At 71.3% G+C, this 57,189-nt stretch carries 50 protein-coding genes and 1 riboswitch (1 of these 51 cut by a window edge); of the genes, 36 read left to right on the top strand and 14 right to left on the bottom strand.

The features are described from left to right. The 6 genes from ACZ6AA_RS28965 to ACZ6AA_RS28940 all read left to right on the top strand — a co-directional run. Positions 1-592, top strand: partial view of a DNA gyrase/topoisomerase IV subunit B gene (locus ACZ6AA_RS28965; RefSeq protein WP_468456208.1) — the final stretch only. The gene continues 1,532 nt to the left of window position 1, outside the view; only the last 592 of its 2,124 coding nucleotides appear in the window; its start codon lies off the left edge, out of view; it ends in the stop codon at positions 590-592. A gap of 273 nt (positions 593-865) precedes the next feature. After that, the gene (locus ACZ6AA_RS28960; RefSeq protein WP_468456207.1) at positions 866-1,372 is read left to right on the top strand and encodes a DUF1453 domain-containing protein; all 507 of its coding nucleotides are present in this window, start codon (positions 866-868) and stop codon (positions 1,370-1,372) included. Between the two features lie 124 nt (positions 1,373-1,496). Next, positions 1,497-2,588, top strand: coding sequence for a sensor histidine kinase (locus ACZ6AA_RS28955; RefSeq protein WP_471460750.1), 1,092 nt, complete (start codon positions 1,497-1,499; stop codon positions 2,586-2,588). After that, the gene (locus tag ACZ6AA_RS28950; RefSeq protein ID WP_468456203.1) at positions 2,585-3,367 is read left to right on the top strand and encodes a response regulator; all 783 of its coding nucleotides are present in this window, start codon (positions 2,585-2,587) and stop codon (positions 3,365-3,367) included. Before ACZ6AA_RS28955 ends, ACZ6AA_RS28950 begins: the two co-directional genes overlap by 4 nt. Positions 3,368-3,480: 113 nt before the next feature. Further along, complete coding sequence (locus tag ACZ6AA_RS28945) at positions 3,481-3,981, top strand: DUF485 domain-containing protein (RefSeq protein WP_468456201.1); 501 nt, start codon at positions 3,481-3,483, stop codon at positions 3,979-3,981. After that, positions 3,978-5,570, top strand: coding sequence for a solute symporter family protein (locus tag ACZ6AA_RS28940; protein ID WP_468456199.1), 1,593 nt, complete (start codon positions 3,978-3,980; stop codon positions 5,568-5,570). The genes ACZ6AA_RS28945 and ACZ6AA_RS28940 overlap by 4 nt, the downstream gene beginning before the upstream one ends. Positions 5,571-5,574: 4 nt before the next feature. Here ACZ6AA_RS28940 and ACZ6AA_RS28935 read toward each other — a convergent pair whose 3' ends face one another. The 4 genes from ACZ6AA_RS28935 to ACZ6AA_RS28920 form a co-directional block, all read right to left on the bottom strand. Continuing rightward, on the bottom strand, positions 5,575-6,252 hold the full coding sequence (locus ACZ6AA_RS28935; RefSeq protein WP_468456197.1) for a response regulator: 678 nt from the start codon (positions 6,250-6,252) through the stop codon (positions 5,575-5,577). After that, positions 6,249-7,919 carry a sensor histidine kinase gene (locus ACZ6AA_RS28930; RefSeq protein ID WP_471460749.1) on the bottom strand — a complete coding sequence of 557 codons (1,671 nt, stop codon included), beginning with the start codon at positions 7,917-7,919 and terminating at the stop codon, positions 6,249-6,251. Before ACZ6AA_RS28930 ends, ACZ6AA_RS28935 begins: the two co-directional genes overlap by 4 nt. Before the next feature lie 82 nt (positions 7,920-8,001). Further along, complete coding sequence (locus tag ACZ6AA_RS28925; RefSeq protein ID WP_468483101.1) at positions 8,002-8,907, bottom strand: sucrase ferredoxin; 906 nt, start codon at positions 8,905-8,907, stop codon at positions 8,002-8,004. Between the two features lie 36 nt (positions 8,908-8,943). After that, positions 8,944-10,272, bottom strand: a complete 1,329-nt coding sequence (locus tag ACZ6AA_RS28920) for a citrate synthase (RefSeq protein ID WP_471460748.1) — start codon at positions 10,270-10,272, stop codon at positions 8,944-8,946. A gap of 120 nt (positions 10,273-10,392) precedes the next feature. Here ACZ6AA_RS28920 and ACZ6AA_RS28915 point away from each other — a divergent pair, with 120 nt between their 5' ends. Continuing rightward, positions 10,393-11,580 carry a citrate synthase/methylcitrate synthase gene (locus tag ACZ6AA_RS28915; protein ID WP_471460747.1) on the top strand — a complete coding sequence of 396 codons (1,188 nt, stop codon included), beginning with the start codon at positions 10,393-10,395 and terminating at the stop codon, positions 11,578-11,580. 242 nt (positions 11,581-11,822) lie between these two features. Here the strand turns inward: ACZ6AA_RS28915 and ACZ6AA_RS28910 are convergent, their stop codons facing one another. Next, a complete protein-coding gene (locus tag ACZ6AA_RS28910; protein ID WP_289944920.1) occupies positions 11,823-12,059 on the bottom strand; it encodes a hypothetical protein in 237 nt (78 codons plus the stop codon). Between the two features lie 231 nt (positions 12,060-12,290). After that, positions 12,291-12,839 (bottom strand): DUF6082 family protein, encoded by a 549-nt coding sequence (locus ACZ6AA_RS28905; protein WP_471460746.1) that lies wholly within the window; start codon positions 12,837-12,839, stop codon positions 12,291-12,293. Positions 12,840-13,185: 346 nt separating this feature from the next. On the opposite strand from ACZ6AA_RS28905, the gene ACZ6AA_RS28900 reads away from it, so the two are divergent. Beyond that, on the top strand, positions 13,186-14,418 hold the full coding sequence (locus ACZ6AA_RS28900) for a CobW family GTP-binding protein (protein ID WP_471460745.1): 1,233 nt from the start codon (positions 13,186-13,188) through the stop codon (positions 14,416-14,418). Here ACZ6AA_RS28900 and ACZ6AA_RS28895 read toward each other — a convergent pair whose 3' ends face one another. Further along, positions 14,419-16,872, bottom strand: a complete 2,454-nt coding sequence (locus ACZ6AA_RS28895; RefSeq protein ID WP_468483106.1) for a DNA gyrase/topoisomerase IV subunit A — start codon at positions 16,870-16,872, stop codon at positions 14,419-14,421. It lies immediately after the preceding gene. Between the two features lie 418 nt (positions 16,873-17,290). Between ACZ6AA_RS28895 and ACZ6AA_RS28890 the strand changes: the two genes are divergently transcribed. The 4 genes from ACZ6AA_RS28890 (at position 17,291) to ACZ6AA_RS28875 (ending at position 22,282) form a co-directional block, all read left to right on the top strand. Beyond that, positions 17,291-18,652, top strand: a complete 1,362-nt coding sequence (locus tag ACZ6AA_RS28890; protein ID WP_468456376.1) for a M16 family metallopeptidase — start codon at positions 17,291-17,293, stop codon at positions 18,650-18,652. Beyond that, positions 18,649-20,034 carry a M16 family metallopeptidase gene (locus tag ACZ6AA_RS28885; protein WP_471460744.1) on the top strand — a complete coding sequence of 462 codons (1,386 nt, stop codon included), beginning with the start codon at positions 18,649-18,651 and terminating at the stop codon, positions 20,032-20,034. The genes ACZ6AA_RS28890 and ACZ6AA_RS28885 overlap by 4 nt, the downstream gene beginning before the upstream one ends. A gap of 261 nt (positions 20,035-20,295) precedes the next feature. Next, positions 20,296-20,457, top strand: a riboswitch (cyclic di-AMP (ydaO/yuaA leader). Positions 20,458-20,470: 13 nt separating this feature from the next. Further along, complete coding sequence (locus ACZ6AA_RS28880; protein ID WP_468456179.1) at positions 20,471-21,298, top strand: M23 family metallopeptidase; 828 nt, start codon at positions 20,471-20,473, stop codon at positions 21,296-21,298. A 297-nt stretch (positions 21,299-21,595) separates the two neighbouring features. After that, positions 21,596-22,282, top strand: a complete 687-nt coding sequence (locus ACZ6AA_RS28875; protein ID WP_468456177.1) for a GntR family transcriptional regulator — start codon at positions 21,596-21,598, stop codon at positions 22,280-22,282. A 242-nt stretch (positions 22,283-22,524) separates the two neighbouring features. On the opposite strand, the gene ACZ6AA_RS28870 is transcribed toward ACZ6AA_RS28875, so the two are convergent. Continuing rightward, positions 22,525-22,806: an HPr family phosphocarrier protein gene (locus tag ACZ6AA_RS28870; protein ID WP_030357341.1), complete on the bottom strand. Its 282-nt coding sequence runs from the start codon at positions 22,804-22,806 to the stop codon at positions 22,525-22,527. A 179-nt stretch (positions 22,807-22,985) separates the two neighbouring features. Between ACZ6AA_RS28870 and ACZ6AA_RS28865 the strand changes: the two genes are divergently transcribed. From ACZ6AA_RS28865 to ACZ6AA_RS28850, 4 genes are all read left to right on the top strand, one after another. Further along, complete coding sequence (locus ACZ6AA_RS28865; RefSeq protein ID WP_471460743.1) at positions 22,986-25,898, top strand: bifunctional acetate--CoA ligase family protein/GNAT family N-acetyltransferase; 2,913 nt, start codon at positions 22,986-22,988, stop codon at positions 25,896-25,898. 118 nt (positions 25,899-26,016) lie between these two features. Further along, positions 26,017-26,613 (top strand): DUF5998 family protein, encoded by a 597-nt coding sequence (locus ACZ6AA_RS28860; protein WP_380860305.1) that lies wholly within the window; start codon positions 26,017-26,019, stop codon positions 26,611-26,613. Then, complete coding sequence (locus ACZ6AA_RS28855; protein ID WP_471460742.1) at positions 26,613-27,842, top strand: alkaline phosphatase family protein; 1,230 nt, start codon at positions 26,613-26,615, stop codon at positions 27,840-27,842. The genes ACZ6AA_RS28860 and ACZ6AA_RS28855 overlap by 1 nt, the downstream gene beginning before the upstream one ends. A gap of 92 nt (positions 27,843-27,934) precedes the next feature. Next, positions 27,935-28,594, top strand: a complete 660-nt coding sequence (locus tag ACZ6AA_RS28850; protein ID WP_468456171.1) for a thymidine kinase — start codon at positions 27,935-27,937, stop codon at positions 28,592-28,594. 47 nt (positions 28,595-28,641) lie between these two features. Here the strand turns inward: ACZ6AA_RS28850 and ACZ6AA_RS28845 are convergent, their stop codons facing one another. Next, complete coding sequence (locus tag ACZ6AA_RS28845; protein WP_471460741.1) at positions 28,642-29,454, bottom strand: VOC family protein; 813 nt, start codon at positions 29,452-29,454, stop codon at positions 28,642-28,644. Between the two features lie 430 nt (positions 29,455-29,884). Between ACZ6AA_RS28845 and ACZ6AA_RS28840 the strand changes: the two genes are divergently transcribed. After that, complete coding sequence (locus tag ACZ6AA_RS28840) at positions 29,885-30,739, top strand: sulfurtransferase (RefSeq protein ID WP_468456167.1); 855 nt, start codon at positions 29,885-29,887, stop codon at positions 30,737-30,739. A gap of 290 nt (positions 30,740-31,029) precedes the next feature. Here ACZ6AA_RS28840 and sepH read toward each other — a convergent pair whose 3' ends face one another. After that, positions 31,030-32,085: a septation protein SepH gene (sepH, locus tag ACZ6AA_RS28835; protein ID WP_468456165.1), complete on the bottom strand. Its 1,056-nt coding sequence runs from the start codon at positions 32,083-32,085 to the stop codon at positions 31,030-31,032. Between the two features lie 499 nt (positions 32,086-32,584). Here sepH and ACZ6AA_RS28830 point away from each other — a divergent pair, with 499 nt between their 5' ends. Beyond that, the gene (locus ACZ6AA_RS28830; RefSeq protein WP_471460740.1) at positions 32,585-33,814 is read left to right on the top strand and encodes a hypothetical protein; all 1,230 of its coding nucleotides are present in this window, start codon (positions 32,585-32,587) and stop codon (positions 33,812-33,814) included. Positions 33,815-33,832: 18 nt separating this feature from the next. Here ACZ6AA_RS28830 and ACZ6AA_RS28825 read toward each other — a convergent pair whose 3' ends face one another. Both ACZ6AA_RS28825 and ACZ6AA_RS28820 read right to left on the bottom strand, forming a co-directional pair. Continuing rightward, positions 33,833-35,188, bottom strand: coding sequence for a D-arabinono-1,4-lactone oxidase (locus ACZ6AA_RS28825; protein WP_471460739.1), 1,356 nt, complete (start codon positions 35,186-35,188; stop codon positions 33,833-33,835). After that, entirely contained in the window at positions 35,112-36,386 is a 1,275-nt protein-coding gene (locus tag ACZ6AA_RS28820) for an MFS transporter (protein ID WP_471460738.1), read from the bottom strand. The genes ACZ6AA_RS28825 and ACZ6AA_RS28820 overlap by 77 nt, the downstream gene beginning before the upstream one ends. A gap of 163 nt (positions 36,387-36,549) precedes the next feature. Here ACZ6AA_RS28820 and ACZ6AA_RS28815 point away from each other — a divergent pair, with 163 nt between their 5' ends. Both ACZ6AA_RS28815 and ACZ6AA_RS28810 read left to right on the top strand, forming a co-directional pair. Further along, complete coding sequence (locus ACZ6AA_RS28815; RefSeq protein ID WP_471460737.1) at positions 36,550-37,677, top strand: ferrochelatase; 1,128 nt, start codon at positions 36,550-36,552, stop codon at positions 37,675-37,677. A 21-nt stretch (positions 37,678-37,698) separates the two neighbouring features. Continuing rightward, the gene (locus ACZ6AA_RS28810) at positions 37,699-38,514 is read left to right on the top strand and encodes an inositol monophosphatase family protein (RefSeq protein WP_471460736.1); all 816 of its coding nucleotides are present in this window, start codon (positions 37,699-37,701) and stop codon (positions 38,512-38,514) included. Positions 38,515-38,662: 148 nt separating this feature from the next. Here ACZ6AA_RS28810 and ACZ6AA_RS28805 read toward each other — a convergent pair whose 3' ends face one another. Further along, the gene (locus tag ACZ6AA_RS28805) at positions 38,663-38,836 is read right to left on the bottom strand and encodes a hypothetical protein (RefSeq protein WP_169786659.1); all 174 of its coding nucleotides are present in this window, start codon (positions 38,834-38,836) and stop codon (positions 38,663-38,665) included. A 316-nt stretch (positions 38,837-39,152) separates the two neighbouring features. Here ACZ6AA_RS28805 and ACZ6AA_RS28800 point away from each other — a divergent pair, with 316 nt between their 5' ends. From ACZ6AA_RS28800 to ACZ6AA_RS28785, 4 genes are all read left to right on the top strand, one after another. Next, the gene (locus tag ACZ6AA_RS28800) at positions 39,153-39,806 is read left to right on the top strand and encodes a response regulator transcription factor (protein WP_016639100.1); all 654 of its coding nucleotides are present in this window, start codon (positions 39,153-39,155) and stop codon (positions 39,804-39,806) included. Between the two features lie 4 nt (positions 39,807-39,810). Then, positions 39,811-41,058, top strand: a complete 1,248-nt coding sequence (locus ACZ6AA_RS28795; protein WP_468456155.1) for a sensor histidine kinase — start codon at positions 39,811-39,813, stop codon at positions 41,056-41,058. A gap of 393 nt (positions 41,059-41,451) precedes the next feature. Continuing rightward, a complete protein-coding gene (locus ACZ6AA_RS28790) occupies positions 41,452-41,748 on the top strand; it encodes a DUF4193 domain-containing protein (RefSeq protein WP_030357326.1) in 297 nt (98 codons plus the stop codon). 13 nt (positions 41,749-41,761) lie between these two features. After that, entirely contained in the window at positions 41,762-42,787 is a 1,026-nt protein-coding gene (locus ACZ6AA_RS28785; RefSeq protein WP_471460735.1) for a hypothetical protein, read from the top strand. Between the two features lie 160 nt (positions 42,788-42,947). Here the strand turns inward: ACZ6AA_RS28785 and ACZ6AA_RS28780 are convergent, their stop codons facing one another. After that, entirely contained in the window at positions 42,948-43,394 is a 447-nt protein-coding gene (locus ACZ6AA_RS28780; protein ID WP_468456151.1) for a DUF3093 domain-containing protein, read from the bottom strand. 58 nt (positions 43,395-43,452) lie between these two features. Here ACZ6AA_RS28780 and ACZ6AA_RS28775 point away from each other — a divergent pair, with 58 nt between their 5' ends. From ACZ6AA_RS28775 to ACZ6AA_RS28720, 12 genes are all read left to right on the top strand, one after another. Beyond that, positions 43,453-44,037: a PaaI family thioesterase gene (locus ACZ6AA_RS28775; RefSeq protein WP_468456149.1), complete on the top strand. Its 585-nt coding sequence runs from the start codon at positions 43,453-43,455 to the stop codon at positions 44,035-44,037. Between the two features lie 20 nt (positions 44,038-44,057). Further along, entirely contained in the window at positions 44,058-44,564 is a 507-nt protein-coding gene (gene dut, locus ACZ6AA_RS28770) for a dUTP diphosphatase (RefSeq protein WP_468456374.1), read from the top strand. 1 nt (position 44,565) lies between these two features. Beyond that, positions 44,566-45,336 carry a DUF3710 domain-containing protein gene (locus tag ACZ6AA_RS28765; RefSeq protein ID WP_468456147.1) on the top strand — a complete coding sequence of 257 codons (771 nt, stop codon included), beginning with the start codon at positions 44,566-44,568 and terminating at the stop codon, positions 45,334-45,336. Between the two features lie 350 nt (positions 45,337-45,686). Further along, on the top strand, positions 45,687-45,776 hold the full coding sequence (gene kdpF, locus ACZ6AA_RS28760; protein WP_033264828.1) for a K(+)-transporting ATPase subunit F: 90 nt from the start codon (positions 45,687-45,689) through the stop codon (positions 45,774-45,776). 8 nt (positions 45,777-45,784) lie between these two features. Then, on the top strand, positions 45,785-47,449 hold the full coding sequence (gene kdpA, locus ACZ6AA_RS28755; RefSeq protein ID WP_468456145.1) for a potassium-transporting ATPase subunit KdpA: 1,665 nt from the start codon (positions 45,785-45,787) through the stop codon (positions 47,447-47,449). Next, positions 47,446-49,599 (top strand): potassium-transporting ATPase subunit KdpB, encoded by a 2,154-nt coding sequence (gene kdpB, locus ACZ6AA_RS28750; RefSeq protein ID WP_468456143.1) that lies wholly within the window; start codon positions 47,446-47,448, stop codon positions 49,597-49,599. The genes kdpA and kdpB overlap by 4 nt, the downstream gene beginning before the upstream one ends. Positions 49,600-49,604: 5 nt before the next feature. Then, positions 49,605-50,327 carry a potassium-transporting ATPase subunit C gene (locus tag ACZ6AA_RS28745; protein WP_468456141.1) on the top strand — a complete coding sequence of 241 codons (723 nt, stop codon included), beginning with the start codon at positions 49,605-49,607 and terminating at the stop codon, positions 50,325-50,327. A gap of 204 nt (positions 50,328-50,531) precedes the next feature. After that, positions 50,532-51,758 carry an alginate lyase family protein gene (locus tag ACZ6AA_RS28740; protein WP_471460734.1) on the top strand — a complete coding sequence of 409 codons (1,227 nt, stop codon included), beginning with the start codon at positions 50,532-50,534 and terminating at the stop codon, positions 51,756-51,758. A gap of 256 nt (positions 51,759-52,014) precedes the next feature. Continuing rightward, complete coding sequence (locus ACZ6AA_RS28735) at positions 52,015-54,561, top strand: ATP-binding protein (RefSeq protein WP_471460733.1); 2,547 nt, start codon at positions 52,015-52,017, stop codon at positions 54,559-54,561. A gap of 74 nt (positions 54,562-54,635) precedes the next feature. After that, complete coding sequence (locus ACZ6AA_RS28730) at positions 54,636-55,319, top strand: response regulator (protein ID WP_087886167.1); 684 nt, start codon at positions 54,636-54,638, stop codon at positions 55,317-55,319. A 152-nt stretch (positions 55,320-55,471) separates the two neighbouring features. Then, complete coding sequence (locus tag ACZ6AA_RS28725; RefSeq protein ID WP_190119441.1) at positions 55,472-55,882, top strand: OB-fold nucleic acid binding domain-containing protein; 411 nt, start codon at positions 55,472-55,474, stop codon at positions 55,880-55,882. A gap of 3 nt (positions 55,883-55,885) precedes the next feature. Beyond that, the gene (locus tag ACZ6AA_RS28720; RefSeq protein ID WP_468456135.1) at positions 55,886-56,656 is read left to right on the top strand and encodes a DUF3159 domain-containing protein; all 771 of its coding nucleotides are present in this window, start codon (positions 55,886-55,888) and stop codon (positions 56,654-56,656) included. The last annotated feature ends 533 nt before the right edge of the window (positions 56,657-57,189 follow it).

Raw genomic sequence — 57,189 nt, 5'->3', positions numbered from 1 at the left:
GATCCTCAACGTCCAGAAGGCCTCGGTCTCGGACATGCTCAAGAACGCCGAGTGCGGCGCGATCATCCAGGTCATAGGAGCCGGGTCCGGCCGGACCTTCGACATCGACGCGGCGCGCTACGGCAAGATCATCCTGCTGGTCGACGCCGATGTCGACGGCGCGCACATCCGCATCCTGCTGTTGACCCTGTTCCAGCGGTACATGCGGCCCATGGTCGAGGCGGGCCGTGTGTTCGCCGCCGTGCCGCCGCTGCACCGGATCGAGTTGGTCCAGCCCAAGAAGGGCCAGGACAAGTACGTCTACACGTACTCGGACCGCGAGCTGCGCGACACCCTGCTCGAGTTCGAGCGCAAGGGCGTGCGGTACAAGGACTCCATCCAGCGCTACAAGGGCCTGGGCGAGATGGACGCCGACCAGCTGGCCGAGACGACAATGGACCCGCGCTATCGCACCCTGCGCCGGATCAACATCTCCGACCTCGAATCGGCGGAGCAGGTCTTCGACCTGCTCATGGGCAACGAGGTCGCGCCGCGCAAGGAGTTCATCACGAGCTCGGCGGCGACGCTGGACCGGTCGCGCATCGACGCGTGAGATCCGTGCGATGCGTGGCTTGAACGCGTGAGATCCGTGCGGGCGTGTACGTGAACCTGTGAGTGCCCCGTGTGCGCCGGGTGCGTCCTCGTCGGGGCGCCGGAGCACGCGGGGAGCCCGTGTCTGCGCGACCGGAGGGCTTCATGACGGGCGTCTCCACCCACGGGTGGAGACGCCGGATCCACCCATGATCCACCCTTGCTCCGATCCTCTGACCAGGCTGATTCCGTAGCGTCGAAGGCGTACTTCTTCATCCGTCTTCATCGTCCGCGCATGCCATCGGAGGCTGTGATGCCCGGGTTCGCCAACGCGCTACTGATCCTTGCCGCAGTCGCTCTCGTCGTCATACGCCAGACGCAGCCGCAGCGCATGACCGGCTCCAAACGCTGGTGGCTGGTGCCCGTGGTGCTCGGCTACGTCGGCCTCAAGGGCTCCGGTGTCGTCGACACCCAGCATGAGACGGCCTCCCTCGTGCTGCTCGGCGGCGAGATCGTCGTGGGGCTCCTGATGGGCGCCGCCTGGGCCTGGACCAGCCGCGTCTGGACCGAGCAGGACGGGTCCGTGTGGACCCGTGGCACCAAGTCCACGGCGGTCGTCTGGGTCGTCGGCATAGCCGCACGGCTCGGGCTCATGGGGGCAGGCCTCCTCATCGGCATCCACCAGGGCTCCGGCGCGCTCCTGGTCGCCCTGGCCGCCTCGCTGCTGGTGCGCGCGGGCATCCTGGAACTGCGGGCCCAGGCCCTGCGCCCGGCACGGGCCCTGACCGGCGGCGTACGGTGACAAAATGCCCACACTGAGGGGGACAGACCTCGCCGGCCCCGGGGCTCCCCGAGGGAGCGGGCCGTCCGTCACGCGTGACACCTGGACGCGCTGGCCATCGCGAGAGGCCCTGTCCAGCGAGAGGATGACGTGCCCCCGGCGGTTGCTCAGCTGGCTCGTGCGCGCGGTGTTCATCGGCCTGCTGCTCTGGAGCACCCTCTTCCGAGGCGGAGTCCCGGGCTGGGGGATCGCGCTGGGGTTGGTCGCCATCGTCGTCTGCGGGGCAGCCCTCGTGGTGTACTTCCGCGCCACGTTGGAGCAGCGGTTGTGGCTGTCCCTGGGGTCGCTCGCTCTTGTCCTGACGGTGGGCTTCGCGGCCCACGCGACCGGCTTCGACCTTCCGGCGGCCGTGCTGTGGTGCGCTGCCGCCATCATGTCGATGGAGCGGTTGCCACTGGGGGCAGCTGTGATCGCGACAGGGGCGGCCCTCGCGGCGTTCGCTCTGGTGAATGAGGACCCCTGGCCGACGACGGCGGCCGTGACCGCGGGGCTCGCCCTCGCCGGGTATGTGCTGCGGCTGGACGCGGAAGCCCGGGGCAGCGCCCAGCAGTTGCTGGCCCAGGAGCGTGCGGCACGCGTTGCCGAGGCCGAGTCGGCGGCGTTGGCCGAGCGGGGGCGGATCGCCCGGGAGATCCACGATGTGCTCGCGCACAGCCTGTCCGCCCAGCTCGTCCATCTGGAGGCGGCCAGGCTGTTGATCGAGGGCGACGGCGACCGGCAGCAGATCCTCGGGCGCGTGGTGGCCGCCCGGTCCATGGCTTCGGAAGGACTGGCCGAGACGCGGCAGGCACTGTCCGCGCTGCGTGGTGAGATGACACCGGTGGAGGACTTCCTGCGGGAACTGGTGTCCTCGGACGGGGCATCGGTGGCGGTCACAGGGGAGCGGCGGGCCCTGACGGCAGAGGCGTCCCAGGCGGTGCGTCGCGTGGCTCAGGAGGCGTTGACGAACGTGCGCAAGCACGCGAGGGGGGCCGAGGTGACGGTCCTCCTCGAGTACGGGGAGGGGGAGGTGACGCTGGACGTGCGGGACTCGGGCGGTTCGCCGGGCGAACTCGCGGCTTCGGGAGCCGGGTACGGTCTGCTGGGCATGCGGGAGCGCGCCGAACTGCTGGGCGGCTCACTGGAGGCAGGTCCGGAACAGGAAGGCTTCGCGGTGCGGTTGAAGGTGCCGGGATGACGATGGACGACGGGTCCCCCGAGGCTGGTGTCGCCGGTCGGCGGGGCACGGGCAGTGGTGGTGAGGGCGTGGTTCCGCGGGGCGCGGGCGATGGTGGTGGTGTCGGCAGGCCGCCCGCGCGGGTGGTCGTGGTCGACGATCAGACCGTGGTGCGCGAGGGGATCGTGATGCTGCTGGGACTGCTGCCGGGCATTGAGGTCGTCGGTGCCGGGGGTGACGGCGAGGAGGCGGTGCGGCTCGTCGCGGAACTCTCGCCGGACGTGGTCCTGATGGACCTGCGCATGCCGCGCTGCGACGGGGCGGAGGCCACGCGGCGGATCCGGTCGCAGTATCCGGGCACGCAGGTCGTGGTGCTCACGACGTACGCCGACGACGAGTCGCTGTTCCCGGCGCTCAAGGCCGGGGCGCGGGGCTATCTCACCAAGGACGCGGGCGGTGAGGAGATCGTGCGGGCCGTCGAGGACGTGCTCTCGGGGGACGCGGGGCTCTCGCCGAAGATCCAACGGCGCCTCCTCGAGCGGCTTTCGGAGCCCGTGGAGGCCACGCGCCCGGCGGAGCCCCCGGACGGACTGACTCTGCGGGAGACGGAGGTGATCGCTCTGATCGCGGAAGGGATGACGAACCAGGAGATCGCGCGGGCGCTGCACGTCTCCACCGCCACGGTGAAGACCCACATCAACAACCTCTTCGCCAAGGCGGGACTCAAGGACCGTGCGCAGGCGGTGCGTTACGCCTACCGGCACGGCCTCGCGCAGCCGCCGGGCGGAACGCGGGGGTGAGGAGCTTCCGTCACCTGATGGGGTGAAGAGCAGGGAGAGAAGAGTCACGGATCTTCCCGATCTGCCCATCCTTGGGCACGCGGCCGGATCAGGCCGCGGACAAGGAGAGTTCGGTGGAGAAGCACGACGGCCGCGACGCCGGGCGGGTCCGACCCGGTGATCTGAAGGATCCGTGGTACGACGAGCTGGCCTCCGGATGGGGCGAGCTGGACGGCACCGGCGCACCCACGGCGCCCGCAGTACCGGCGCCGGCCGCCGTGCCGGAGCGGAGTGCCGCCGACATCTATCTGGAGGTGCAGGCGAGCGCGGCCTTCCAGGAGGTGCGCCGTCGGTATCGACGGTTCGTGATCCCCGCCGTGGCCGCCTTCTTCACCTGGTACGTGGCGTATGTCGTGACCGCGACGGCGGCGCCGGGCCTGATGGCGCGCCCCGTCAGCGGAGCGGTGAACGTCGCGATGGTCGCGGGCCTCGCGCAGTTCGCCACAACGTTCCTGCTGACGTGGGCGTACGCACGGCATGCCCGACTGCGGCGGGACAAGGCGGCGCTCGATCTGCGGTGGGCCGTGTTCGAGCAGAAGCGGGAGCAGGAACTGCGCCAGGGGGCCGAGCGGTGACGGGGGATCACCAGACTCTGGCGCTGGTCCTGTTCGGGGCGTTCGTCGCGGTCACGCTGGGGATCACGACGTATGTGAGCCGTCACCGGCACGGCTCCGCGGAGGAGTTCTACGCGGGCGGTCGGTTGTTCTCGCCCATGGAGAATGGTTTTGCCATCGCGGGCGACTACATGTCGGCGGCCTCGTTCCTCGGTATCTCCGGGCTGATCGCGCTCTACGGCTACGACGGGCTGCTCTATTCGGTGGGCTTCCTGGTGGCCTGGCTCGTCGTGCTGTTCCTGGTGGCCGAACTGGTGCGCAACTGCGGGCGGTTCACGCTCGCCGACGTGGTGGCGGCGCGGATGCGGGAGCGTCCGGTGCGGATCGCGGCGGGAACTTCCTCGGTGACCGTGTCCGTTCTCTATCTGGTGGCGCAGATGGTGGGGGCGGGCTCACTGGTCGCGTTGCTGCTGGGCGGGACGAGCGAGGCGGCGCAGACCTGGACGGTGATCGGCGTCGGCGCGCTCATGGTCATCTATGTGTCGATGGGAGGGATGCGAGCCACCACGTGGATCCAGATCGTCAAGGCGGTCCTGCTGATGGCCGGGGCCATCGCGCTCACCGTGCTCGTGCTGATGCGCTTCCACGGCGACTTCGACCAGTTGCTGCGGACGGCCGCCGACCGCAGTGGGCATGGCGCGCAGTTCCTGGCGCCCGGGCTGAAGTACGGCGGGGACTGGACCTCGCGGTTCGACTTCATCAGCCTCGGCCTAGCGCTGGTGCTCGGCACCGCCGGACTGCCGCACATCCTGTCGCGCTTCTACACGGTGCCGACCGCACGCGCCGCCCGCCGCTCGGTCGTCTGGTCCATCGGTCTCATCGGCAGCTTCTACCTGATGACGATCGTGCTCGGCTTCGGGGCGGCGGCGATCGTCGGGACCGACGCGGTGCGTGGCTCGAACGCGGCGGGGAACACCGCGGTTCCGCTGCTCGCGCTCGATCTGGGCGGCGGTGCGGACTCCACGGGCGGAACGGTTCTTTTCGCGGTCGTGGCCGCCGTCGCGTTCGCCACGATCCTCGCCGTGGTCGCCGGGATCACGCTCGCCTCCTCGGCGTCCGTGGCCCATGACCTCTATGCCTCGCTGCGGCGCAAGAACGCCAAGCCGCGCAGCGAGGTCGCGGTGGCGCGGGTCGCGGCGGTGGGGATCGGCGCGGTCGCGATCGCGCTCGGCCTGGTCGCCCGCGACCTCAACGTCGCGTTCCTCGTCGGCCTGGCCTTCGCGGTCGCGGCGTCGGCGAACCTGCCAGTGCTGCTCTACTCGCTGTTCTGGCGGCAGTTCACCACACGGGGCGCCGTCTGGTCCGTCTACGGGGGGCTGCTGCCCTCGCTGGTGCTCGTGGTGTTGTCGCCCGTGGTCTCCGGAAGCCCGAACTCCCTCTTCCCCGGTGTGGACTTCCAGTACTTCCCGCTGGAGAACCCCGGACTCGTGTCGATTCCGCTCGGCTTCCTCGCGGGATGGTTCGGCACGGTCACCTCGTCGGACCCGGCGGACAAGGCCAAGCACGCGGAGACAGAGGTGCGGTCGCTGACCGGAGCGGGCGCCGCATAGCGGGTCAGGAGGAGGACGACCACGCGTAGCGGTGTTCCGGGCGGCCCGTGTCGCCGTACTTCAGGCTCAGCCGCACACGGCCCGTGCGCTCCAGGAGCTTCAGATAGCGCTGTGCGGTCTGGCGGCTCAGCCCGGTGCACTCCGCCAGCTCCTGGGCGGAGATCGGCCCCTCAGCCGCCATCAGCGCCCTGCGGACCAGCTCCGCGGTCGTGGGGGAGTGCCCCTTGGGCAGCTCCGGCGCCGGTGTGGCCGAGAGGGCACCGAAAATGCGGTCGACCTCGGCCTGCTCCGCCTCGCCGCCACCGTCGAGAGTGCGGCGCAGCGTCGCGTACGCGTCGAGCTTGGCGCGAAGTCCCGCGTACGAGAAGGGCTTGACCAGGTACTGCAGCGCGCCATGACGCATCGCGGCCTGCACCGTGGCGATGTCACGGGCCGCCGTCACCATGATCACGTCGGTGGGGTGCCCGCGCTCACGCAGCGAGCGGACCACGGCCAGGCCCGTCTCGTCCGGCAAATAGTGATCAAGCAGCACCAGATCGACCGGCAGCTCCTCGACGAGGCGCAGCGCCTCGGTGGCGCTGTGCGCGCGCCCGGCCACCCGGAAACCCGGAACCTTCTCCACGTAGGCCGCGTTGACGTTCGCCACGCGCACGTCGTCGTCCACGACCAGAACCTCGATCATCGTGCCTCCTCCGCGGCCACCGGCCGCAGCTCCGCGAGCCCCTCGGGCAGTACGACCGTGAACTCGGCGCCACCGCCGGGCGCCGCACCGACCGCCACACTGCCGCCCTGCCGCTCGGCGAGCCTGCGCACCAGAGCGAGCCCGATGCCGCGCTTCCCGTGCGCAGGCGGCTCCTTGGTGCTCCAGCCCTCCGTGAACACCGACTCACGCTGCTCCGCCGGCACACCGGGACCCGAGTCGCGTACCCGAAGCACCACTGTGCGCCCCTCCGGTCCCTCGGTGCGCAGAGCGACCTCCACGCGCGCGTGCCCGGTGACCGCGGCCCCGGGCCGCAGGGTTGCCGCCGCGTCCAGCGCGTTGTCGACGAGGTTGCCGACAATCGTGACGAGCCCTCCGGGGTCGACGAGCCGGTCGGGCAGAGCGGTGTCCGCCGAGACGGCGAGTGCCACGCCGCGCTCCGCGGCGACGGTCGCCTTGCCGACCAGCAGGGCCGACAGGAGCGGGTCGTGGATCTTCTCGGTGATCTGCTCGGCGGTCACCCGGTGCGCGCCCGCCACCTCGCCCACGAACTCCGCGGCCTCCTCGTACATCTCCAGTTCGAGCAGGCCGAGCAGGGTGTGCATGCGGTTGGCGTGCTCGTGGTCCTGGGCGCGCAGGGCGTCGATGAGGCCGCGTGTGGAGTCGAGTTCCCGGCCGAGCTGTTCCAGTTCGGTGCGGTCGCGCAGGGTCGCGACGGCGCCGCCGTCGTCCGTGGGCATGCGGTTGGCGACCAGAACCCGCTGGCCGCGTACCGTCAGCAGATCGGTGCCGGTGACGCGACCCGACAGGACATCGGTGGTGCGGCCCTCGCCGAGCGCCGCCTCCAGGGACTCCCCGATGGCCTCCGTACCGAGCCCCAGGAGCCGCTGTGCCTCGTCGTTGAGCAGCCGGATCCTGCCGCCGCGGTCCAGGGCGACGACACCCTCACGGATGCCGTGCAGCATCGCCTCGCGCTCCGCGAGCAACGCAGAGATGTCGGAGAACGCGAGGTCACGCGTCTGACGGTGCACCCTGCGCGAGATCAGATAGGCGGCGAGCGCCCCGACGGCCAGCGCCCCGCCCGCGTACGCGAACAGGCTCGGGATCGTATGGATCAGCCGGGCGCGCACGCTGTCGTACTCGATGCCTACGGAGACAGCGCCCACGATCGTGCCGCTCGTGTCCCGCAAGGGCACCTTCCCGCGCGCGGAGCGGCCGAGCGTGCCGTTGTCGATCTCCATGACGTCGCGGCCCGCGAGCGCGTCGCTGGGGTCCGTCGAGACGACCCTGCCCACCTCGTCGCGGTCCGTGTGCGACCAGCGCACACCCTCCTTGTTCATGATCACGACGTACTCGGCGCCGCTGGCCTTGCGGATCCGCTCCGCCGCGGCCTGCACCGGCCCGTCGGCCGAGGGGCGCGAGGAGGCCAGGTCCTGGGCGACCCGGGGCTGCGCCGCCGTCGTCTGCGCGATGGCGAGGGCCCGGCGCATCGCCTGGTCGTCCAGCTGGTCGCTGAGCGGCGCGAGGAAGAGCCCGGTGGCGAGCACGGCGACCCCGGCGGCGATCGCCAGCTGCATCAGCAGCACCTGCGAGAAGACGCGCCGCGGCAGGCCGAGGCGCAGACGTCGGGCAGGGGGAGTCGGGCTCATGTGTACGAACGGTACGGCGAGGGGCGCCCTGCTCCGAAGGGAGTGTGGCGTGGATCTCCCGGGGCCCGTCGGCCGTGCGGCCCTACACGATCTCCCGGACCGCCATCACGTCCATCCGCGCGGGCGACCCCAGCGCTGCCCCGCAGCTCTCCGGGCGCGGCGGCAAGGAGGCACCCTGCGCGACGGTGACCCGCCAGCGCCGGCCGTCGGTGTGGGCGACCGTCACCTCCCAGCGCGGAGCGCCGCCCGTCGTGCTCACGACGCTGAGCGCTCCCGGCGTGTCCTCCCGCGCGGCTGTGCGCACCGCCAGCTCCGCGGCCTGGCCGGGGCGCTCCCATGCGGAGCTGCCCCGGCACCCTTCGGTGACGACGCGGTCCTCACGCACCGCCTGCAGGATCTCCTTGACGGCGTGCGCCCCCGTACGGCCGTACGCGTAGCCGTGCGGCAGGACGAGGAGCGTGGGGGAGAAGCGATGACCACCCAGATGAGTGATCTCCCAGACGCCTTCCTCTCCGGAGGCGGTCAGTTCAGCGGCCAGCGGCCTGCCGAGCAGGGCGCAGCAGCGGTCGCGCTTGCCGTTCGTGCACACGAGCGCCAGCGGCTCGCCCGTGTGCGGTGTGCCGAAACCACCGTGGTCACCCGCGCCGAGCGCCGCGAAATCCAGGTCCAGCAACTGCCGTGGTTCGTCCACCACATGGGAGCGCAGCCAGGCGTTTCCCGGGACGGTGTGGGCTACGTAGACGCGGTGCCGCGCGGGTGTGTGGCAGTCGGCGTGACGCCCCGGGCGCCGGATGAGCGCGACCCGTACGCCGGTCGACTCGGCCGCCCGCTCCAGGGCGCGGCCCACGTCCGGATCGAGATGGCTCGACGTGAGCGCCTTGGCGCCCCAGGGGCCGGGCTGTTCCAGGAGCAGCCAGGTCCTGGCGGTGGCCGCGGTGCCCGGCAGAGGTTCGTCCAGATCCCGCGAGGCGGTCGCGCACGTACTCACGGAGGTGAGCCTAACCCGCGCCCGGACCAGCCGGTTTCACCTGCTGGGCGAGCCGGGCGCGGCGTTCGCGCCGGGTACCTCGGACGAGCCGGACAAGCCCTGCGCCTCCGGCAGCGGCTGGGGCGGCCGCGTCCCGACGTACTGCCCCACGGGACGCATCCGCATGGGCCGCTCCCCGTACTCCTCCAGGGCGTGCGCGATCCACCCGGCGGTGCGCGCCACGGCGAAGACGGCCTCCCCCGCCTCCGCGGCCATGCCGGACGACGCCGTGAGGACGGCGAGCGGGAGGTCGACATTGGCGTGCAGGTCGGTGTGGCGGGCCGTGGTGGCCATCACGTCACGGGCCGCCGCCAGCGCCGGGCCGGCCTTCGGCATCGTCTCCAGGAGGCCGAGCAGCGCCTGTGCGCGGGGGTCCTCGCCCTCGTAGACGCGATGGCCGAGGCCGGGGACGCGGCGGCCCGCGCGCAGCTCGTTCGCGACGACGGGCGCCGCCGTGCCGCGGTCGAGGACCTCCAGGATCATGCGGTGGGCGAGGCCGCTGGCCGCGCCGTGCAGGGGGCCCTCCAGGACACCGAGACCCGCCGACACGGCCGCGTACGGGTGGGCGCGTGCCGATGCCGCGACGCGGACCGCCAGCGTGGACGCCGCCAGGTCGTGGTCCACGAGCAGCGCGAGCGCGGTGTCCAGGGCGTGCAGGGACGCGTCATCGGGCTTGTGGCCGCTGAGGCGTCCCCACAGGCGTCCGGCGAGCGGGCCGCCGTCCCGGTGGGTGGGCAGCAGGGGCGGGAGCGCGGCCACGAGAGTCGGGATCAGGGTGCGGGCCGTGCCGATGACGGCTTCCTCGGAGAGGTCGAAGCGGAGCGGGTCGGATGCTCCCGCGGCGATGGCCGCCACGCGCAGACGGTCCGTGGGGCCGCAGTGCTCCGGGAGCGCGCGCACGGCCAGACGTGCCGAGCCGGACGGCTCCGGGGGTGCCGTGAAGTGGATGCCCGGCCGCAGTACGCCGGTCCACAGCCACTCGGCGACCTCTTCGTAGGAGTGGCGCAGGGCCAGCGCGGCCGCGTCCACGCCGCGGAAGTAGTAGCGGTCCTTCTCGATCAGGGTGATGCGGGTGCGTACGGAGAGTTCGTTGGCCCCGGAGGCCGCGGCGGGCTCGCGCCTGTTCCTGCGGGCCAGTGCCTGGACCTCCTTGGGGTCGAAGGTGCTGCCCCGTGCGCCGGGGCCGCGGCGGCTGCTGAGCTGGCCGCGGCTCACGTACGCGTACACGGTCTCCGGCTTCACGCCGAGGAGTTCCGCGGCTTCCTTGGTGCTCAGGCGGCGGTCTGCGCGCGCGGATGCGCTGTGACCCGCTTCTTGATCCGTCATGGGCGTCACCGTATCCATGTCCCGATATCCGCATCGTCATATTGATTCAATCAATATTGACAGAGCTTCAGTCAAGCATGGACAGTCGAATCAAGTCCAGGGAGGAAGTCGAGGAACAACATGCCGATCAATGGCTCCGCCGCCGCCCCCACCGCTCCCGTCGAGGTCCCACGCGGACTCGCGGGTGTCGTCGTCACCGAGACCCAACTCGGTGACGTCCGGGGGCGCGAGGGCTTCTATCACTACCGCCAGTACTCCGCCGTGGAGCTCGCGCAGACCCGCAGCTTCGAGGACGTCTGGCACCTGATGTTCCACGGCTCGCTGCCGGACGCCGCGCACCGAGCCGCCTTCGCCCAGCAGACCGCCGAGCTGCGGCACCTCCCCGAGGAGGTGCGGGCGGCCCTGCCCGGCATCGCCCGGGCCAGCGCCCTGTCGGGGCCGCTCGCCGGGCTGCGCTCGGCCCTTTCGCTCTTCGGGGCCGCCAAGGGCTTCCGCCCGGTGTACGACATCGACGGTGACGGGCGGCGCGCCGACGCGCTCGCCGCGTCCGCCGTCGTGCCGACGCTGCTCACCGCGCTGTACCGGCTGGGCCAAGGCCTCGACCCGGTCGAGCCGAGTGACGACCTCCCGTACGCCGACAACTACCTCTACATGCTCACGGGTTCACGGCCGGACGCCGACCGGGCCCGTGCGGTCGAGCAATACTTGATCTCCACCATTGACCATGGATTCAACGCGTCCACGTTCACGGGCCGGGTCATCGCCTCGACCGGCGCGGATGTGGCCGCCTGTCTCGTGGGTGCCGTCGGCGCGCTGTCGGGGCCCCTGCACGGTGGCGCCCCGAGCCGGGCCCTGGACACGCTCGACGCGATCGGCACCCCCGACCGCATCGACCCGTGGATCCGCGAACGGGTCCTCGCGGGTGAACGCATCATGGGCTTCGGGCACCCGGTGTACCGCACCGAGGACCCGCGTTCCCGGATGCTCCGCGGGATCGCGCAAGGATTCGGCGGGGACCTGGTCGCGTTCGCGGTCGAGGTGGAGCGGCAGGTCGAGGCGATCCTCGCGGAGCTCAAGCCGGGCCGCGAACTCCACACGAACGTGGAGTTCTACGCGGGCGTGGTCATGGAACTGTGCGGGCTGCCGCGCGAGATGTTCACGCCGACGTTCGCCTCGGCGCGAGTGGTCGGATGGAGCGCCAACATCCTGGAGCAGGCGGAGGACTCGAAGATCATCCGGCCTGCGGCGCGGTATGCGGGGCCGGTCCCGCCGGTTCCGGTGCCCGCGCCGGAGGGGGCGGGGGTCTGAGGCAGCCCCGGGCTTGAGGCGGGCCGGGTTTGAGTCGGCCCCGGGTTTGAGTCGGCCTGGGGCCCGCAGGAGCCGGAAACGGCTGTGAGGCCCGGTGCCGGTCTGGCGCCGGGCCTCACGGAACGCAAGGTCGGTGGGGTGAGCGGAGGAGTTCGTCATCCGGAGGCGGCCTCAACGGGGTGGCCGGAGGACCTCGACGGAGAGGGCGCGGTGAGCGCCGGTCATCACTCCACGCAGCGGGATCAGCTGTTGGGGATGTCGGCCTTCGCACGGACGAGTGTCTCGCGGCTGACGATCACGATGCGCTCATGAGGGGCACGGGCGGCGTCAGGGGGAAGCTCGCCGTCGAGCGCCGCTGTTGCTTCCGTCCCGATGACGGCGAAGTCGCCGCTGCTGAGTTCGAAGATGTCGGGGCAGGTGTCGCCGGCGAGACTGCCACGTTCCCGTGGTGACGCACCGATGCGGCGCACGATCTTCAAGTGGATCCCGGTCCTTGAGGAGTGAACGGTCATGGGTAGGGGGCGGTAGTGGAGTGTCGGTCTGATGGGTGATGCGAAGGTGGTGCGAGAGGAGGGGCTCGGGCGCAAGAAGGGCCGTCGCTCCGGGTTGCGGACGCGCCGCAGCGCCCGCCATCCAAGATGCGGACGACGGGGCGGGGACAGGTTAGCCGCTCCTTATCCCGCCCCGGACACGGGCTGCTCCAACCGGCCCTATTCGGGCGGGGGTTCACCCACCACCCAGAACTCGTCGGTGTCGGCCTCGTCCAAGTCGCGGATCAGAGTGTCCGTCATCCGGCCCACCCGGGCTTCGTCCGAGGAGTCCTTCAGGCTGGCGCGCTGATGGCGGGTGGCGTGCCAGTACTGGCGGAAGACCGGGTTGGTGCAGATCCAGCGCAGGTGGCCGTGGAGCTCCTCCCAGGTGACGACGCCGCTGCGGTAGGCGAGCAACGCGTTCGTGTAGAGCGCGTTGGCGAACAGGAACTGACGCCGCTGCGTGGGCGAGTCTGCTTCCGCGACGCTGTAGACCGCCGCGAGATCGGGATCCTCGATCGCCTTCCGGAGCAGATAGAGCTGGAGTTCCTGCTGCTCGGCCATCATGGCGCGCTGCCACTCGGCGCGCTCCGCCCGGTCCGCCTGTACGCGGAGCTCTGCGTATTTGCGCTGCTGAGCGACCAGGAGCGCGAGGCATCCGGCAGCGAGGGCGAGCCCCGCCCCGGCCACGGAGCAGAGCCCCCCTGTGCCAAGTTTCTGTGTGGTCATGTCAACCCCCGAATCAGGCGACCGTCCGCCGGTCGTCGGGTGCGGGGCGACAGGGTGCGGACCGGCGAGCGATGGGCGGCGCTTGCCGTCTCCCAGGGTGCCGAGCGGCTCTGATCGGCCGGGAGGCGGAGAGGAGGCGCACGGAAGGAAAGGGTGCCCACATTTCCCTGCGCCGTGCCCAGTGTGTGCCCCGCGAGCGCCGCTAACAATCGTTCACCAACCGGCGCGTCTACGCGCACATATCCTGGAGCGGTCTTCAATCGTCGTACAGCTTCGTCGCCCGCGATGTGTACACGTCTTGAGCGACTTGATCCATCTTGATGAGAGTTGACGTGAGGGGCCGCACGTGCGTGAGCAGCAGATTCCGGTTGTCGTCCTCACTGGCTTTTTGGGCTCCGGAAAGACGACACTCCTGAACCATCTGCTGCACCGCAGCGGAGGCAGCCGGATCGGCGCGATCGTCAACGATTTCGGGTCCATCGAGATCGACGCCATGGCCGTCGCCGGAGCGCTCGGCGACTCCACCGTCTCGCTCGGCAACGGCTGCCTGTGCTGCGCCGTGGACGCCAGCGAGCTGGACGAGTACCTGGAGCGGCTCGCCGGCCCGGACGCTCTTATCGACGTCATCGTCATCGAGGCCAGCGGGCTCGCCGAGCCGCAGGAGCTGATGCGGATGGTGCTGGCCAGCGAGAACCCGAACATCGTGTACGGCGGTCTCGTGGAGGTCGTCGACGCCGCCGAGTTCGACGCCACCAGGCAGCGGCATCCGGAGGTCGACCGGCACCTGGGCATCGCCGACCTCGTCGTCGTCAACAAGGCCGACCGGGTGAGTGACGCCGAGCGGGAGCGTGTCCTCGCCGAGGTGCACCGCCTCACCGACCGCGCGGCCGTGGTCTCCGCCTCGTACGGGCGCGTCGACGTGGCGCTTCTGCTCGACCGCAAGCCCGTGGGGGAACGCGTCGGGCAGCTGTCCTTCGACGACCTGCACGACCATGGCGAACAGGCCGACCGGCCCGACGCGGAGGGGCTCGACTCCGACCGGCCCGACGCCGACGGCCACGCTCCCTGCGGGTGCGACGACCCCGCCCACCACCACCTGCACGCCGGCTACGAAAGCCTCGCCTTCACCTCCGAAGCGCCCCTCAACCCGCGCCGTCTGATGGCCTTCCTCGACAGCAGGCCCGAGGGGCTGTACCGCATCAAGGGGTACGTCGACTTCGGCGCCGCCGACGCCCGCAACCGGTACGCGGTGCACTCCGTGGGGCGCTTCCTGCGCTTCTACCCCGAGCCGTGGGAGCCCGGCGAGAAGCGGCTCACCCAGCTCGTCCTCATCGGCTCCGGCATAGACGTCGCGGCCCTGGACGGGGAGCTGACGCTGTGCCGGGAGAACGACGAGGATGCCCCGCACACTGATGAGTTCGGCATGTGGGGCGTCCTGCGCTACGTACAGGAGCCGGAGGTGGAGCCGGGCCCGGGGCCGGACTCGGACGCGCCCTCCGCGCCGGGCTCGGACGAGCCCGGTCCGGATGACCCCAGTCCGTACGAGCCCCCTTCGTACGAGCCCGGCTCCGACGACTGACTACGCCGGCCCCGCCACCGCCGCCACCGACTTCGCCAGCGACACCCCGGAGCCGTCCCGGCGCGGGTCGACCTCCGGCAGCTCCGCCGGAAGGCCGTTGCGCTGGGCCGCGCGCGGCGGCGTCGGGCCCGCCCAGGCGAAGCTCAGGCAGTCCTCGCCCTTCAAAAGCCGCTGGCAGCGCACGCCACCCGTCGCCCGGCCCTTGCGCGGATACTGGTCGAACGGTGTGACCTTGGCCGTCGTGTGCACCGAGTCGTCGAGCGTGCCGCGCGAGCCCGCGACCGTGAACACCACGGCGTCCGCCGCCGGGTCGACCGCCGTGAAGGACAGGACCTTCGCGCCGTCCGCCAGCTTGATGCCCGCCATGCCGCCCGCAGGACGGCCCTGCGGGCGGACCTGCCCCGCCGGATAGCGCAGCAGCTGCGCGTCGTCCGTGATGAAGACCAGGTCCTCCTCGCCCGTGCGCAGCTCGGCCGCGCCGACGATGCGGTCGCCGTCCTTGAGGGTGATGACCTCCAGCTCGTCCTTGTTGGACGGATAGTCGGGCACCACGCGCTTCACGACGCCCTGCTCGGTGCCGAGCGCCAGGCCAGGTGAGGACTCGTCCAGCGTCATCAGGCAGATCAGCTTCTCGTCCCCCTCCAGGGAGAGCAGCTCCGCGACCGGTGCCCCTCCGGAGAGGTTGGGTGCCGAAGCCGTGTCCGGAAGCTGCGGCAGGTCCACCACGGAGAGCCGCAGCAGGCGCCCCTCGGACGTCACCGCGCCCACTTCGCCGCGCGCCGTCGCGGGCACCGCGGAGACGATCACGTCGTGCTTGACGCGCTTGCCGTCGCTCTCCCCGAAGGGCTCGCCGTTGGCCGTGCGCGCGAGCAGGCCCGTCGACGACAGGAGCACCCGGCACGGGTCGTCCGCCACCTGCAGCGGCACCGCGGCCGCGGGCGCGCCCGCCGACTCCAGGAGCACCGTGCGCCGGTCCGTGCCGAACTTCTTGGCCACGGCGGCCAGTTCGGCGGAGACCAGCTTGCGCAGCTCCGCGTCGGACTCCAGGATCCGCGTCAGCTCCTCGATCTCCGCCTTCAGCTTGTCGCGCTCGGACTCCAGCTCGATGCGGTCGTACTTGGTGAGGCGGCGCAGCGGCGTGTCCAGGATGTACTGCGTCTGGACCTCGCTCAGCGAGAAGTGCTCCATCAGGCGCTCCTTGGCCTGCGCGGAGTTCTCGCTGGAGCGGATGAGGCGGATGACCTCGTCGATGTCCAGGAGGGCGACGAGCAGGCCCTCCACCAGGTGCAGCCGGGCCTGCTTCTTGCCGCGGCGGAACTCGCTGCGGCGCCGCACGACGTTGAAGCGGTGGTCGAGATAGACCTCGAGGAGCTCCTTGAGGCCGAGCGTGAGTGGCTGGCCGTCCACCAGGGCGACGTTGTTGATGCCGAAGGACTCCTCCATCGGCGTCAGTTTGTACAGCTGCTCCAGGACGGCCTCCGGGACGAAGCCGTTCTTGATCTCGATGACCAGGCGCAGGCCGTGCTGACGGTCGGTGAGGTCCTTGACGTCGGCGATGCCCTGCAGCTTCTTCGAGCCGACCAGGTCCTTGATCTTGGAGATGACCTTCTCGGGGCCCACGGAGAAGGGCAGTTCCGTGACGACCAGGCCCTTGCGGCGCGCGGTCACCGACTCCACGGCGACCGTGGCGCGCATCTTGAAGGTGCCGCGCCCCGATTCGTACGCGTCCTTGATGCCCGACAGGCCGACGATACGGCCGCCCGTGGGCAGGTCGGGGCCCGGGATGAACCGCATCAGCGTGTCGAGGTCGGCGCCCGGGTGCTTGATCAGGTGCCGGGCCGCGGCGATGACCTCGCCCAGGTTGTGCGGCGGCATGTTCGTCGCCATGCCGACGGCGATGCCGGAGGAACCGTTCACCAGGAGGTTCGGATACGCCGCGGGGAGCGCGACCGGCTCCTGCTCCTGGCCGTCGTAGTTCGGCTCGAAGTCGACCGTGTTCTCGTCGATGGACTCCGTCATCAAGGACGTCGCGTCGGCCATGCGGCATTCGGTGTACCGCATCGCCGCGGGCGGGTCGTCGTTGCCCAGGGAGCCGAAGTTGCCGTGGCCGTCGACCAGCGGGAGGCGCATGGAGAACGGCTGCGCCATGCGCACCAGGGCGTCGTAGATCGACGCGTCGCCGTGGGGGTGCAGCTTGCCCATGACCTCGCCGACGACGCGGGCGCACTTCACATAGCCGCGCTCGGGGCGCAGGCCCATCTCGTTCATCTGGTAGACGATGCGGCGGTGCACCGGCTTCAGGCCGTCCCGGGCGTCGGGCAGGGCGCGGGAGTAGATGACGGAGTAGGCGTACTCGAGGAAGGAGCCCTGCATCTCGTCGACGACGTCGATGTCGAGGATCTTCTCCTCGAACGAGTCGTCGGGCGGCGGGGTCTTCGTGCTGCGGCGGGCCATCGCTGCTGCGGCTCCTTCACCAACAAGTGCGGGATCTGACGCCGACCATTGTGGACTGTCCCACTGACAACGCCGACCACGACCCGGTGGTGGGCGGGCCCCGAGCGGGCGTCAACCGCGCGCCGCACCCGTACCGACCCCGTCCGCACCGACCCCACGGCGCACCCGCACCGTCCGCACACCGCGCCCGCACCGCCCTCACGGCGCACCCACACCGCCCGCGCGCCCCACCCACCCCACCGCCACCGCCGCTCACCCGCCCGGCCGGACGGCACCCGCACCCGCGACGGATCACGCCGAGGGCGAAACCCGACTACGCCGAGGGCGGAGCGGGAACTTCGCCAGGGGTCCGAGGCCTTGCTTACAGTGGCAGGACTTGACAGCACTTATCGAGGATTTCGCGATCGAAGGGACGTACATGCCCATGGGTCACACGGCCACAGCCGAGGCCGGCTCCGGCGGCCTGACAGCGACCGAGCACCGGCTGGCCAACGGCCTGCGCGTGGTGCTCTCCGAGGACCACCTGACCCCGGTCGCCGCGGTCTGCCTCTGGTACGACGTCGGCTCCCGCCACGAGGTCAAGGGCCGTACGGGCCTGGCTCACCTCTTCGAGCACCTGATGTTCCAGGGTTCGAAGCAGGTGCACGGCAACGGTCACTTCGAGCTGGTGCAGGGCGCCGGCGGCTCGCTCAACGGCACCACCAGCTTCGAGCGCACCAACTACTTCGAGACGATGCCGACCCACCAGCTGGAGCTCGCCCTCTGGCTGGAGGCCGACCGCATGGGCTCGCTCCTGTCGGCGCTCGACGAGGAGTCGATGGAGAACCAGCGGGACGTCGTCAAGAACGAACGCCGCCAGCGCTACGACAACGTTCCCTACGGCACGGCCTTCGAGAAGCTGACCGCCCTGTCCTACCCCGAGGGCCACCCGTACCACCACACGCCCATCGGCTCCATGGCCGACCTGGACGCGGCCACCCTCGAGGACGCGCGCGAGTTCTTCCGTACGTACTACGCGCCCAACAACGCGGTCCTCTCGGTCGTCGGGGACATCGACCCCGACGAGACGCTCGCCTGGGTCGAGAAGTACTTCGGCTCCATCCCCTCGCACGACGGCAAGCAGCCCCCGCGCGACGGCTCGCTGCCCGAGCGCATCGGCAAGGAACTGCGCGAGGTCGTCGAGGAGGAGGTCCCCGCGCGCGCCCTCATGGCCGCCTACCGCCTCCCGGAGGACGGCACGCGCGCGAGCGACGCGGCCGACCTGGCGCTCACGGTCCTCGGCAGCGGCGAGTCCTCGCGCCTCTACAACCGCCTCGTGCGCCGTGACCGCACCGCCGTCACCGCCGGGTTCGGCCTGCTGCGCCTCGCCGGCGCGCCCTCCCTCGGCTGGCTCGACGTGAAGACGTCCGGCGACGTGGAGGTCCCCGTCATCGAGGCCGCCGTCGACGAGGAGCTGGCCCGGTTCGCCGCGGAGGGCCCCACCCCGGAGGAGATGGAGCGCGCCCAGGCCCAGTTGGAGCGCGAGTGGCTGGACCGGCTCGGCACGGTCGCGGGCCGCGCGGACGAACTGTGCCGGTACGCGGTCCTGTTCGGTGACCCCCAGCTCGCCCTCACCGCCGTCCAGCGCGTCCTCGACATCACCGCCGAAGAGGTCCAGGAGGTCGCCAAGGCCCGCCTGCGCCCCGACAACCGCGCGGTGCTGGTGTACGAACCCACCGGCCCCGTGGACGCGGACGACGCCGCCGACACCGACGAGGAAGACGAGGAGGCGGCGAAGTGACCGAGGCCGCAACGATGCAGTTCCACCCGCAGCCCCAGGCGGGCACCGCCCGGCCCTGGGCCTTCCCGGCCCCCGAGCGCGGCGCGCTCGGCAACGGCCTCACGGTGCTGCGCTGCGACCGCCCCGGCCAGCAGCTCGTCGCCGTGGAGATCCACCTCGACGCCCCCCTGGACGCCGAGCCCAAGGGCCTGGACGGCGTCGCCACGATCATGGCGAGGGCCTTCTCCGAAGGCACCGACAAGCACTCCGCGGAGGAGTTCGCCGCCGAGCTCGACCGCTGCGGCGCCACGCTCGACGCGCACGCGGACCACCCCGGCGTCCGGGTCTCCCTGGAAGTGCCCGTCTCCCGCCTGCCCAAGGCCCTCGGCCTGCTCGCCGACGCCCTGCGCGCGCCCGCGTTCGCCGACAGCGAGGTCGAGCGCCTGGTCCGCAACCGCCTGGACGAGATCCCGCACGAGGCCGCCAACCCGGCGCGCCGCGCCGCCAAGGAGCTCTCCAAGGAGCTCTTCCCGGCGTCCTCGCGCATGTCGCGCCCGCGCCAGGGCACGGAGGAGACGGTCTCCGCCATCGACTCGGCGGCCGTCCGCGCCTTCTACGAAAGGCACGTCCGCCCCGCCACGGCCACCGCCGTCGTGGTCGGCGACCTCACCGGCATCGACCTGGACGCCGTCCTCGCCGACACCCTCGGCGCCTGGACCGGCGGGGCGGCCGAGCCGCGCCCGGTGCCCCCGGTGACCGCCGACGACCGCGGCCGCGTCGTCATCGTGGACCGCCCCGGTGCCGTCCAGACGCAGCTGCTCATCGGCCGCGTCGGCCCGGACCGGCACGACCGCGTGTGGTCCGCGCAGGTCCTCGGCACGTACTGCCTGGGCGGCACCCTCACCTCGCGCCTGGACCGCGTCCTGCGCGAGGAGAAGGGCTACACCTACGGAGTGCGCGCCTTCGCCCAGGTCCTTCGCTCCGCCCCGGACGGGACGGGCGCCGCGATGCTCGCCATCAGCGGCTCCGTGGACACCCCCAACACGGGCCCGGCCCTGGACGACCTCTGGAAGGTTCTGCGCACGCTCGCCGCGGAGGGCCTGACGGACCCCGAGCGCGATGTCGCCGTGCAGAACCTGGTCGGCGTCGCCCCGTTGAAGTACGAGACGGCGGCGGCCGTCGCCGCCACCCTCGCCGACCAGGTCGAGCAGCACCTGCCGGACGACTTCCAGGCGCAGCTGTACCGCCAGTTGGCGCAGACGGGCACCGTGGAGGCCACCGCGGCCGTCGTGAGCGCCTTCCCGGACGACCGTCTGGTGACGGTCCTCGTGGGCGACGCCGCGCAGATCGAGGAGCCCGTGAAGGCGCTCGGTATCGGTGAAGTGACGGTGGTCACCGGCTGATTGCCGGACGGGACGGATCGAGGCCGCCGCTGCCGTAAAGCTGGACATAGCGGTATCAACGCCTCGTGAGAACAGGGACCCCAGTGGCTCAGGAAGCCGCTGGGGTCCCTGCATGCCGCCATATGTCCGAATTGACATGGAGGTTGCTCGTCTGGCCTGTGGCGTGCGCTACAAAAGGCCTGATTCGTTTGTCGATTGAAAGATGAGGCGTTTAGCGTCGGTCCGGCTGTCCGTCAGGCAGTACGCCGCGTCCGCGGCACCGGACAGCCATCGCCGAGTCCCCGTACGGCGCGAGCCAGGGGAGCCGGGGACCCACACGTCCCCTGGGGTGAATCGGACCCCTTGCCGCGAGGCGAGGAGCCCGTAGGAGACCTTCCTGCTCCGAACCCGTCAGCTAACCCGGTAGGCGAGAAGGAAGGAAAGGATCAGCCGCTTCATGGCGTTCACCCGCCCGACCGGCAAGCACCGCCGTCCGAGCCGCATCTCGCGCACGACCGCAAGCGCCGCGGGCGTCGCCGCGCTCACCACCACCGGAGTCATCTCGGGCCTGGCCGCGCCGGCCCTCGCCGCCGAAGGCAGCTCCGCGGAGTACGCGCACACCGGCCTCACCCAGTCCATCTCCGTCGGCGACTCCCTGGCCGGCGAGATCGACGCCCAGGCCGCCGCGCAGAAGCACGCCGCCGCCGAGGCGGAGGCCCAGAAGAAGGCCGAGGCCGAGGCCCGGGCCCAGGCCGCTGAGGCCAAGCGCAAGGCCGCCGAGGCCAAGCGGAAGGCCGAGGCCGCCGCGAAGGTGAAGGCCCAGAAGGAGCGCGAGGCCAAGGAGCGCGCCGCCCGCGAGGCCGAGCGCAAGCGCCTGGGCTCCTACGTCTCGCCGATCGACGGCAGCTACGTCTCCACCGGCTACAAGACCGGCGGCGCCATGTGGTCCTCCGGCAGCCACACCGGTGTCGACTTCCACGCCGCGTCCGGCACCCAGGTCCAGGCGGTCGCCGCGGGCACCGTCGTCGAGGCCGGCTGGGGCGGCGCCTACGGCAACAACGTCGTGATCCGCCACAACGACGGCACGTACACGCAGTACGGCCACATGTCGTCCCTCAGCGTCACGGTCGGCCAGACGGTCACCCCGGGCCAGCAGATCGGCCTCTCCGGCTCGACCGGCAACTCCAGCGGCCCGCACCTGCACTTCGAGGCCCGCACCGGCGCGGACTACGGCTCCGACATCGACCCCGTGGCGTACCTCCGCTCGCACGGCGTCAACGTCTGATTCCCGACGCAGACGTCCGCATCCCGACTTCATCCCGGCGTCAACGTCCGGATCCTGATGTCGGGACCCTCCCTGACGCATGAAAGCCCCGGCTCACCCGAGCCGGGGCTTTCATGCGTATGCACGCCCCTTTGGCCAAAAGATATCCATGGATTCCGGTCTCCCGTCGGAAAATCCTGCCTTCTGCAATAGAGTTCATGGCGGCAGGGTCCATGGAGTCGTTGAACGAGCGCCATTCGACGCGTCGGCCGACGCGCCGACCGACGCGTTTCGCGGGCATTAAAGCGGAGGTCCGTCATGCGCATTCCCGCGCACTCGGTATGCACGGCCATCCGGGACGACATCGTCTCCGGTGTCTACGAGCGCGGCACGCGCCTCACCGAGGAACTGCTCGCCCGCCGCTACGGCGTCTCCCGCGTCCCCGTGCGCGAGGCCCTGCGCACGCTGGAGGCCGAGGGCTTCGTCGTCACCCGCAGGCACGCGGGCGCCTGTGTCGCTGAGCCCACCGAGCAGGACGCCGCCGACCTCCTGGAGATCCGCGCGCTCCTGGAGCCCCTGGCGGCCGCCAGGGCCGCCCAGCGCCGCACAGACGCCCATCTGAAGGTCCTGCGCGGGCTCGTCCGGCTCGGCAAGGAGCGCTCCCGGCGCGGCGGCACCGAGGACCTCCGCTCGCTCGACGGCTGGTTCCACGAGACGCTCACGCAGGCCTCATCGAGCCCCGGCCTGATCACCCTGCTCACCCAGCTCCGCCACAAGATCGCCTGGATGTACGTCACGGAGCCCCAGGCCGCCCCCGCGCAGACCTGGGCCGAGCGCGCCGCCGTCGTCGACGCCGTGGCCCGCGGCGACGCGGAGCGGGCCCGTGCGCTGACCGTGCTGCACGCCGAACGGGCCACCGCGGCCCACCGGCCCCGGACCGGCCAGCGCGGAGGGCGTGTGAGGGCTTCGCAACATGCCGTCAACACGGTGAGCGTCCGGAATTAACGGCGACGCCGTATACAAAGAGAGACGTGTTCCCGGGTGGCATTTCCGCTGTCCGTATTTCGATTTTTCGACTTCAGATATGCGTCGAAATGCGCGTGGGATGCGCGGCCGAATAATCAGCGGCGTGCGGCCTCATATACGTCATGAGATGTGCCGGATACGCAAAAGGTCCGCCCTGGATTCAGGACGGACCTCTCGCGTAGTGCCGGGCGGCGTTCTCTGCGTACAGAGCGCCAGGCGTACTAGACGGTCTCGGGAAGCTCCTCGAGCCCCTCGGCGACCAGCTTCGCCAGGCGGTCGAGAGCGGCATCCGCACCCTCGGCGTCCGAAGCGAGCACGATCTCCTCGCCGCCCTGCGCACCCAGACCGAGCACCCCGAGCATGGAGGCGGCGTTGACCGGGTTGCCGCCGGCCTTGGCGATCGTCACGGGGACGCCGGCGGCCGTGGCCGCGCGGACGAAGATGGAGGCGGGCCGGGCGTGGAGGCCCTCGGCCCAGCCGACGTTGACGCGGCGCTCAGCCATGTGTTGCTGCCCTTCCAGGTGTCTCACACTTGTCTAGACCACTATCTCATGCCGACCTGAATGCTCCCGCCGGACGCCCGTCACCTCGCACCACGGACGTACGGCCCCTACCCGGCCGCCCTTCGACCACTCCTACACTGCCCCGGCCCGGGCGGCCGCGCGACCCGTACCCTGGCCCCATGCAGACCCCGCCGGACCGGCACCCCTACCCCTCCCACTGGGAGGCCGACGTGGTGCTGCGGGACGGGGGCACGGCCCGGATCAGGCCCATCACCGCCGAAGACGCCGACCGCCTGGTCAGCTTCTTCGAGCAGGTCTCCGACGAGTCGAAGTACTACCGCTTCTTCGCGCCGTACCCCCGCCTGTCCGCCAAGGACGTGCACCGCTTCACCCATCACGACCAGGTGGACCGGGTGGGACTCGCGGCCACCGTGGGCGGCGAGTTCATCGCGACCGTCCGCTTCGACCGCATCGACGCCCAGGGCCGCCCCGCCTCCGCGCCCGCCGACGAGGCCGAGGTCGCCTTCCTCGTCCAGGACGCCCACCAGGGCCGCGGCGTCGCCTCCGCGCTCCTCGAACACATCGCGGCCGTCGCCCGCGAGCGCGACATCCGCCGCTTCGCCGCCGAGGTCCTGCCCGCCAACACCAAGATGGTCAAGGTCTTCACGGACGCCGGCTATCAGCAGCAGCGCAGCTTCGAGGACGGCGTCGTACGCCTGGAACTCGACCTGGAGCCCACCGACCGCTCCCTCGCCGTCCAGCGCGCCCGTGAACAGCGTGCCGAGGCGCGCTCCGTGCAGCGCCTCCTCGCGCCCGGATCCGTCGCCGTCATCGGAGTGGGCCGCGCCCCGGACGGCGTCGGCCGGGGCGTTCTGCGCAACGTCCTGGGCGCGGGTTTCACCGGCCGTCTGTACGCCGTGAACAGCGCCCTCCCCGAAGGGGCCACCGACATCGACGGTGTGCCCGCCCACCGCTCCGTGCGCGACATCGCCGAACCCGTCGACCTGGCCGTCGTCGCCGTCCCCGCCGAACGCGTCCCCGAGGCCGTCGCCGACTGCGGCGAACACGGCGTCCAGGGGCTCGTCGTCATCTCCGCCGGATACGCCGAGAGCGGCCCCGAAGGACGCGAACGGCAGCGTGAACTCGTCCGCCAAGCACGCTCCTACGGGATGCGCATCATCGGACCCAACGCCTTCGGAGTCATCAACACCTCTCCGGAGACCCGCCTCAACGCCTCCCTGGCGCCCGAGCTGCCGCCCGCCGGACGCCTCGGCCTGTTCACCCAGTCGGGCGCCATCGGCATCGCCCTCCTGTCCCGGCTGCACCGCCGCGGCTCGGGCCTGTGGGGCCTGTCCACGTGTGTGAGCACCGGCAACCGCGCGGACGTCTCCGGCAACGACGTACTCCAGTACTGGTACGACGACCCGGACACCGACGTCGCCCTGATGTACCTCGAATCGATCGGCAACCCCCGGAAGTTCACCCGCCTCGCCCGCCGCACCGCCGCCGTGAAGCCCCTCGTCGTCGTCCAGGGCGCCCGGCACAGCGGCATCGCGCCGACCGGCCACGCGGGCGCCGCCACCCGCCTCCCGCACGCCACCGTGTCGGCGCTGCTCCGGCAGGCCGGGGTGATCCGCGTGGACACCGTCACCGAACTCGTCGACGCCGGACTGCTCCTCTCGGGGCAGCCGCTGCCCGCCGGACCCCGCGTCGCCATCCTCGGCAACTCCGAGTCGCTCGGCCTGCTCACGTACGACGCCTGCGTCGCCGAAGGCCTGCGGCCGCTGCCCCCCCTCGACCTGACGACCGCCGCGTCCCCGGACGACTTCCGCACCGCGCTCGCGGCCGCGCTGGCCGACGAGGGCTGTGACGCGGTCGTCGTCACCGTCATCCCGTCCCTCGGCGAGTCCACCCGCCAGGGCGAGGACAAGTCCCTGGCGGCGGCCCTGCGCGCCGCCGCCGCGAGCTGCCCCACGAAGCCGGTCACGGTCGTCCACGTGGAGCTGGGCGGCCTGGCCAAGGCCCTGTCCGCCGCGGCGAGCACGGGGCCGCGGGCGGCGGCGATCGTGGACCAGGGGGACCAGGGGGACCAGGGGGACCAGGGGGACCAGGCAGTCCCGCCCCGCCCGTCCGACCGCCCGCGCCCGCAAGCCGCCCCCGGCCCGCCTCCACCCCCGGCCGACCCCCCGAACCCCACCCCCCCGGCCGACCCCCCGCCCCACCACCGCATCCCCGCCTACCCCGCGGCCGAACGCGCCGTCCGTGCCCTCGCCGAGGCCGTCAAGTACGCCCAGTGGCGGCGGGACATCGCCGAGCCCGGCAAGGTGCCCGAGTACGACGACATCGACGAACAGGGCGCGGGCGAACTGATCGAGCGCCTCCTGGCCAAGGCCGACGACGTCCGTGGCATCACCCTCGACGCCGACGACGCCCACGACCTGCTCGCGCGGTACGGCATCGGTGTGCGCAGGGCCCTGCCCGCCCCCGACGCCGACACCGCCGTCCGGGCCGCGCGCGAGGCGGGCTACCCCGTCGCCCTCAAGACCACCGCGCCCCACCTGCGTCACCGCCCCGACCTCGGCGGCGTCCGCCTCGACCTCGCCGACGAGGAACAACTGCGGCGCGCCTACCGGGAGCTGACCCACACCCTCGGCAGGCCCGCCGAGCTGCGCCCCGTCGTCCAGGCCATGGTGGCCCGCGGCGTGGACACCGTCGTGCGCGCGGGCCACGACCCCGTCGCCGGTGCCGTGCTGTCCTTCGGGCTCGCCGGAGCGGCCTCCGAGCTGCTCGGCGACACCGCCCACCGACTGATTCCGGTCACCGACCGGGACGCGGGCACCCTCGTCCGGTCGATCCGGACGGCGCCCCTCCTGTTCGGCTGGCGCGGCTCGGCCCCCGTGGACACCCCCGCCCTCGAAGAGCTCCTGATGCGCGTCTCGCGGCTCGTCGACGACCACCCCGAAGTGGTCACCGTCTCACTGGAGCCGGTGGTCGTCGCCCAGGAAGGGCTTTCCGTACTCAGCGCGGCCGTCCGCCTCGCCCCGCCCCCTGCCCGCGACGACCTGGGCCCGCGCACCCTGCCCGCGTACTGACGGCGCGCGCCCGTGGCCCCGCCGACGCCCCGCGCGCGTGGCCGACGAGTGCGCACAGGGGGTGCCCGCGCGGCCACTGGGCACCTTGGGCCAGGCGCCGGGCCGTAGGATGGGCGGCATGGCAAAGACCGGTACGACGACCCAGGGGCTGCGCGCGGCGATCGAGCGCAGCGGCTACTACCCGGCCCTCGTGGCCGAGGCGGTGGAGGCCGCGATCGGCGGCGAGACCATCGGGTCGTATCTGGTCCACCAGGAGACCACGTTCGACGCGAACGAGGTCCGTCGCCATGTGACGGTCCTCGTCCTCACGGACACCCGTTTCATCGTCAGCCACACCGACGAGCAGGCGGCCGACTCCACGTCCCCGACGCCGTACGCCACCACCTCCACCGAGTCCGTGAAGATCGGCCGGATCTCGTCCGTGGTCGTCAGCCGCGTCGTCGCCAACCCGGAGAAGTACGTTCCGGGATCGCTGCCCCGCGAGGTCGTCCTGACCATCGGCTGGGGCGCCGTCTCCCGCATCGACCTGGAGCCCGCCGCCTGCGGCGACCCCAACTGCGAGGCCGACCACGGCTACACGGGCAGCTCCACCGCCGACGACCTGAGCCTGCGGGTCAGCGAGGCGGGCGACGGCCCCGACACCGTCCGCCAGACCCTCGCCTTCGCCCAGGCCCTCTCCGAGGCCACCGCGGCCGGCACGGACACCGGCCGCTGATGTCCCACCCGTCTGCCGCCGCCGCCCCTGGCGGAGGGCGCTCCGTGCCCGCCGCCTGGGACGACATCCAGCCGCTCGCCCTCGACTCCGCGCCCCTGCCCGCGTACGGCACGGGATCGCTCGCCGACGTGCTGCCCACCCTGGTCGCCCACCAGGAAGTGGACGGCTTCGCCCCGCTCATCCCCGAGCTGGCCCCCGCCGACCGGAACTGCGTCTTCCTGATCGACGGCCTCGGCTGGGAGCAGCTGCGCGCCCACCCCGCCGAAGCCCCCTTCCTGACCTCGCTGCTCGGCTCCTCGCGCGGCGGCACCGGCCGCCCCATCACCGCGGGCTTCCCGGCCACCACGGCGACCTCCCTGGCCTCCGTGGGCACCGGCCTGCCGCCCGGCGCGCACGGCCTGCCCGGGTACACGGTCCGCAACCCCGACAGCGGCGAGCTGATGAACCAGCTCCGCTGGAAGCCCTGGACCGACCCGCACGCCTGGCAGCCGTACCCGACGATCTTCCAGCGCGCCCACGACGCGGGCATCCACACCGCCCAGGTGTCCTCGCCGACCTTCGAGCACACCCCGCTCACCAAGGTCGCCCTGAGCGGCGGCACCTTCCGCGGCCGCCTCTCCGGCGAGGACCGCATGGACCTCGCGGCCGAGCAGCTCGCCGCCGCCGACCGGACCCTGGTCTACACGTACTACGCCGAAGTCGACGGCAAGGGCCACCGCTTCGGCGTCGACTCCGACGCCTGGCGCGGCCAGCTCATGTACGTCGACCGGCTCGTCCAGCGCCTCGCCGAGCAGCTCCCGCCGCGCAGCGCCCTGTACGTCACCGCCGACCACGGCATGCTCGACATCCCCTTCGACGAGGCCTCCCGCATCGACTTCGACGAGGACTGGGAGCTGCGCGCCGGAGTCGCCCTGCTCGGCGGCGAGGGCCGCGCCCGGCACGTCTACGCAGTCCCCGGAGCCGAGGCCGACGTCCTCACCGTCTGGCGCGAGGTCCTCGGCGAGCAGTTCTGGGTGGCGAGCCGGGAGGAGGCGATCGCGGCGGGCTGGTTCGGCCCGCGCGTCGACGAACGCGTCCACGGACGCATCGGGGACGTCGTCGCCGCCGCCCACGCCGACGTCCTCATCACCGCCTCCCAGAAGGAGCCCAGGGAGTCCGCGATGGTCGGCAACCACGGCTCGATGACCCCCGCCGAACAACTCGTACCGCTCCTCGAAGTACGCTCCTAGCTGCTTCTTGACGTGTACGTCACCGACGGCACCCCACTTCGCACGCCCCCGCGCGCTTCCTCGCGCACCCACCGAAAGGCGCTCAACCCCCCATGCCTGAGCTGGTGTTCTTCTCCGGAACGATGGACTGCGGGAAGAGCACCCTCGCGCTGCAGATCGAGCACAACCGCTCGGCACGCGGCCTGCAGGGCATGATCTTCGCGCGCAACGACCGGGCGGGGGAGGGCAAGCTCTCCTCGCGGCTCGGCCTGGTCACGGAGGCCATCGAGGTGGCCGACGACCTCGACATCTACGCCTACCTCGTCGACCACCTCTCGCGCGGTGCCCGCGCCGACTACGTGATCGCCGACGAGGCGCAGTTCCTCGCTCCCGAGCAGATCGACCAGCTCGCGCGCGTGGTCGACGATCTGGGCGTGGACGTCTTCGCGTTCGGCATCACCACCGACTTCCGCTCCAAGCTGTTCCCCGGCTCCCAGCGTCTGGTCGAACTCGCCGACCGCGTCGAGGTCCTCCAGGTCGAGGCCCTGTGCTGGTGCGGCGCCCGCGCCACCCACAACGCCCGCACCAGCGGTGGCCAGATGGTCGTCGAGGGAGCCCAGGTCGTCGTCGGCGACGTCAACCAGGCGTCCGACAAGGTGGGCTACGAGGTGCTGTGCCGCCGTCACTACCGGCGCCGCATGACGGCGGCCTCCGCGCGCGCGGGCGCGCTGTCCCCCGACGTGCTGCCGGTCGACACCCTGGAGCGGTCCTAGCCGCCCTGGAGCCGTCCCGCGCACCCCGGAGGGCCGCACCCGGAGGGTCACTCCGCGCCGGGACGCTCCGAGTGGATGAGCGTGAAGACCGCCCCCTCGGGGTCGGCCACCGTCGCGACCCGCCCGTAGGGACCCACGCGCGCGGGGATGACGACATGGCCGCCCAGTTCGACCACCCGCCGCACCGAGGCGTCCACGTCCGCCGCCTCGAAGTACGTCATCCAGTGCGCGCCCCGGTCGCCCGGCAGCTCCTGCCCGACACCGCGCACCGACGCCACCGGGACGCCGTCGAGCCGCAGGGTCAGATAGTCCAAGTCGGCGTCGGAGTCGGCCTCTTCGATGTAGCCGAACAGCATCTGGTAGAACTTCGCGACCTCCTCCGTCTCCCGCGTCAGGAGCTCGTTCCAGGTCGGCGTGCCCGGCACGCCCGCGACCGCCGTGCCCACGTGCGACGACGCCTGCCAGATGCCGAACACCGCCCCCGCCGGGTCCGACGCGATCGCCATCCGCCCGGCCTCGCCCGCGTCCAGCGGCCCCACGCCGACCGTGCCGCCGCAGTGCCGCACCCTCTCGGCGACCTCGCCCACGTCGTCCGACGCCAGATACGGGGTCCACGCGATGGGCAGATGACGGTCGGCAGGCAGTTGTCCGATTCCCGCCACCTCGCAGCCGTCGAGCATCGCCCGCACATACGGGCCGAGCTGCTGCGGCCCGGGCTCGTAGGTCCAGCCGAAAAGCGCCGCGTAGAACTCCTGGGTCGCAGCCAGGTCGTGCGCCATCAGGCTCACCCAGCAGGGCGTGCCGGGTGTGCGCCGCGCGCCCTCGGCGCGTCCGTCGTCCGGCCACCGTGCCTCGGTCATCGTCACTCTCTCCTCGGGCCCTCGTGACTTCGACAGGCCGACGACGACGGACCACGACTAACAGAGTTCGAGTTCTGGCATCTGTTGTCTGTTAGCTGTCATCCGTCGTCGCCCGGCCGCAGCCACTCCGCTTCGATTCCGGTTCGATTCGCTGTCCGAACGCGCGTGCTTTCGCCGCGCGTATGCCCGTCCGTGCAGATGCTCGCATCACCTGTCGCCCGGCGCGCCCCGGCCGCGCCGCGCTCGTGGGCTCCCTCGTGGAGATGCCCGATTTGCCATTTCTCATCCGTTAACACGCGATTGCAGGGTTGTGTCCATCTGCGGTACGCGGCGTGCTCGTTTCCGTACGCCGCGTGTCCGGGCGTGGTCCGGCCGAGCAGGGTATCCGGAGCTGAGCGCGGCGGCCACCCCGTGCGCAAGGATGGGGCCCATGAATGCCATCATCTCCGCATCCGAACTCGCGAGCGACCTGGCGGGCGAGAATCCGCCAGTGCTGCTCGACATCCGTTGGCAATTGAGTACGGCCAAGGCGGCCGGTGCGCCGGCCTTCGACGGGCGGGCCGAGCATGCGGCCGGGCATGTTCCCGGGGCGGTCTTCGTCGACCTCGACGCGGACCTCGCGGGCCCGGCGGGCGCCGGGGGCAGGCATCCGCTTCCGGATGTCGAGCACTTCGGCGCGGTCATGCGGGCGGCCGGGGTCTCGGCGGACCGGCCGGTCGTCGTGTACGACGGCGGGCAGGGCTGGGCCGCCGCGCGCGCCTGGTGGCTGCTGCGCTGGACGGGTCATCCGTCGGTGCGGGTCCTGGACGGCGGGCTCGCCGCGTGGACCGGGGAACTGGAGTCCGGCGAGGTGACCGCGCCGGTGGCGGGCACGTTCACGCCGGTCCCGGAGTCCGTGGGGCGCGTGGACGCGGACGGCGCGGCCGCCCTGGCTCGCTCGGGTCTGCTCCTGGACGCCCGCGCCGCGGAGCGCTACCGCGGCGACGTGGAGCCCATCGACCGCGTCGGCGGCCACATCCCCGGCGCGGTCTCGGCGCCCACCACGGAGAACGTTGCGGCGGACGGCCGCTTCCTCCCCGCCGACGAGCTGGCGGCCCGCTTCAAGTCCCTGGGGGCGTCCGGGACTTCCGAGGTCGGCGTGTACTGCGGCTCTGGCGTCTCCGGCGCCCATCAGGTCCTCGCCCTGGCGGTGGCGGGCATCCCAGCGACGCTGTACGTCGGCTCGTGGTCGGAGTGGTCGTCGGACCCGGAGCGTCCGGTGGCGACGGGGCCGGAGCCGCAGTAGTCCGGCATCGCTGAGCGGAGTGCCCGCCCTCGCTGGCCCTGGCGCCCGGCCTGGCTGACCCGCGTACCCGCCCGCGCCGACCCGAGCGCCCGCCCTCCCGGCCCGCCCCGGCTCGCGAGGTCGGACGTTCGTGTCGGCGCGGGCCCCGCGCGGAGCGGGTTGTGGTGAACGAGTGAAGGGCCTGTGCGCATATCGCGTACAGGCCCTTCACCACGTTCTCGACCGCCCGGACCGGCGTGCGCCGGCCGTTTTCATGTGCGCCGCGCGCCGGTCGGTCCTCCGGGGCGCCGCTACTCCTGCTTCTTGCGCCGGGTGCCGAACACGATCTCGTCCCAGCTCGGCACGGCGGCACGGCGGCCGGGGCGGACGCCGTCGGCCTCGGCCTGGCGGTCCGTGGAGCCGACGAGGCGGTCGCGGTGGCTGGCCACGGCGCGCGGCATCAGGACGTCCGCGTACGCGGAACCGGCCGACGCGGCGGTCGCGGGCGGCTCCTCGGCCTCCGGCTCCTGCTCGGGCTCCTCCGGTGCGGACGGCAGTTCGGCGGGTGCCGCGGCGGGACGCTCGGGGACGACCATGTCGCCGCGGAAGCTCGGCACGGCCTCCAGGAGGCTGGTGAGCGAGTCGCGTTCCTGCTCGGCGACGGCGGCGGGCGCGGCCGGCTCCTGCTCGGCCTCGGGTGCGCCCGGGCGCTCCAGGGCGCGGTCGAGCGGCCGGTCCCGGGGGAGCCGGGCGATGCGCGGCACGAACGGGAAGCTGGGCTCGGGCGCCGCGATGTCGTCGGTCTCGCCGATCAGGGCGCGGGCCTCGTCGTCGACGGCCTGGACGAGCCGCCGGGGCGGGTCGTACGTCCAGCTGGCGGAGTGCGGCTCGGTCGCGACGCGGTAGACGAGCAGGACCTCCCAGGTGCCGTCGTCGCGGCGCCAGGAGTCCCACTGGACGGTCTCCTTGTCGGCGCCGCGCAGCAGCAGCCGCTCCTGGACGGCCTCGCCGAGCTGGGGTCCGGTGTTCTCGCCGGGACGGCGCACGGGGGTCTTCCGGGCCCGCTCGGCCATGAAGGCGCGCTCGGCGAGCACGGGGCCCTCGAAGCGGCGGACGCGGTCGACGGGGATCCCGGCGAGCGAGGCGACCTCTTCCGCACTGGCACCGGCACGTATACGGGCCTGGATGTCGCGGGGGCGGAGGTGGCTCTCCACCTCGATCTCGATCTGTCCGAGCCGCGGCCGGTCGCCGCGCACGGCGGCGCGCAGCCGTTCGTCGATCGGAAGCGTGTACTCCGTGCTGTCCGCAGCTTTCAGCACCAGCCGTGTGCCGTCGTTGCTGACGGCCACGACACGCAGTTCGGGCATGGGGACCTCCCGGGTGGTGCCTGCCGACGTCACGTGCGTCGCTGCTTCCGCTAGTCGAGTGTGGCCTGCCCGGGTGCAGCCTGCCACAACCTTGCCGAGTTGCCCGGCGTGTCGGGCATGGGCCCTGGATCGCCGTTATGGCACGGTTACCGATTCGCAACGCTAAGTGACCAACTCGATCACCCTGTGCAGCGATCCCCCTCCCGGCGGTCCTGGCTGGCCCCGGGCACCCTGGTTGGAGACCGGACCCAGGGCTCGCAACACTACTCCATTCGGGCCACCCGGGTGGACCGGCACGCCGCCGAACTTCTCATGGGGGAAGGGAGTTGGCGTCAGCCGATGCCGTGAGTCCCCCGCGCGCGCGTGGCGCTCTTCACGAAAAAGCCAAAAACGGAACTATCTGCTTCGGGTGTACGTCCCTTTCTCATGTACCTCGCGTAGCTCATACGTGAATGCGTAAATCATGCGTGAAGTCGAGAAGGGCAGGCAAGGTCCGCAGATGCGTGAAAAGCCGGAAACCGGCGGGGAGTCGACGGACACGACGGAGGGTGAGTCGGAGAAGAAGCGGTTCGAGCTGAGTGTGCCGCAGGTGGCGGGGAGTGCCGTGGCGGCCGTCGTGGCCGCCAAGCTCGCCTCCTCCTTCGGCGTCTACGGAACGATCCTCGGCGCCGGTGTGGTGAGTGGCATCGCCACCTGCGGAGGTACGGTCTTCCAGCACTTCTTCTCGCGTACGGGCGAGCAGATACGCGACGTGGCGGTGCAGGCCAAGCCCAAGGCCCAGCAGGTCCCGGTGACGCAGGCCACGCCGGTGCCGGAGACGTTCCAGGCGCGGGCCCACGCGGGCGGCGGCCCGGTCACCACGACGTGGGGGAGGGCCGTCCCGGACGCCGACCCGACGACGGCACTCCCGGCGGTCCACCCGGCCGACCCCACCGCCGCGCTCCCGGCAGTCGACCCCGCCGACCCCACGACAGCGCTCCCCGTGGCCGGAACCGACCCCGAGCGGACCCAACTGCTCGGCACCGCGGACGCCACCCAGCTCCTGCCGTACGACCAGCAGACCCGCGTCCTGCGCCAAGCCGGACCCAACGGCCATGCCGGGCCCGCCGGACCCGTAGGCCCCGTGCCCCCCAGCGGCCCCGCCCCGGCCGACCCCCCGCTCCCCTCGGACGAGTTCTCCGAAGGGACCACGCACCGCACGCGCGTGCGCAGCTGGAAGCGGCCGTTGGTGGCCGCCGCCCTGGTCTTCGGGGTCTCGCTCGCCGGGATCACCACGTACGAGCTGGTGAGCGGGACGAGCTTCAGCGGCGACGACAAGAGCACCACCCTCCGGGACGCTTTCTCCAACAGCGGTTCCTCGTCGAAGAAGGACGACCAGCCGTCCACCGACGACCCCGGACAGCAGTCGGACGACGGCACGTCCGGATCGGACGACGGTTCGCAGGAGGGCGACGACCCGTCCAAGGACCCGTCGGGCAAGCCCTCGCCCGGTGACGGCACCGGCTCGGGCTCCGGCTCCGGGAACGGCTCCGGCACGGACAAGGGCGACGAGGGCACCGGCAACGGCACGGACAAGGGTGACGGCTCAGGCGACAGTTCGAAGCCCGACCCGAAGCCCACCCCCACGCCGACCCCGACGCCCACTCCGACCCCGTCGAACGGCGGCGGCACAGGCACCGGCAACGGGAGCGGCGACGGCCAGGAGCAGCAGCAGGCGCCGGAGCAGTGACCCCTGGGGCGGGCCGCGTCAGTCGCCGAGGACCCGCCGCAGGTAGGGGTTGGCGAACAGGCGGTCGGGGTCGAGCCGGTCGCGCAGGGCGGTGAACTCGCCGAAGCGCGGATAGGCCTTGGCCAGGTACGCGGCGTCGCGGGTGTGGAGCTTGCCCCAGTGGGGCCGTCCTTCGTGGGCGGTGAAGATCTGCTCCGCGGCGCCGAAGTACCGGCGCATGGGCGTGCCCTTGTAGAGATGGACGGCGATGTACGCGCTCTCGCGGCCCGAGGCCGTCGAGAGCGTGATGTCGTCGGCGGGGGCGGTGCGGACCTCGACGGGGAAGCTGACGCGCAGCGGTGACTGCTCGATCATCGACTTCAGCTCGCGCAGCGTCTCGACCAGGGCCGCGCGCGGGACGGCGTACTCCATCTCGACGAAGCGCACCCGGCGCGGGCTGGTGAAGACCTTGTAGGGGATGTCGGTGTAGGTGCGGGCCGACAGGGCCTTGCTGGAGAGCTTCGCGATGGTGGGGATGGTGGCGGGCAGTGCCCTGCCGAGCGAATTGGCGACCTGGAAGAGGCCGTTGGAGAGCAGTTCGTCCTCTACGAAGGCACTGATCGCGCTCGGGGGAGAGGCTGGGCCGACGCTGCGGTTGTTGCGCTTGGTGTTGCAGTTGCCCGTGTGGGGGAACCAGTAGAACTCGAAGTGCTCGTTCTCGGTGACGAGTTGGTCGAACTCGCCGGTGACCTGGTCGAAGGTCATCGGTTCCTCGCGGGCCCTGAGGAAGAAAATGGGCTCTACGGAGAACGTGATCGCGCTGATGACGCCGAGCGCGCCGATCCCGACGCGGGCGGCGGCGAACACGTCCGGGTGCTCGTCCTTGGAGCAGGTCAGGACCCGGCCGTCGGCGGTGACCAGCTCAAGTGCGGTGATCTGGGCGGCGATCGAGGCCGAGTCGCGGCCCGTGCCGTGCGTCCCGGTGCTGACGGCGCCGGACACCGTCTGCTCCATTATGTCGCCCATGTTCGTCAGCGACAGGCCCTCGCGGGCGAGCGCGGCGTTCAGGCGCTTGAGGGGCGTGCCCGCCTCCACGGTGACGGTCCCGGCCGCGCGGTCGATGTCCCGGATGCCGGTGAGGAGGTCCGGCCGCACCAGGAGGCCGTCGGTCGCGGCGGCGGCCGTGAAGGAGTGGCCGGTGCCGACGGGCTTGACCTTCAGGCCGTCCTCACGGGCCCCGCGGATCGCGGCGACGAGCTCGTCGACCGAGGCGGGCGTCGCCTCGCGAGCGGGCCGCGTGGTGACCGTGCCCGCCCAGTTACGCCACGTCGTCGGCCTTTTCGAGCCGATCGCTGCCGTTCCCGCTCCCGTGCCCCTGCCCGTTCCCGTGCTCATGGGTCCCTCCCCGTCGCGGAACCGGCCGTTGCAGCCGGCGATACCCCAGGAATCCCACCACCACCGCGACCGCCCCGGACACCCCCGGGACCACGTACCCCGCGCGCGAGCCCGCGGCGTCGATCACCCAGCCGGCCATGGAGGAGCCGAGCGCCACACCGACGGCGAGTCCGGTGCTGACCCAGGTCATGCCCTCGGTCAGCTTCGCGCGTGGTACGTGCTGTTCGACGAGGGCCATTGTCGTGATCATCGTCGGCGCGATGGACAGACCCGCGACGAAGAGCGCCGCGGCCAGAAACGGAAGATTCCCGACCAGTTGAAGCGGGATCATACTCACGGCCATCGCGCAGACCCCCAGCAGCCAGCGGCGTGCGGGAGCCCCCTTGAAGTGCAACAGCCCGAAGCCGACACCCGCCAGACACGAGCCGAGCGCGTAGACGGCGAGCACCAGGCTCGCGGCGCCCTTGTGGCCCTCGTCCTCGGCGAAGGCGACCGTGACCACGTCGACCGCGCCGAAGATCGCGCCGGTCGCGACGAACGTGGCGACCAGGACCTGCAGGCCCCCGGAGCGCAACGCCGAGCCCCCGGTGTGGTGTTCGCGCGGATGCGGCACCGGCTCCGTCGCCCGCTGTGCCGTCAGCCAGAAGACACCGACGGCGAGGAAGGCGCCCGCGAGCAGCGGACCGGCCTCGGGGAACCAGGCCGTGGACAGGCCGATCGAGATGATCGGCCCGAAGATGAAGCAGACCTCGTCCACGACGGACTCGAAGGAGTACGCCGTGTGCAGCTGCGGGGTGTCGCGGTACAGCGCCGCCCAGCGGGAGCGGACCATCGATCCCACGCTCGGTACGCAGCCGACGAACGCGGCGCAGACGAACAGCGTCCAGTCCGGCGCCTCGAACTTCGCCGCGAGCAGCAGCCCCGACACCGCGACCAGGGACATCAGCGTCGCCGGTCGGAGCACCCGCCGCTGGCCGTGCCGGTCCACGAGCCGGGAGATCTGCGGGCCGATCGCCGCGGCGGACAGCGCGACGGTGGCCGACAGCGCGCCCGCGAGGCCGTACCGCCCGGTGAGCTGGGAGATCATCGTCACGATGCCGATGCCCATCATCGACAGCGGCATCCGCCCGAGGAAGCCCGCGACGGAGAACCCCTTGGAGCCGGGGGCGGCGAATATGGCGCGGTAGGGGCTCGGCACGTGGGACTCCGCGGGGGCGGCGGAGCGCTCGGACAGCGGACTCCGGTAAGGCGTGAAGGTGGCCGATACAGCTTACGGCCGCCGGGGCGCGGGCGCACCGTGTTTTCCACGCCGCCGGGTGGCGGTTTCACCGCTGTCAGTGGCGAGTGGCAGGATCAAATACATGTCCGAAGCGCTGGATCCCACTCCCTACGACGCCTTGCTGCTGCTCTCGTTCGGCGGCCCCGAGGGGCCGGACGACGTCGTTCCGTTCCTGGAGAACGTGACGCGTGGCCGCGGCATCCCCAAGGAGCGCCTGAAGGAGGTGGGGCAGCACTACTTCCTGTTCGGCGGCGTGAGCCCCATCAACGATCAGAACCGCACCCTGCTCGACGCCCTGCGCAAGGACTTCGCGGAGCACGGCCTCGACCTGCCGGTGTACTGGGGCAACCGCAACTGGGCGCCGTATCTGACGGACACCCTGCGCGAGTTGGTCCAGGACGGCCGCCGCCGCGTCCTGGTCCTCGCCACCAGCGCGTACGCGTCGTACTCGGGCTGCAGGCAGTACCGCGAAGATCTCGCGGCCGCCCTCGCCACCCTCCGCGAGGAGGGCCTCGACGTGCCCCGCGTGGACAAGCTCCGGCACTACTTCAACCACCCCGGCTTCGTACGCCCCATGATCGACGGCGTCCTGAAGTCCCTGGCCGACCTCCCCGAGGACGTCCGCGACGGCGCCCACCTGGCCTTCACGACGCACTCCATCCCCACCGCCGCGGCCGACACCTCCGGCCCCGCCGAGACCCACGGCGACGGCGGCGCGTATGTGCGCCAGCACCTGGACGTGGCGGCCCTCGTCGCCGACGCGGTCCGCGCGGAGACCGGCGTCGACCACCCCTGGCAGCTCGTCTACCAGTCCCGCAGCGGCGCCCCGCACATCCCCTGGCTCGAGCCCGACATCTGCGACCACCTGGAGGAGCAGCACGAGGCCGGCGCCCCGGCCGTGGTCATGGTCCCCATCGGCTTCGTGTCGGACCACATGGAGGTCCTGTACGACCTCGACACCGAGGCCACCGCGAAGGCGACGGAGCTGGGCCTGCCGGTGCGCCGCTCGGCCACCGTCGGCGCCGACCCGCGGTTCGCCGCCGCCGTCCGGGAGCTGGTCCTGGAGCGCGCCGCCACGGAGAGCGGGCGCACCGCGGTGCCCTGCGCCCTGGGCGCCCTCGGCGCGAGCCACGACCTGTGCCCCGTGGGCTGCTGCCCCGCCCGCACCCCCAAGCCCGCGGCCGCGGGCGCCGACAGCCCGTTCGCCTAGCGCGCCGCACCGAGGAGCACCGTGACCGACCCCGCCCCCAAGGACCGCCTCAAGGCCGAACTGCTCGCCGTCGCCCTGGAGGCCGCGAGCCGCGCCGGTGAGCTGCTGCGCGACGGCCGCCCGGCCGACCTCGGCGTCGCCGCGACGAAGAGCAGCGCCGTCGACGTCGTCACCGAGATGGACATCGCCTCCGAGAAGCTGATCACGGACTTCCTCGCCGACCGCAGGCCCGGCGACGGCGTGCTCGGCGAGGAGGGCGCCAGCTCCGAGGGCACCAGCGGCGTCCAGTGGGTCATCGACCCCATCGACGGCACCGTGAACTACCTGTACGGCCGCCCGGACTGGGCGGTGTCGATCGCCGCCCGCAAGGACGGCGAGACCCTGGTCGGCGTCGTCCACGCCCCCGTGCGCGGCGAGACCTTCCGCGCGGTCCTCGGCCAGGGCGCGTACGTCGACGACCGGCCCGCCCGGGTCCGCCCTGCGCCGCCGTTCGAGCAGGCCCTCATCGGCACGGGCTTCGGGTACGTCGCCGAGCGGCGCGCCCACCAGGCCGAGGTCGCCCGGCACCTGCTGCCGCGGGTGCGGGACATCCGGCGGGCCGGTTCGGCGGCCATCGACCTGTGCGACGTGGCGGCGGGACGCCTGGACGCGTACTACGAACGGGGCCTGAACCCCTGGGACTTCGCCGCCGGGGACCTCGTCGCCCGGGAGGCGGGCGCCCTGACCGGCGGCCGCCCCGGAGAGCCCCTCTCGGGCGAACTGACGGTGGCGGGCCCGCCCGGCCTCTTCGAGCCCCTCCAGGCCCTCCTCGACGACCTCGGCGCCTGGCACGACTGACCTGGCCCGCCCCAGCCCGGCCCGGAGCCCCGCGCCCGGACCCACGCACGACAGGGCCCCGACACCTTCCAGGAGGTGTCGGGGCCCTGTCGCGTGCGGCCCGGACCGGACGCTGGAGTCGTCCCGGCCCGTGGGTCGGGCGGGTCGCTCAGTGGGTCGGGGCGGCGACCTCCACGCCGTGCTCGGCTGCCAGGCGGTGCAGATCCTCCAGCTCGGCCAGTTCCACCTCGGCCAGGAAGTCGTCGCCTGTCTCGCGGGCCCGCGTGAGGTCGGACTCCGTGGTCTTTATGCGCTGCAGGAGACCTGCGGTGAATGCGTCCATGGTTGCGCCCCCTCGGCTGGGTCGTGGGTCGGTGGCACGGGGGTGTGCCGTGGAGAAGGGGCGATCACGTCCGGCGCCCACTGCGTGAAGCAGGTCGTGGCGTGCCACATACGAAGCGTGATCGCGGGTGTAAAGCCGTCCTCCCCTCGCCCCCTTCGACGGAAACCTCAACCGGAGCAGAAAATCCCGTATTCCCGGGGCCCGAGGCCGCCTTACAGCCGGTTTATGGCCGAAAGGGGCAGGATGGAGGTCTCACTCCACGTACAGGCCTGCCCCGGCGCGTCCGCGCGCCGGGCACAGAGGAAGGACAAGCGACGTGCGCGTACTCGTCGTCGAGGACGAGCAGCTGCTCGCCGATGCGGTGGCCACCGGACTGCGCCGGGAGGCCATGGCAGTCGACGTCGTGTACGACGGCGCGGCCGCCCTGGAACGCATCGGCGTGAACGACTACGACGTGGTCGTCCTGGACCGCGACCTGCCCGTCGTCCACGGGGACGACGTCTGCCGCAAGATCGTCGAGCTCGGCATGCCCACGCGCGTGCTGATGCTCACCGCGTCCGGCGACGTCAGCGACCGCGTCGAGGGCCTGGAGATCGGCGCGGACGACTATCTCCCCAAGCCCTTCGCGTTCAGCGAGCTGACCGCGCGGGTGCGCGCCCTGGGGCGGCGCACCAGCGTGCCGCTGCCGCCCGTCCTGGAGCGCGCAGGCATCAAGCTCGACCCGAACCGCCGCGAGGTGTTCCGCGACGGCAAGGAGATCCAGCTGGCCCCCAAGGAGTTCGCCGTCCTGGAGGTGCTGCTGCGCAGCGAGGGCGCGGTCGTCTCCGCGGAGCAGCTCCTGGAGAAGGCCTGGGACGAGAACACGGACCCGTTCACGAACGTCGTCCGGGTGACCGTCATGACCCTGCGCCGCAAGCTCGGCGAGCCCGCCGTCATCGTGACGGTGCCGGGCTCCGGCTACCGGATCTGACCCGGTGGCCGCGACGCCCGCGCCCCCAGGGGCGCCCCCGAAGCCCACCTGGGACCCGAGGAAGATCGATCCGCCCTTCCCGTGGCTGCGCCCGACCATCCGGATAAGGCTCACGCTGCTGTACGGCGGGATGTTCCTGATCGCGGGCATCCTGCTGCTCTCGATCATCTACCTCCTCGCCGCGCAGGCCCTGAACACCGGCAACGAACCCCTGTTCAAGATCGTGGGCGGCCGGGAGATCCGGGTGACCAGCGACAACTGCCCGCAGGCCTCCTCGGGCAACCTGCTGATCCCCGAGTTCAACTCCGCGATCAGCGCCTGCACCGACCACCAGCGCCAGGTCGCCCTGGACAACCTGCTCAGCCGCTCGCTGCTGGCCCTGCTCGGCCTCGCGGTCATCGCCTTCGCCTTCGGATACGCGATGGCGGGCCGCGTGCTGTCCCCGCTCGGCCGGATCACCCGCACCGCGCGCGCGGTGGCGGGCTCGGACCTGTCCCGCCGCATCGAGCTGGACGGCCCGGACGACGAGCTGAAGGAGCTTTCGGACACCTTCGACGAGATGCTGGAGCGACTACAGCGCGCCTTCACGGCCCAGCAGCGCTTCGTCGGCAACGCCTCGCACGAACTGCGCACACCCCTGGCCATCAACCGCACACTCCTCGAAGTGCACCTGTCCGATCCCGGCGCACCCGTGGAGCTGCAACAGCTCGGCAAGACGCTGCTCGCCACCAACGAGCGCAGCGAGCAGCTCGTGGAGGGCCTGCTGCTGCTCGCCCGCAGCGACAACCAGATCGTGGAGCGCAAGCCCGTGGACCTCGCGGAGGTCGCCGACCGCGCCGTCGACCAGGCGCTGTCCGAGGCCGATGCCAAGGGCGTGCAGATCCGCGGCGAGCGGGGCCCCGCGGTCGTGCAGGGCAACGGCGTGCTCCTGGAGCGCATCGCGCTGAACCTCGTGCAGAACGCGGTGCGCTACAACGTCCACGAGGACGGCTGGGTCGAGGTGGCCACGGAGACCCAGCACGGCCAGGCCGTCCTCGTGGTGACCAACACCGGTCCTGTGGTGCCCGCGTACGAGATCGACAGCCTCTTCGAGCCCTTCCGCCGCCTGCGCACCGAGCGCACCGGCAGCGACAAGGGGGTCGGTCTCGGCCTGTCCATCGCCCGGTCGGTGGCGCGGGCCCACGGGGGCCGTATCATCGCGGAGCCGCGCGAGGGGGGTGGGCTCGTGATGCGAGTCACCCTGCCGATCTGAGATGCTGCCGCACAAGCGCCAGGATGTTCGCTTTACGCGGAATTTTCGGGACCTGATCCCCGAGGATTCCTGTGTGATCGATCACAGGAGCGATTTTTCGGCCATCTACTCTCCGTGACCGCTGAAGTCGCCGGAAAGCCGGGAAAATCCGGGTTTTCGGGGGTCTTGATCACGGGAAGTACTCGGGGTGGCGCCCGTGAAGTGCGACATTCGGACCGTGTACGGTCCCGATCGCCATCCAAACCGATCACCTCTTCAGGGGTGCGGTTGGGTGTCGATTGAGTAACAGACCTTGATGTGAGGCAAAATCTCCGCCTCAGGTCGGGCACAAGTCCGGCCTCTCACGCGTTACGTGCGCTGAGACACCGCAGACACCCAGAGGGGGAGAGCGACATGGCAACGGACTACGACACCCCACGCAAGACCGACGATGACGTCAACGAGGACAGCATCGAGGAGCTGAAGGCCCGGCGGAACGACAAGTCGACGTCGTCGGTAGACGTCGACGAGTTCGAGGCTGCCGAGGGCCTGGAGCTGCCCGGCGCGGACCTGTCCAACGAGGAGCTCGCCGTGCGCGTGCTCCCCAAGCAGCAGGACGAGTTCACGTGCATGAGCTGCTTCCTGGTGCACCACCGCAGCCAGCTGGCCCGGGAGAAGAACGGCCAGCCGATCTGCCGCGACTGCGACTGAAGCGGGGTCGGCCGTGACAGGCTCGACCCCGCCCAGGAAGCACCGCTTCCAGGACCAGGGAGCGGACGCGGACGCGCCCGAGAGCGCGTCGGAGGCCGAGCGGGGCCCTGAGGCCTCGCTCGACCCTGCCGGTGCCGCGTCGCACGGCGACGGCGCCACAGGGGCACAGGACGCCGCTGAGACGGCGTACGAGGCGGTTCCCGCGCTGGTGCGCGGTTCCGCCCTGGCAGTGCCGCAGACGGCCGCTCTCGCAGCGGCGGACAGGGAGTTCGACGGGGAAGGCACGGAGACGGACGAGCAGGGGGCCCGCGGCAAGGGCCGCCGCCTCACCGCCGTCACGAACGGACTGAAGAACGGCGTGCGCCGCGGCGGGCGCAGCGCCAAGGCCGGTATCGGCTATCTCGCCGACCGGATCATCGAGAACGCCCCGCGGGTCCCGGTCCGCGACCTGGCGACGCTCCGCAAGCAGTTCCCGGGCCTCGGCCCCGAGCAGCTCGCGGACAAGCTCATCGCCGGGGCGGCGAACGCGACCTCCACGGTGGGCGCCGGAGTCGGCGCGGCGGCGATGCTGCCCGTGCCGCCCGCGATGCCCGCCGAGCTGGCCGCCGAGATCACCGGCGTCGCGGCCATAGAGCTGAAGCTGGTCGCGGAGCTGCACGAGGTCTACGGCCGCCGGCCCGAGGGCAACCTCAAGGAGCGCAGCGCCGCGTATCTGCGCGCCTGGACCGAGGAGCGCGGCATCGACGTGGTCAAGCCCGCGTCGATCAACGCGGCGCTCGGCAGCCAGATGAAGCGGGAACTGCGCCAGCAGATCATGAAGCGGATGGTGCGCAACCTGCCGAACCTGCTGCCGTTCATGGTGGGCGCGGCGGTCGGCGCCGTGATGAACCGCAGGGACACCAAGAAGCTCGCCGAGCGTGTGCGGAGCGACCTGCGCCGGACCCAGGTGCCGTGGGACGCGCTCGAAGGCCTGCCGCCGCTGGAGGCCCCCGTCGACCCGCTGCGGCTCGGGCACAAGTCCAAGGAGCTCGGGGCCTGAAACCCCGAAGCCCCCGAAGTTCCCGAAGCCCCCGCACCCGAAGCCCCGGCTCCGCGATCAGCGACTCGTCAGCGACCCGTCGTCGAGGTCCGGCCGACCGAGGTGCCGGCCGACCGAGGCGCCAAGGGCACGCCGGGGGCCCATCGGGGGACCACGGGCGCTACGCCGCGCGTACGGCGTTCAGGGCCGCCGCCAGGCCCTCGGGGTCCCGCGTCGACAGATACACGTACGGAGTGGGGTCCTCGGGGTCCGTCACCTCTACCCGCAGTGCCGTAGGGATGTAGCTGCGCAGCACCATGAACGCGCGCGGGTCCGCCTTGTAGGTCCGCCAGGCGCGGGCCTCGGCCTCGTCCAGGGGCTCGGCCGCCCCCAGCGCCGTCACCGGGATCTTCGCGTCACCGGCGACCAGGGAGCCCGCCACGACACGGATCCGCACCGCGCCGTACGTGCTGGTGAGGACCGCCGCCAGGGCCGTCCCGCCGACCAGGCCGCCCAGCAGGGGCAGCGTGCCGAACGGGAGCATCGTCAGGCCCGCCGCGATACCGACGAGGACCGAGACGAGCCACCACGAACGGGGCGCGGTCAGGCGTTCTTCGTAAGGCTGCATGAAGCCAAGCTTGGCACGGTGCGCGACGGCCGCTGACGCGGAGGTAAGGTCTGCGCCTGTGAGTGGTACATCAGCAGCTCTGACACCCCCGGCGGACGCCATCCGTCCTGCCCGCCACCCGGACGCGCCCGCGCCCGGCGAGCTCATCGGCGCGCACTACGAGCACTGTTTCGGGTGCGGGGGAGGGCAGGCCCACGGGCTGCACCTGGAGGCGCGGGCCGGTGAAGGCGTCGCCATCACCGCCGAGTTCACGGTGCGCGAGGCGCATCAGGGCGCCCCGGGGCTCGCGCACGGCGGCGTGCTCGCCACCGCGCTCGACGAGACGCTCGGCTCCCTGAACTGGCTGCTGCGGGTGATCGCCGTGACCGGGCGGCTCGAGACGGACTTCCGGCGGCCGGTTCCGCTCGGCACCGTGCTGTTCCTCGAGGCCGAGGTGACGGCCGTGGCCGGACGGAAGATCTATTCGACCGCCACCGGCCGGATCGGCGGGCCCGAAGGTCCCGTCGCCGTGCGTGCCGACGCCCTCTTCATCGAGGTGAAGGTGGACCACTTCATCGAAAACGGCCGCCCGGAGGAGATCCGCGCGGCCATGAACGACCCGGACCAGATCCGGCGCGCCCGCGCCTTCGAGGTGAACCCGTGACCCACCCTGCCCCTTTGGACGTGCTGATCCGGCGCGTCGACCCCGACGTACCGCTGCCGTCGTACGCGCAGCCCGGCGATGCCGGTGCCGATGTGCGGACGACCGAGGCCTGCGAACTGGCGCCCGGTGAACGGGCGGTGCTGCCGACCGGGGTTTCCATCGCGCTGCCCGAGGGGTACGCGGCCTTCGTGCACCCCCGGTCGGGCCTCGCCGCACGCTGCGGTGTCGCCATGGTGAATGCCCCGGGGACGATTGATGCCGGGTACCGTGGGGAGATCAAGGTGATCGTGGTGAATCTCGACCCGCGCGAGAGCGTGCGGTTCGAGCGCTTCGACCGGATTGCCCAACTGGTCGTCCAGCAGGTCGAGAAGGTGCGCTTCCAGGAGGTGGCGGAGCTTCCCGGCTCGGTGCGGGCCGAAGGGGGATTCGGGTCCACCGGGGGTCATGCCGCCGTGGGCGTCAGCGCCGATGAACAAACGGGTGGGAATCGATACGCGTCGGTCGTATCCGACCGGGAAGGACAGTGACGTGTTCGGACGTCGCAAGAAGAGCGGTGCCGCCGAGGACGCGGCGAGCGAGGCCGAGCAGGTCGTCGACGGCATCGACAACGAGGCCGAGGACTCCGAGGGCGCCGGGTCGCAGCGGGTGAGGCTGGAGCCGGAGCCGCGCCCCGACGGTCCCTGGGACATCTCGGAGGTCCGTGAGCCCGGCGAGGGCCGGGTCGACCTGGGCGGCCTTTTCGTGCCGGGGGTCGAGGGCATGGAGCTGCGCGTGGAGGTCGCCGGGGACGCGATCGTCGCGGCCACCGTCGTGCTCCAGGACAGCGCCGTGCAGCTGCAGGGCTTCGCCGCCCCCAAGCGCGAGGGCATCTGGGGCGAGGTCCGCGAGGAGATCGCCTCGGGCATCACGCAGCAGGGCGGTGTCATCGACGAGGTCGAGGGTCCGCTCGGCTGGGAGCTGCGCGCGCAGGTGCCGGTGCAGCTGCCGGACGGCACGGGCGGCTTCCAGGTGGTCAGGTTCGTCGGTGTGGACGGGCCGCGCTGGTTCCTGCGGGGTGTGATCTCCGGGCAGGGGGCCGTGCAGCCGCAGGCCGCCGGGCTCCTTGAGCAGATCTTCCGGGACACCGTCGTGGTGCGCGGCGAGGGTCCGATGGCCCCGCGCGACCCGATCGTCCTGAAGCTGCCGGACGACGCGCAGATGGTGCCCGAGGGCGTCCAGCAGGAGGACCAGGAGACCTCCCGGTTCTCCGGTGGCATGGGCCAGCTCGCGCGCGGGCCGGAAATCACCGAAGTACGTTGACGATCCAGCCGCCGACGCGTCCGAACGGGTGACCCCGGGGCGCCGGGTCGGCGGGCCTGATTGATCGGAGAAGTCGCGAGCCGATGGGCCGCACTCCCTTATGGGGGAGTGCGGCCCATCGGTGTTTTCCCAGGTGGAAACGGAACGCGTAAGAGAGTCGTCAATGCGGCGCCAATGCCCGTAAGGGAGGTGTCAACGACGATCGAAACCCGCCAGCGAAGCGGTTTCCTCAACACGTCAGTAATTCCGAATCTCATCTAGGAGCACACGATGGCCGACGTGGCCTTCGTCGTCACCACGATCGCGGTCTTTGCGCTGGTGGCACTCGTTGCCAAGGGGGTGGCGAAGCTGTGACCGCCGAAAACATCGTCGGCCTCGTCGTGGCCGTCGCCCTGCTGGGCTATCTCGTCCTCGCCCTTGTGTTCCCGGAGAGGTTCTGAGTCAACAAATGAGTCCCGTCCTCGCTGGTGTGCTCCAGCTGCTCGCGCTCGTCGCCGCACTGGCCCTGGCATACCGTCCTCTCGGCGACTACATGGCCGGCGTCTACTCCTCCGACAAGCACCTGCGCGTCGAGAAGTGGATCTACAAGGGCATCGGTGCCAACCCCAACACCGAAATGCGCTGGCCCGCCTATCTGCGCGGTGTGCTGGCCTTCTCCGCGATCAGTGTGCTGTTCCTGTACCTGCTGCAGCGGCTCCAGGGCTCGCTGCCGGGCTCGCTCGGCTTCCAGGCCATCGACCCGGACCAGGCGTTCAACACGGCGGCCTCGTTCGTGGCGAACACCAACTGGCAGTCGTACTACGGCGAGCAGGCCATGGGCCACGTCGTGCAGACCGGCGGCCTCGCGGTGCAGAACTTCGTCTCGGCCGCCGTCGGCATCGCCGTCGCCGTGGCGCTGGTGCGCGGCTTCGCGCGCTCGCGCACCGGTGAGCTCGGCAACTTCTGGTCCGACCTGGTCCGTGGCGTCGTCCGCATCCTCATCCCGATCTCCGTCATCGGCGCGATCGTCCTGGTCGCCTGCGGCGCGATCCAGAACTTCTCCGGGATCCACGGCGTCGGCCAGTTCATGGGCGGCGAGCAGCAGTGGAACGGCGGCGCGGTCGCCTCGCAGGAGGTCATCAAGGAGCTGGGCACCAACGGTGGCGGTTACTTCAACGCCAACTCCGCCCACCCCTTCGAGAACCCGAACCCGATCTCGAACCTCTTCGAGATCTTCCTGATCCTGGTCATCCCGTTCGCCCTGACCCGGACCTTCGGCAGGATGGTCGGCTCGATCAAGCAGGGCTACGCGATCCTCGCCACGATGGCGACGATCTGGATCGGCTTCACGGCGCTGATGATGTGGACCGAGTTCCACCACGGCGGCCCGGCGTTCGACCTCGCGGGCGGCGCGATGGAGGGCAAGGAGACCCGCTTCGGCATCGGCGGCTCGTCGCTCTTCGCGACGAGCACCACGCTCACCTCCACCGGCGCGGTGAACTCCTTCCACTCCTCGTACACCGGTTTCGGCGGCGGGATCACGATGCTGGGCATGCAGCTCGGCGAGATCGCGCCCGGTGGTACCGGCTCCGGTCTCTACGGCATGCTCATCATGGCGATCATCGCGGTCTTCATCGCGGGCCTCATGGTCGGTCGTACGCCGGAGTACCTGGGCAAGAAGATCGGCACCCGCGAGATCAAGCTCGCGGCCTGCTACATCCTCGTCACGCCCGCGCTCGTGCTCGGCTTCACCGGTGCCTCGATGGCCCTGTCGACGCCGAAGGACTCGATGCTCAACAGCGGGGCGCACGGGTTCTCCGAGATCCTGTACGCCTTCACCTCCGGCGCCAACAACAACGGTTCGGCGTTCGCCGGTCTGACCGCGGACACGCAGTGGTTCAACACCACGATCGGTCTCGCGATGCTGCTCGGCCGGTTCCTGCCGATGGTGTTCGTCCTCGCGCTCGCGGGGTCGCTGGCCGAGCAGAAGCCGATCCCGGCCACGGCGGGCACGCTCCGTACCGAGAAGCCGCTGTTCACGGGCCTGCTGGTCGGCACCATCATGATCATTACCGGTCTGACGTACTTCCCGGCGCTCGCGCTCGGGCCCCTCGCGGAGGGTCTCGCGTCATGACCACCGACACCAGGAAGCAAGAGGAGCCCGGCTCCATGACTCCCACGTCCACAGCCACTCCCACGCGGGCGCCGCACCAGGACGTGCCTACCGGGCACAAGCCCGAGGACGGCAAGGTCGGCGGTGGCCTGTTCGACCCCAAGCAGCTGCTGAAGTCGTTCCCGGACGCCATCAAGAAGCTCGACCCGCGGGTGATGATCAAGTCGCCCGTCATGTTCGTCGTCCTCGTCGGCTCGGTGCTCACCACCGTGCTCGCCTTCAAGGACCCGGGCGACTGGTTCGGCTGGGCGATCGCTGCCTGGCTGTGGCTGACCACGATCTTCGCGAACCTCGCGGAGGCCGTGGCCGAGGGCCGCGGCAAGGCCCAGGCCGACACCCTGCGCAAGGCCAAGACGGACACGGTCGCGCGGCGCCTCTCGGCGGACGGCAAGACCGAGGAGCAGGTGCCCGGCACCGAGCTCAGGATCGGTGACCTGGTCGTCTGCGAGGCCGGCGACGTGATCCCCGGTGACGGTGACGTCGTCGAGGGCGTGGCGAGCGTCGACGAGTCGGCGATCACCGGTGAGTCGGCTCCGGTCATCCGTGAGTCCGGCGGCGACCGCTCGGCCGTCACCGGTGGTACGAAGGTCCTCTCCGACCGCGTCGTCATCAAGATCACGACGAAGCCCGGCGAGACCTTCATCGACCGGATGATCAACCTGGTCGAGGGCGCCGCCCGGCAGAAGACGCCCAACGAGATCGCGCTGAACATCCTGCTCGCCTCGCTGACCATCGTCTTCCTGCTCGCGGTCGTCACGCTGCAGCCGTTCGCGGTGTACGCGAAGGCCGAGCAGTCCATGATCGTGCTCGCCGCCCTGCTCGTCTGCCTGATCCCGACGACCATCGGCGCCCTGCTCTCCGCGATCGGTATCGCGGGCATGGACCGCCTGGTCCAGCGCAACGTCCTCGCGATGTCCGGCCGCGCGGTGGAAGCCGCCGGTGACGTCTCGACGCTGCTGCTCGACAAGACCGGCACCATCACCCTCGGCAACCGCCAGGCCTCCGAGTTCGTGCCGGTGAGCGGGACCACCGAGGCCGAGGTGGCCGACGCCGCCCAGCTCTCCTCGCTGGCCGACGAGACGCCCGAGGGCCGCTCGATCGTCGTGCTCGCCAAGGAGAAATACGGCCTGCGCGAGCGCCACCAGGGCGAACTGGTGGACGCCGAGTGGGTCGCCTTCACCGCCCAGACCCGGATGTCGGGTGTGGACGTGGACGGCCGCAAGGTCCGCAAGGGCGCGACCGGCTCGGTCGTCGCCTGGGTCGAGGAGCGCGGCGGCACCGTCACGCCCGAGGCCCAGGAGCTCACCGACAAGATCTCGCAGGCGGGCGGCACGCCGCTGCTCGTCGCCCTGGAGGACACCGAGGGCGCCCGCGTCCTGGGCGTCATCCACCTCAAGGACGTCGTCAAGGAGGGCATGCGGGAGCGGTTCGACGAGCTGCGCCGCATGGGCATCAAGACCGTCATGATCACGGGTGACAACCCGCTGACGGCCAAGGCGATCGCCGACGAGGCGGGCGTGGACGACTTCCTCGCGGAGGCCACGCCCGAGGACAAGATGGCGCTCATCAAGCGCGAGCAGGCCGGTGGCAAGCTCGTCGCGATGACGGGTGACGGCACCAATGACGCGCCCGCGCTCGCGCAGGCCGACGTCGGCGTGGCCATGAACACCGGTACCTCGGCCGCCAAGGAGGCCGGGAACATGGTGGACCTGGACTCCAACCCGACCAAGCTCATCGAGATCGTCGAGATCGGCAAGCAGTTGCTGATCACCCGCGGCGCCCTGACCACCTTCTCGATCGCCAACGACGTCGCGAAGTACTTCGCGATCATCCCGGCGATGTTCGCGGTGGTCTACCCGGGCCTGGACAAGCTCAACGTCATGGACCTGTCCAGCCCCAAGTCCGCGATCCTGTCGGCCGTCATCTTCAACGCGCTGATCATCGTGGCCCTCGTACCGCTGGCCCTCAAGGGTGTGCAGTACCGGCCGATGAGCGCGGACCGGATGCTGCGGCGCAACCTCGGCATCTATGGGCTCGGTGGTCTGGTGGCGCCGTTCATCGGCATCAAGATCATCGACCTGATCATCTCCCTCATCCCCGGAATCGGTTGATCGCCATGAACAAGTCCGTAGGAAACACCGCGCGGTTGCTCGGCGCCGGGCTGCGGGCCCTGCTCGTGCTCACGGTGATCTGTGGCGTGATCTACCCGCTCGCCGTGACCGGCGTCGCCCAGGCCCTGTTCAACAACAAGGCCAACGGCTCCGAGATCAAGGACGGCGGCAAGGTCGTCGGCTCCGAGCTGATCGGACAGCGCTACGACCTGCCGCTGAAGAAGGGCCAGGAGACCCCGGAGCCGGACCTGAAGTGGTTCCAGCCCCGGCCGTCCAACGGGCTCGGCGCGAACAGCGTGAACACGCAGTACAAGCTGATCCTGTCCGGCGCCACCAACCTGGCCGGCGACTCCGGGTCCAAGAAGACGAAGGACGGCAAGGAGGTCTGCGACCCCAAGGCCGAGGAGGGGCTGTGCGCCCAGGTCCTCGCCGCCCGGGACGCCGTCATCAAGGACAACCAGACGGCCGACTACAAGGTCGAGCCCTCGGACATCCCGGCGGAGGCCGTGACGTCCTCGGGCTCGGGCCTGGACCCGCACATCTCCCCGAAGTACGCCGACCTCCAGGCCCACCGCGTCGCGGACAAGAACGGTCTGGACGTCAAGCAGGTGGAGAAGCTGGTCGACGACCACACCGACGGGCGGATCCTCGGCTTCATGGGCGAGCCGCGCGTCAACGTCCTCAAGCTCAACATCGCGTTGAAGCACCTGGTGGCGGAGAAGGGCTGACCTTCCCGAACGCCATTGGCCTCCCGCGGTCCGGTTCGCCGGACCGCGGGAGGCCTTCTTCGTGCCGTACTCCCGCCTTCTTTCCGCCCGCTTCCCGCCTTCTTCAAGCCTTGACGGAAGTCAGGTCCGTACCTATGGTCACCGTTCAACACGCGTGTTCAGACAGGCACTTGAGGTTCACATACACGAACGGATGGCCTCTTCATGGCGCCCACCCCCACACCCGTACGCCACCGCCGCAGACCACGCCCGGCCCTCCTCGCGACCGCCGCCACCGCCGTGGCCGCCCTCGCGGCCACCCTGCTCGCCTGGCCCGGCACCGACCGCGCCGACGCGGCCCCGGCCACCTTCGCGCACCCCGGAGTGACCGTCTCCAAGAGCCAGTTGGACTTCACCCGCGAGAAGGTGAACGCGGGCGCACAGCCCTGGAAGGGCGCCTACGACCAGATGATGGGGAGCAAGTACGCCTCCCTCTCGCGCACCCCCAAGCCCCGCGCGATCGTCGAGTGCGGCTCGTACTCCAACCCCAACTACGGCTGCACCGACGAGCGCGAGGACGCGATAGCCGCGTACACCACCGCCCTCGCCTGGTACGTCACCCGGGACGAGCGGTACGCGAAGAAGTCGATCGAGCTGATGGACGCCTGGTCGGGCACCATCAAGGACCACACCAACAGCAACGCCCCGCTCCAGACCGGCTGGGCGGGCTCCTCCTGGCCCAAGGCCGCGGAGATCATCAAGCACACGTACACGGGCACCTGGGCGAACTCCGGGCGCTTCGCGACCATGCTGCGCAACGTCTACCTCCCGAAGGTCATCAACGGCTCCCACTCCAACGGCAACTGGGAGCTGTCGATGATGGAGGCGGCGATCGGCATCTCCGTCTTCCTGGAGGACAAGGCGTCGTACGACAAGGCCATGGCGAAGTTCCGCACGCGCACCGCCGCCTACGTCTATCTGCCCTCCGACGGCGCGCTGCCCAAGACCGTGCCGAGCCAGAACCTCGACACCCGCGAGAAGATCGTCAAGTACTGGCAGGGGCAGGGCACCTTCGTCGCCGGGCTCACCCAGGAGACCTGCCGCGACTTCACGCACACCGGCTACGGCATCTCCGCCATCGCGCACGTCGCCGAGGCCAGCCGCATCCAGGGCCAGGACCTGTACGGCACCGACGTCGGCGAGCGCCTCCAGCACGCGCTCGGCTTCCAGGCCAAGTACGAGCTGGGCGAGGCGCCGCCCGGATGGCTGTGCGGCGGCTCCGTGCACCGCGGCCTCGGGCCGGTCACGGAGGTCGGCTACAACGCCCTGCACCACCGTCTCGGCGTGCCCATGGCCAACACTCAGCGGCTGACCGAGCGGAACCGCCCGGCCGGGTCCAACAACCTCTTCGTGGCCTGGGAGACGCTGACGCACGGGGACAATCCGCGCTGACCCGTACGCATCGGTCTCTACGAGGCCGTACACGGCCGTACGCCGCCGTACTGGTCCGGATCGGGGCCGCTCCGCTCGCCGGGGCGGCCCCGAGCGCTGTCCGAAAATGGCGGCTTTCGCCCCGCCCCGGACGCGCTGGAGGGCATCAGGGTTGCGTCAAGGAGCCTCAGGAAGGTCGGCCTCATCCGATTTGCCGCAATTATTGGCCGTAAGGTCGACGCTGCGTACACAGCAGTTTCAGGAAGACAATGAGGCCATGGCACGCGGCAAGCTACGGATCTACCTCGGTGCGGCACCGGGCGTCGGCAAGACGTACGCCATGCTCGCCGAGGCGCACCGTCGTATCGAACGCGGCACCGACTGTGTCGTGGCCTTCGTGGAGCACCACAACCGTCCCCGCACGGAGGTGATGCTGCACGGCCTGGAGCAGGTCGCCCGCAAGGACCTGGAGTACCGCGGCTCGCGGTTCACGGAGATGGACGTCGACGCCGTGCTGCGCCGCGCCCCCGCCGTCGCGCTCGTGGACGAGCTGCCGCACACCAACGTGCCCGGCTCGCGCAACGCCAAGCGCTGGCAGGACGTCGAGGAGCTGCTCGAAGCAGGCATCGACGTCATATCCACCGTCAACATCCAGCATCTCGAGTCGCTCGGCGACGTGGTCGAGTCGATCACCGGTGTCCGCCAGCGCGAGACGGTGCCGGACGAGGTGGTGCGCCGGGCGGACCAGATCGAGCTGGTCGACATGTCGCCCCAGGCGCTGCGCCGCCGGATGGCGCACGGCAACATCTACAAGGCCGACAAGGTCGACGCGGCCCTGTCCAACTACTTCCGCCCCGGAAACCTCACCGCGCTGCGGGAACTCGCGCTGCTGTGGGTGGCCGACCGGGTCGACGAATACCTCCAGCAGTACCGCGGCGAGCACAACATCCGCTCCACCTGGCAGGCCCGCGAACGCATCGTCGTCGGCCTCACCGGCGGACCCGAGGGCCGCACCCTCATCCGCCGCGCCGCCCGGATGGCCGCCAAGGGCTCCGGCAGCGAGATCCTGGCCGTCTACATCGCCCGCAGCGACGGCCTCACCGCGGCCTCGCCGAAGGAGCTCGCCGTCCAGCGGACCCTCGTGGAGGACCTGGGCGGAACGTTCCATCACGTCATCGGCGACGACATCCCGGCGGCTCTGCTGGAGTTCGCGCGCGGCGTCAACGCCACCCAGATCGTCCTCGGCTCCTCGCGCCGCAAGTCCTGGCAGTACATCTTCGGCCCCGGCGTCGGCGCCACCGTCGCCCGCGAGTCCGGGCCCGACCTCGACGTCCACATCGTCACGCACGGTGAGGTCGCCAAGGGGCGCGGGCTGCCCGTGGCGCGCGGCGCCCGGCTCGGCCGCTCCCGGATCATCTGGGGCTGGCTGGTCGGCATCGTCGGCCCCGCGCTCCTGACGCTGCTGCTCACCAATGTCGACGCGGACCTCGGTCTCGCCAACGACATGCTGCTGTTCCTGACGCTCACCGTGGCGGCGGCCCTGCTCGGCGGGCTGGTCCCGTCCCTGGCGTCGGCGGCGTTCGGCTCCCTGCTGCTCAACTACTACTTCACCCCGCCGCTGCACCAATGGACGATCTCCGACGCGAAGAACATCGTCGCGATCGTCGTCTTCGTGTCCGTGGCGATCTCCGTGGCCTCCGTCGTGGACCTCGCCGCCCGCCGCACCCACCAGGCGGCACGGCTGCGCGCCGAGTCGGAGATCCTCTCCCACCTCGCGGGCAGCGTGCTGCGCGGCGAGAACAGCCTGGACTCCCTCCTGGAGACCGTCCGCGAGACCTTCGCCATGGAGTCCGTGGCCCTGCTGGAGCGCGAGAGCGACGTCACGCCGTGGACCTGCGCGGGCAGCGTCGGCGCCCGCGCCCACGTCGGCCGCCCCGAGGACGCCGACGTGGACGTGCCCGTCGGCGACCACATGGCGCTCGCCCTGAGCGGCCGCGTCCTGCCCGCCGAGGACCGCCGCGTCCTCGCCGCGTTCGCCGCGCAGGCCGCCGTGGTCCTGGACCGCCAGCGCCTGCAGACCGAGGCCGACCAGGCTCGCACCCTCGCCGAGGGCAACCGCATCCGCACCGCCCTGCTCGCCGCCGTCAGCCACGACCTGCGCACCCCCCTCGCCGGGATCAAGGCCGCCGTGTCGTCGCTGCGCTCGGAGGACGTGGAGTGGTCCGAGGAGGACCAGGCCGAGCTGCTCGCGGGCATCGAGGCGGGCGCCGACCGGCTCGACCACCTGGTGGGCAACCTCCTGGACATGTCCCGGCTGCAGACCGGCACGGTCGCCCCGCTGATCCGCGAGATCGACCTCGACGAGGTGGTCCCGATGGCCCTCGGCGGCGTCCCCGACGGCAGCGTCGTCCTCGACATCCCCGAGGACCTGCCGATGGTCGCCGTCGACAAGGGCCTCCTGGAGCGCGCGGTCGCCAACATCGTGGAGAACGCCGTCAAGTACGCGCCCGAGGAGGAACCCGTGTTCGTCTCGGCGAGCGCCCTCGGCGACCGCGTGGAACTGAGGGTCGTCGACCGGGGCCCCGGGGTCCCCGATGACGCCAAGGACCGCATCTTCGAGCCGTTCCAACGCTACGGTGACGCTCCACGCGGAAGCGGCGTCGGCCTCGGCCTCGCGGTCGCGCGTGGCTTCGTGGAATCAATGGGGGGAACCCTCAATGCGGAGGACACTCCTGGTGGCGGCCTCACGATGGTGCTCACGCTGAAGGCGGCGGCCGGACGACCGCCCGTCGTACCGGACCTCTCCGCCCAGATGACCTCGTGACCGCCACCGAACGCCCCGTGCGTGGCACCGAAAGCCGCGTCAGCGGCGCTGACAAGCCCGAAAGGCAGGTAGGAATGACCCGGGTGCTCGTGGTCGACGACGAGCCGCAGATCGTACGCGCCCTCGTGATCAATCTGAAGGCACGCAAGTACGAGGTGGACGCGGCCCCGGACGGCGCCACCGCCCTCCAGCTCGCCGCCGCCCGCCACCCCGACGTGATCGTGCTCGACCTCGGTCTGCCCGACATGGACGGCGTGGAGGTGATCAAGGGGCTGCGCGGCTGGACGCGCGTGCCCATCCTGGTCCTCTCGGCCCGGCACAGCTCGGACGAGAAGGTCGAGGCCCTGGACGCCGGCGCCGACGACTACGTGACCAAGCCCTTCGGCATGGACGAGCTCCTCGCCCGGCTGCGCGCCGCCGTCCGCCGCGCGGAGCCCACCGGTGCCGGTGAGGACGACGTGATGGTCGACACCGAGGACTTCACCGTCGACCTGGCCGCGAAGAAGGTCAACCGCAACGGCCGGGACGTACGTCTGACCCCCACGGAGTGGCACCTCCTCGAGGTCCTGGTGCGCAACGCGGGCCGTCTCGTCAGCCAGAAGCAGCTCCTGCAGGAGGTGTGGGGGCCCTCGTACGGCACGGAGACGAACTACCTCCGCGTCTACATGGCCCAGCTGCGCCGCAAGCTGGAGGCGGACCCGGCGCATCCGCGGCACTTCATCACGGAGCCCGGGATGGGATACCGGTTCGAGCGGTAGCGCGACCGGGGTGCGTCGGTGCGTCGGTGCGTGGCGGGGGAGGCGTGGCCGGGATTCGCCGTACGGAGGCTTGACGCTCGCCCCGGGCGGGCATCAGCACAGGTGAGCGCACCCATTGCGGGGGCGCCGGTGACCACCGGTACGCTTCGGGTATGAGTGCTGTTCCTGGTTCTGCCCCTGGATCCGGCAAGCCGGCAGGCCGCTTCCGGCGCATGCTCGACCGGCTGTCGTCCTCCCAGGAGGACCTGGAGTCGCAGGAGCTGCGCGAGGACGCAGAGACGGCCGGTTGTACGCGCATCGGTGACTGCCACGACCGCCAGATAGTCACCGTTACTGGTACGTTGCGCACGGTCACCCTGCGGCCCCGGGCCGGCGTCCCCGCCCTGGAGGCGGAGCTGTTCGACGGCTCCGCCGCGCTCGACGTGGTGTGGCTCGGCCGGCGCTCCATCGTGGGGATCGAGCCGGGGCGCCGCCTGATCGCGTCGGGGCGGATCTCCATAGACCGCGGCCGCAGAGTGCTCTTCAACCCCAAGTACGAACTCAGACCGCTCGGACGGGAGTAACCGGTGACGTCAGTCGACAAGCCGACCGACCAGGCCGTGGGCGACCGCCCGCAGGACGCGGAGGCCGCGCGCGCGGCCCAGGACGCCGAGACCAGGGCGCTCACGCAGGCCGCGCTGTTCGACGCCTTCGGCGGCATCCGCGGCACGGTCGAGACGATGGTGCCGGGCCTGCTGTTCGTGCTGATCTACACGATCAACAAGGACCTGCACCTGTCGGCCATCGCGGCCCTCGCCGTGGCACTGATCCTCGTCGTGGTCCGCCTCGTCCGGCGCGACACCGTCAAGCACGCCTTCAGCGGCGTCTTCGGCGTCGCCTTCGGCGTGGCCTTCGCCATGTTCACGGGCAACGCCAAGGACTTCTACCTGCCCGGCATGATCTACGGCACCGGCCTCGGCGCGGCCTTCTTCCTCTCCGCGCTCGTCGGCTATCCGCTGCTCGGGCTGCTGCTCGGGCCGGTCTTCCGCGAGAACCTCTCCTGGCGCACCCGGAATCCGGGCCGCAAGAAGGCCTATACGAAGGCGTCCCTCGCCTGGGGGCTGATCTTCCTCGCCAAGTACGCCATCCTCTTCCCGCTGTACTGGTGGGCGGACACCGAGCAGCTCGGGTGGGTCCTGATCGCCCTCAAGCTGCCGCCGATGGTTCTCGCCGTCTACTTCACCTGGGTGTTCCTGGCGAAGGCGCCGCCGCCGATCGATGTGTTCGCGGAGATGGAGGCCGAGGAGAAGGCCGAGGCCGAACGGAAGGCGGCGGCTGCTCAGCAGCGCCAGGGCTAGGCACCCTCGTCCTTCGCGGGGCGCCCCAGCCCCACCCCCTTCACCGTTCCCAGGGCTCCGCCCCTGGACCCCGGGCGGCGGGTGTCCCGTTGCCGTGGGACGGTCCGCCGCCGATCGGCGCTCCGCGCCTCGTCCTCAATCGCCGGACGGGCTGAAGACTTCGCCCAGGCAGGCTGAGAGGCGCCGGGCAGGCGGTGCGGCCCACCTCTGCCGAAGCAATGGTGGGGGCGGGCGGGTGGGAGAAAGCCCGCCGGCGTTTGAGGACGAGCGCGGAGCGCGACCGGGGCGACCCATTCGGGGCTGAGGGTGCCGGGCTGTCGGTCCGGCCGGTGCAAGTTGGGGCGGGTGGGCGGGAGAGAACCCGTCCGGCGGTCACGCAGGTGGGGGGGGGCAAAAAAGGCCTGCGGACCCCCCCCCCCCCCCACCACACAGAGCCAAAACCCCCCAAAAAAAAAAAAAAAACCCCCACACCCCCCCCCCCCCCGCCCCCAAACCCAAACCAGGACCCGACCCCAACCCCAACAGTCCCCACC

The organism is Streptomyces sp. NPDC040610 (genome assembly GCF_055594065.1).
Note: the sequence above shows the minus strand (reverse complement) of the source record. Positions and strands in the feature narration are given on the sequence as shown.

Bases quoted from the DNA above. Each gene is read 5' to 3' on its own strand.
- ACZ6AA_RS28960 (WP_468456207.1), top strand. From the start codon at position 866: ATGCCATCGGAGGCTGTGATGCCCGGGTTCGCCAACGCGCTACTGATC.
- ACZ6AA_RS28955 (WP_471460750.1), top strand. From the start codon at position 1,497: ATGACGTGCCCCCGGCGGTTGCTCAGCTGGCTCGTGCGCGCGGTGTTC.
- ACZ6AA_RS28950 (WP_468456203.1), top strand. From the start codon at position 2,585: ATGACGATGGACGACGGGTCCCCCGAGGCTGGTGTCGCCGGTCGGCGG.
- ACZ6AA_RS28935 (WP_468456197.1), bottom strand. From the start codon at position 6,252: ATGATCGAGGTTCTGGTCGTGGACGACGACGTGCGCGTGGCGAACGTC.
- ACZ6AA_RS28930 (WP_471460749.1), bottom strand. From the start codon at position 7,919: ATGAGCCCGACTCCCCCTGCCCGACGTCTGCGCCTCGGCCTGCCGCGG.
- ACZ6AA_RS28920 (WP_471460748.1), bottom strand. From the start codon at position 10,272: ATGACGGATCAAGAAGCGGGTCACAGCGCATCCGCGCGCGCAGACCGC.
- ACZ6AA_RS28915 (WP_471460747.1), top strand. From the start codon at position 10,393: ATGCCGATCAATGGCTCCGCCGCCGCCCCCACCGCTCCCGTCGAGGTC.
- ACZ6AA_RS28905 (WP_471460746.1), bottom strand. From the start codon at position 12,839: ATGACCACACAGAAACTTGGCACAGGGGGGCTCTGCTCCGTGGCCGGG.
- ACZ6AA_RS28895 (WP_468483106.1), bottom strand. From the start codon at position 16,872: ATGGCCCGCCGCAGCACGAAGACCCCGCCGCCCGACGACTCGTTCGAG.
- ACZ6AA_RS28890 (WP_468456376.1), top strand. From the start codon at position 17,291: ATGCCCATGGGTCACACGGCCACAGCCGAGGCCGGCTCCGGCGGCCTG.
- ACZ6AA_RS28880 (WP_468456179.1), top strand. From the start codon at position 20,471: ATGGCGTTCACCCGCCCGACCGGCAAGCACCGCCGTCCGAGCCGCATC.
- ACZ6AA_RS28875 (WP_468456177.1), top strand. From the start codon at position 21,596: ATGCGCATTCCCGCGCACTCGGTATGCACGGCCATCCGGGACGACATC.
- ACZ6AA_RS28870 (WP_030357341.1), bottom strand. From the start codon at position 22,806: ATGGCTGAGCGCCGCGTCAACGTCGGCTGGGCCGAGGGCCTCCACGCC.
- ACZ6AA_RS28865 (WP_471460743.1), top strand. From the start codon at position 22,986: ATGCAGACCCCGCCGGACCGGCACCCCTACCCCTCCCACTGGGAGGCC.
- ACZ6AA_RS28860 (WP_380860305.1), top strand. From the start codon at position 26,017: ATGGCAAAGACCGGTACGACGACCCAGGGGCTGCGCGCGGCGATCGAG.
- ACZ6AA_RS28855 (WP_471460742.1), top strand. From the start codon at position 26,613: ATGTCCCACCCGTCTGCCGCCGCCGCCCCTGGCGGAGGGCGCTCCGTG.
- ACZ6AA_RS28850 (WP_468456171.1), top strand. From the start codon at position 27,935: ATGCCTGAGCTGGTGTTCTTCTCCGGAACGATGGACTGCGGGAAGAGC.
- ACZ6AA_RS28845 (WP_471460741.1), bottom strand. From the start codon at position 29,454: ATGACCGAGGCACGGTGGCCGGACGACGGACGCGCCGAGGGCGCGCGG.
- ACZ6AA_RS28840 (WP_468456167.1), top strand. From the start codon at position 29,885: ATGAATGCCATCATCTCCGCATCCGAACTCGCGAGCGACCTGGCGGGC.
- sepH (WP_468456165.1), bottom strand. From the start codon at position 32,085: ATGCCCGAACTGCGTGTCGTGGCCGTCAGCAACGACGGCACACGGCTG.
- ACZ6AA_RS28830 (WP_471460740.1), top strand. From the start codon at position 32,585: ATGCGTGAAAAGCCGGAAACCGGCGGGGAGTCGACGGACACGACGGAG.
- ACZ6AA_RS28825 (WP_471460739.1), bottom strand. From the start codon at position 35,188: ATGAGCACGGGAACGGGCAGGGGCACGGGAGCGGGAACGGCAGCGATC.
- ACZ6AA_RS28815 (WP_471460737.1), top strand. From the start codon at position 36,550: ATGTCCGAAGCGCTGGATCCCACTCCCTACGACGCCTTGCTGCTGCTC.
- ACZ6AA_RS28805 (WP_169786659.1), bottom strand. From the start codon at position 38,836: ATGGACGCATTCACCGCAGGTCTCCTGCAGCGCATAAAGACCACGGAG.
- ACZ6AA_RS28790 (WP_030357326.1), top strand. From the start codon at position 41,452: ATGGCAACGGACTACGACACCCCACGCAAGACCGACGATGACGTCAAC.
- ACZ6AA_RS28780 (WP_468456151.1), bottom strand. From the start codon at position 43,394: ATGCAGCCTTACGAAGAACGCCTGACCGCGCCCCGTTCGTGGTGGCTC.
- kdpA (WP_468456145.1), top strand. From the start codon at position 45,785: ATGAGTCCCGTCCTCGCTGGTGTGCTCCAGCTGCTCGCGCTCGTCGCC.
- kdpB (WP_468456143.1), top strand. From the start codon at position 47,446: ATGACCACCGACACCAGGAAGCAAGAGGAGCCCGGCTCCATGACTCCC.
- ACZ6AA_RS28745 (WP_468456141.1), top strand. From the start codon at position 49,605: ATGAACAAGTCCGTAGGAAACACCGCGCGGTTGCTCGGCGCCGGGCTG.
- ACZ6AA_RS28740 (WP_471460734.1), top strand. From the start codon at position 50,532: ATGGCGCCCACCCCCACACCCGTACGCCACCGCCGCAGACCACGCCCG.
- ACZ6AA_RS28735 (WP_471460733.1), top strand. From the start codon at position 52,015: ATGGCACGCGGCAAGCTACGGATCTACCTCGGTGCGGCACCGGGCGTC.
- ACZ6AA_RS28730 (WP_087886167.1), top strand. From the start codon at position 54,636: ATGACCCGGGTGCTCGTGGTCGACGACGAGCCGCAGATCGTACGCGCC.
- ACZ6AA_RS28725 (WP_190119441.1), top strand. From the start codon at position 55,472: ATGAGTGCTGTTCCTGGTTCTGCCCCTGGATCCGGCAAGCCGGCAGGC.